This is a genomic window from Chondromyces crocatus (genome assembly GCF_001189295.1).
In the GTDB taxonomy this organism is placed as follows: Bacteria; Myxococcota_A; Polyangia; order Polyangiales; family Polyangiaceae; genus Chondromyces; species Chondromyces crocatus.
The window spans coordinates 6,794,814-6,852,484 of sequence record NZ_CP012159.1; the positions used below are offsets into that span (position 1 = coordinate 6,794,814).

General features: G+C 69.2%; 48 protein-coding genes and 1 tRNA gene (2 of these 49 cut by a window edge). 25 read left to right on the plus strand and 24 right to left on the minus strand.

Annotated features, from left to right (window positions below):
• The 9 genes from CMC5_RS24735 to CMC5_RS24775 form a co-directional block, all read right to left on the minus strand.
• Positions 1 to 339 carry the 5' portion of a TatD family hydrolase gene (locus CMC5_RS24735; RefSeq protein WP_050432739.1) on the minus strand. 438 nt of this gene lie to the left of the window's left edge, so 339 of the gene's 777 nt are visible here — the first part of the coding sequence; its start codon is at positions 337 to 339; its stop codon lies off the left edge, out of view.
• A 13-nt stretch (positions 340 to 352) separates the two neighbouring features.
• Positions 353 to 2,749: a PrkA family serine protein kinase gene (locus CMC5_RS24740; protein WP_245677731.1), complete on the minus strand. Its 2,397-nt coding sequence runs from the start codon at positions 2,747 to 2,749 to the stop codon at positions 353 to 355.
• Positions 2,750 to 2,773: 24 nt separating this feature from the next.
• Complete coding sequence (locus CMC5_RS24745; protein ID WP_245677732.1) at positions 2,774 to 3,241, minus strand: hypothetical protein; 468 nt, start codon at positions 3,239 to 3,241, stop codon at positions 2,774 to 2,776.
• 64 nt (positions 3,242 to 3,305) lie between these two features.
• Positions 3,306 to 4,568: a serine/threonine-protein kinase gene (locus CMC5_RS24750; RefSeq protein WP_050432741.1), complete on the minus strand. Its 1,263-nt coding sequence runs from the start codon at positions 4,566 to 4,568 to the stop codon at positions 3,306 to 3,308.
• 12 nt (positions 4,569 to 4,580) lie between these two features.
• Positions 4,581 to 5,330 carry a zinc ribbon domain-containing protein gene (locus CMC5_RS24755; RefSeq protein WP_050432742.1) on the minus strand — a complete coding sequence of 250 codons (750 nt, stop codon included), beginning with the start codon at positions 5,328 to 5,330 and terminating at the stop codon, positions 4,581 to 4,583.
• Between the two features lie 46 nt (positions 5,331 to 5,376).
• Positions 5,377 to 5,450 (minus strand) — tRNA-Ile (locus tag CMC5_RS24760).
• Positions 5,451 to 5,696: 246 nt separating this feature from the next.
• Positions 5,697 to 7,088 carry a serine/threonine-protein kinase gene (locus CMC5_RS24765; protein ID WP_050432743.1) on the minus strand — a complete coding sequence of 464 codons (1,392 nt, stop codon included), beginning with the start codon at positions 7,086 to 7,088 and terminating at the stop codon, positions 5,697 to 5,699.
• Between the two features lie 81 nt (positions 7,089 to 7,169).
• Complete coding sequence (locus CMC5_RS24770; protein ID WP_050432744.1) at positions 7,170 to 8,132, minus strand: formylglycine-generating enzyme family protein; 963 nt, start codon at positions 8,130 to 8,132, stop codon at positions 7,170 to 7,172.
• Complete coding sequence (locus CMC5_RS24775) at positions 8,132 to 9,124, minus strand: formylglycine-generating enzyme family protein (protein ID WP_050432745.1); 993 nt, start codon at positions 9,122 to 9,124, stop codon at positions 8,132 to 8,134. Before CMC5_RS24775 ends, CMC5_RS24770 begins: the two co-directional genes overlap by 1 nt.
• Positions 9,125 to 9,333: 209 nt before the next feature.
• Here CMC5_RS24775 and uvrA point away from each other — a divergent pair, with 209 nt between their 5' ends.
• Positions 9,334 to 12,264, plus strand: a complete 2,931-nt coding sequence (gene uvrA, locus CMC5_RS24780; RefSeq protein WP_050432746.1) for an excinuclease ABC subunit UvrA — start codon at positions 9,334 to 9,336, stop codon at positions 12,262 to 12,264.
• A gap of 154 nt (positions 12,265 to 12,418) precedes the next feature.
• Here the strand turns inward: uvrA and CMC5_RS24785 are convergent, their stop codons facing one another.
• Positions 12,419 to 12,781, minus strand: coding sequence for a TraR/DksA family transcriptional regulator (locus CMC5_RS24785; protein ID WP_050436104.1), 363 nt, complete (start codon positions 12,779 to 12,781; stop codon positions 12,419 to 12,421).
• Between the two features lie 366 nt (positions 12,782 to 13,147).
• On the opposite strand from CMC5_RS24785, the gene CMC5_RS24790 reads away from it, so the two are divergent.
• Both CMC5_RS24790 and CMC5_RS24795 read left to right on the plus strand, forming a co-directional pair.
• On the plus strand, positions 13,148 to 14,008 hold the full coding sequence (locus CMC5_RS24790) for an NUDIX hydrolase (protein ID WP_050432747.1): 861 nt from the start codon (positions 13,148 to 13,150) through the stop codon (positions 14,006 to 14,008).
• Between the two features lie 20 nt (positions 14,009 to 14,028).
• Positions 14,029 to 14,622, plus strand: coding sequence for a response regulator (locus CMC5_RS24795; RefSeq protein WP_050432748.1), 594 nt, complete (start codon positions 14,029 to 14,031; stop codon positions 14,620 to 14,622).
• Positions 14,623 to 14,629: 7 nt separating this feature from the next.
• Here CMC5_RS24795 and CMC5_RS24800 read toward each other — a convergent pair whose 3' ends face one another.
• The gene (locus tag CMC5_RS24800; protein WP_245677733.1) at positions 14,630 to 16,528 is read right to left on the minus strand and encodes an N-acetylmuramoyl-L-alanine amidase; all 1,899 of its coding nucleotides are present in this window, start codon (positions 16,526 to 16,528) and stop codon (positions 14,630 to 14,632) included.
• Between the two features lie 24 nt (positions 16,529 to 16,552).
• Here CMC5_RS24800 and CMC5_RS24805 point away from each other — a divergent pair, with 24 nt between their 5' ends.
• The 3 genes from CMC5_RS24805 to CMC5_RS24815 all read left to right on the plus strand — a co-directional run bounded on the left by CMC5_RS24805 (position 16,553) and on the right by CMC5_RS24815 (position 19,506).
• Complete coding sequence (locus CMC5_RS24805) at positions 16,553 to 17,002, plus strand: CesT family type III secretion system chaperone (RefSeq protein ID WP_156338851.1); 450 nt, start codon at positions 16,553 to 16,555, stop codon at positions 17,000 to 17,002.
• 59 nt (positions 17,003 to 17,061) lie between these two features.
• Positions 17,062 to 18,135 (plus strand): hypothetical protein, encoded by a 1,074-nt coding sequence (locus tag CMC5_RS24810; RefSeq protein ID WP_050432749.1) that lies wholly within the window; start codon positions 17,062 to 17,064, stop codon positions 18,133 to 18,135.
• Between the two features lie 87 nt (positions 18,136 to 18,222).
• Entirely contained in the window at positions 18,223 to 19,506 is a 1,284-nt protein-coding gene (locus CMC5_RS24815) for a tetratricopeptide repeat protein (RefSeq protein WP_050432750.1), read from the plus strand.
• Between the two features lie 21 nt (positions 19,507 to 19,527).
• On the opposite strand, the gene CMC5_RS24820 is transcribed toward CMC5_RS24815, so the two are convergent.
• Positions 19,528 to 20,802, minus strand: a complete 1,275-nt coding sequence (locus tag CMC5_RS24820; RefSeq protein WP_245677734.1) for an FHA and sigma-54 interaction domain-containing protein — start codon at positions 20,800 to 20,802, stop codon at positions 19,528 to 19,530.
• Between the two features lie 240 nt (positions 20,803 to 21,042).
• Between CMC5_RS24820 and CMC5_RS24825 the strand changes: the two genes are divergently transcribed.
• Entirely contained in the window at positions 21,043 to 21,879 is an 837-nt protein-coding gene (locus CMC5_RS24825; RefSeq protein ID WP_050432752.1) for a hypothetical protein, read from the plus strand.
• A 46-nt stretch (positions 21,880 to 21,925) separates the two neighbouring features.
• Positions 21,926 to 23,134 carry a Stp1/IreP family PP2C-type Ser/Thr phosphatase gene (locus tag CMC5_RS24830; RefSeq protein WP_245677735.1) on the plus strand — a complete coding sequence of 403 codons (1,209 nt, stop codon included), beginning with the start codon at positions 21,926 to 21,928 and terminating at the stop codon, positions 23,132 to 23,134.
• A 74-nt stretch (positions 23,135 to 23,208) separates the two neighbouring features.
• On the opposite strand, the gene CMC5_RS24835 is transcribed toward CMC5_RS24830, so the two are convergent.
• Complete coding sequence (locus tag CMC5_RS24835) at positions 23,209 to 24,393, minus strand: tetratricopeptide repeat protein (RefSeq protein ID WP_050432754.1); 1,185 nt, start codon at positions 24,391 to 24,393, stop codon at positions 23,209 to 23,211.
• 129 nt (positions 24,394 to 24,522) lie between these two features.
• Complete coding sequence (locus CMC5_RS24840) at positions 24,523 to 24,855, minus strand: FKBP-type peptidyl-prolyl cis-trans isomerase (protein WP_050432755.1); 333 nt, start codon at positions 24,853 to 24,855, stop codon at positions 24,523 to 24,525.
• Positions 24,856 to 25,011: 156 nt separating this feature from the next.
• Between CMC5_RS24840 and CMC5_RS24845 the strand changes: the two genes are divergently transcribed.
• On the plus strand, positions 25,012 to 26,844 hold the full coding sequence (locus CMC5_RS24845) for a patatin-like phospholipase family protein (protein ID WP_050432756.1): 1,833 nt from the start codon (positions 25,012 to 25,014) through the stop codon (positions 26,842 to 26,844).
• A gap of 23 nt (positions 26,845 to 26,867) precedes the next feature.
• On the plus strand, positions 26,868 to 27,782 hold the full coding sequence (locus CMC5_RS24850) for an RluA family pseudouridine synthase (RefSeq protein WP_063796343.1): 915 nt from the start codon (positions 26,868 to 26,870) through the stop codon (positions 27,780 to 27,782).
• 3 nt (positions 27,783 to 27,785) lie between these two features.
• Here CMC5_RS24850 and CMC5_RS24855 read toward each other — a convergent pair whose 3' ends face one another.
• Positions 27,786 to 28,499: a formylglycine-generating enzyme family protein gene (locus tag CMC5_RS24855; RefSeq protein WP_169796647.1), complete on the minus strand. Its 714-nt coding sequence runs from the start codon at positions 28,497 to 28,499 to the stop codon at positions 27,786 to 27,788.
• Between the two features lie 209 nt (positions 28,500 to 28,708).
• Between CMC5_RS24855 and truD the strand changes: the two genes are divergently transcribed.
• The 6 genes from truD (at position 28,709) to CMC5_RS24885 (ending at position 33,543) form a co-directional block, all read left to right on the plus strand.
• Complete coding sequence (truD, locus tag CMC5_RS24860) at positions 28,709 to 29,842, plus strand: tRNA pseudouridine(13) synthase TruD (RefSeq protein ID WP_050432759.1); 1,134 nt, start codon at positions 28,709 to 28,711, stop codon at positions 29,840 to 29,842.
• 101 nt (positions 29,843 to 29,943) lie between these two features.
• The gene (locus CMC5_RS24865; protein ID WP_082362766.1) at positions 29,944 to 30,765 is read left to right on the plus strand and encodes a MotA/TolQ/ExbB proton channel family protein; all 822 of its coding nucleotides are present in this window, start codon (positions 29,944 to 29,946) and stop codon (positions 30,763 to 30,765) included.
• Positions 30,765 to 31,250: an ExbD/TolR family protein gene (locus CMC5_RS24870; protein ID WP_050432760.1), complete on the plus strand. Its 486-nt coding sequence runs from the start codon at positions 30,765 to 30,767 to the stop codon at positions 31,248 to 31,250. The genes CMC5_RS24865 and CMC5_RS24870 overlap by 1 nt, the downstream gene beginning before the upstream one ends.
• Positions 31,247 to 32,182, plus strand: a complete 936-nt coding sequence (locus CMC5_RS44900; protein WP_245677736.1) for an energy transducer TonB — start codon at positions 31,247 to 31,249, stop codon at positions 32,180 to 32,182. The genes CMC5_RS24870 and CMC5_RS44900 overlap by 4 nt, the downstream gene beginning before the upstream one ends.
• Before the next feature lie 89 nt (positions 32,183 to 32,271).
• Positions 32,272 to 32,745, plus strand: a complete 474-nt coding sequence (locus tag CMC5_RS24880) for a cyclic nucleotide-binding domain-containing protein (RefSeq protein ID WP_050432761.1) — start codon at positions 32,272 to 32,274, stop codon at positions 32,743 to 32,745.
• Positions 32,746 to 32,817: 72 nt separating this feature from the next.
• Positions 32,818 to 33,543: a hypothetical protein gene (locus CMC5_RS24885; RefSeq protein ID WP_082362769.1), complete on the plus strand. Its 726-nt coding sequence runs from the start codon at positions 32,818 to 32,820 to the stop codon at positions 33,541 to 33,543.
• Positions 33,544 to 33,723: 180 nt separating this feature from the next.
• On the opposite strand, the gene CMC5_RS24890 is transcribed toward CMC5_RS24885, so the two are convergent.
• Positions 33,724 to 35,553 carry a tetratricopeptide repeat protein gene (locus CMC5_RS24890; protein WP_169796648.1) on the minus strand — a complete coding sequence of 610 codons (1,830 nt, stop codon included), beginning with the start codon at positions 35,551 to 35,553 and terminating at the stop codon, positions 33,724 to 33,726.
• 87 nt (positions 35,554 to 35,640) lie between these two features.
• Here CMC5_RS24890 and purF point away from each other — a divergent pair, with 87 nt between their 5' ends.
• The 3 genes from purF to CMC5_RS41700 all read left to right on the plus strand — a co-directional run bounded on the left by purF (position 35,641) and on the right by CMC5_RS41700 (position 41,548).
• Entirely contained in the window at positions 35,641 to 37,089 is a 1,449-nt protein-coding gene (gene purF / locus CMC5_RS24895; RefSeq protein ID WP_050432763.1) for an amidophosphoribosyltransferase, read from the plus strand.
• 49 nt (positions 37,090 to 37,138) lie between these two features.
• Positions 37,139 to 38,113 carry a hydroxymethylglutaryl-CoA lyase gene (locus CMC5_RS24900; protein ID WP_050432764.1) on the plus strand — a complete coding sequence of 325 codons (975 nt, stop codon included), beginning with the start codon at positions 37,139 to 37,141 and terminating at the stop codon, positions 38,111 to 38,113.
• A 120-nt stretch (positions 38,114 to 38,233) separates the two neighbouring features.
• Positions 38,234 to 41,548 (plus strand): type VI secretion system Vgr family protein, encoded by a 3,315-nt coding sequence (locus tag CMC5_RS41700; protein WP_063796344.1) that lies wholly within the window; start codon positions 38,234 to 38,236, stop codon positions 41,546 to 41,548.
• A gap of 114 nt (positions 41,549 to 41,662) precedes the next feature.
• On the opposite strand, the gene CMC5_RS24910 is transcribed toward CMC5_RS41700, so the two are convergent.
• The 4 genes from CMC5_RS24910 to CMC5_RS24925 all read right to left on the minus strand — a co-directional run bounded on the left by CMC5_RS24910 (position 41,663) and on the right by CMC5_RS24925 (position 46,003).
• Positions 41,663 to 43,285 carry a putative metal-binding motif-containing protein gene (locus CMC5_RS24910; protein ID WP_050432765.1) on the minus strand — a complete coding sequence of 541 codons (1,623 nt, stop codon included), beginning with the start codon at positions 43,283 to 43,285 and terminating at the stop codon, positions 41,663 to 41,665.
• Complete coding sequence (locus CMC5_RS24915; RefSeq protein WP_156338853.1) at positions 43,276 to 43,821, minus strand: hypothetical protein; 546 nt, start codon at positions 43,819 to 43,821, stop codon at positions 43,276 to 43,278. The genes CMC5_RS24910 and CMC5_RS24915 overlap by 10 nt, the downstream gene beginning before the upstream one ends.
• Positions 43,822 to 43,946: 125 nt before the next feature.
• A complete protein-coding gene (locus tag CMC5_RS24920) occupies positions 43,947 to 45,392 on the minus strand; it encodes a POTRA domain-containing protein (RefSeq protein ID WP_156338854.1) in 1,446 nt (481 codons plus the stop codon).
• A 14-nt stretch (positions 45,393 to 45,406) separates the two neighbouring features.
• A complete protein-coding gene (locus CMC5_RS24925; protein WP_218920055.1) occupies positions 45,407 to 46,003 on the minus strand; it encodes a SurA N-terminal domain-containing protein in 597 nt (198 codons plus the stop codon).
• Between the two features lie 142 nt (positions 46,004 to 46,145).
• On the opposite strand from CMC5_RS24925, the gene CMC5_RS24930 reads away from it, so the two are divergent.
• The 3 genes from CMC5_RS24930 (at position 46,146) to CMC5_RS24940 (ending at position 50,067) form a co-directional block, all read left to right on the plus strand.
• Positions 46,146 to 47,048: a lamin tail domain-containing protein gene (locus CMC5_RS24930; RefSeq protein ID WP_050432769.1), complete on the plus strand. Its 903-nt coding sequence runs from the start codon at positions 46,146 to 46,148 to the stop codon at positions 47,046 to 47,048.
• Between the two features lie 5 nt (positions 47,049 to 47,053).
• On the plus strand, positions 47,054 to 48,157 hold the full coding sequence (locus CMC5_RS24935) for a hypothetical protein (RefSeq protein WP_050432770.1): 1,104 nt from the start codon (positions 47,054 to 47,056) through the stop codon (positions 48,155 to 48,157).
• Between the two features lie 1,259 nt (positions 48,158 to 49,416).
• A complete protein-coding gene (locus tag CMC5_RS24940; protein ID WP_050432771.1) occupies positions 49,417 to 50,067 on the plus strand; it encodes a DUF192 domain-containing protein in 651 nt (216 codons plus the stop codon).
• 88 nt (positions 50,068 to 50,155) lie between these two features.
• Here the strand turns inward: CMC5_RS24940 and CMC5_RS24945 are convergent, their stop codons facing one another.
• Entirely contained in the window at positions 50,156 to 50,998 is an 843-nt protein-coding gene (locus tag CMC5_RS24945) for an MBL fold metallo-hydrolase (RefSeq protein WP_050432772.1), read from the minus strand.
• A 565-nt stretch (positions 50,999 to 51,563) separates the two neighbouring features.
• Here CMC5_RS24945 and CMC5_RS24955 point away from each other — a divergent pair.
• Positions 51,564 to 52,769, plus strand: coding sequence for a hypothetical protein (locus tag CMC5_RS24955; RefSeq protein ID WP_050432774.1), 1,206 nt, complete (start codon positions 51,564 to 51,566; stop codon positions 52,767 to 52,769).
• 48 nt (positions 52,770 to 52,817) lie between these two features.
• Here CMC5_RS24955 and CMC5_RS24960 read toward each other — a convergent pair whose 3' ends face one another.
• From CMC5_RS24960 to CMC5_RS24970, 3 genes are all read right to left on the minus strand, one after another.
• Positions 52,818 to 53,606, minus strand: a complete 789-nt coding sequence (locus CMC5_RS24960) for a hypothetical protein (RefSeq protein WP_156338855.1) — start codon at positions 53,604 to 53,606, stop codon at positions 52,818 to 52,820.
• Complete coding sequence (locus tag CMC5_RS24965) at positions 53,603 to 54,613, minus strand: HipA family kinase (protein ID WP_050432776.1); 1,011 nt, start codon at positions 54,611 to 54,613, stop codon at positions 53,603 to 53,605. The genes CMC5_RS24960 and CMC5_RS24965 overlap by 4 nt, the downstream gene beginning before the upstream one ends.
• 160 nt (positions 54,614 to 54,773) lie before the next feature.
• Positions 54,774 to 55,046 carry a hypothetical protein gene (locus CMC5_RS24970; protein ID WP_050432777.1) on the minus strand — a complete coding sequence of 91 codons (273 nt, stop codon included), beginning with the start codon at positions 55,044 to 55,046 and terminating at the stop codon, positions 54,774 to 54,776.
• Between the two features lie 311 nt (positions 55,047 to 55,357).
• Here CMC5_RS24970 and CMC5_RS24975 point away from each other — a divergent pair, with 311 nt between their 5' ends.
• Complete coding sequence (locus CMC5_RS24975; protein ID WP_050436109.1) at positions 55,358 to 56,707, plus strand: MFS transporter; 1,350 nt, start codon at positions 55,358 to 55,360, stop codon at positions 56,705 to 56,707.
• 74 nt (positions 56,708 to 56,781) lie between these two features.
• Positions 56,782 to 57,671 carry the 5' portion of a 1-acyl-sn-glycerol-3-phosphate acyltransferase gene (locus tag CMC5_RS24980; RefSeq protein ID WP_050432778.1) on the plus strand. It continues 52 nt past the right edge of the window, so 890 of the gene's 942 nt are visible here — the first part of the coding sequence; its start codon is at positions 56,782 to 56,784; its stop codon lies off the right edge, out of view.

Genomic DNA, 57,671 nt, shown 5'->3' on the forward strand with positions numbered 1-57,671 from the left:
GAAGACGCGCTGTTGCTGGTCCCGGGGGGAGTGCATGTAGTGGTAGTCGAGGCCGATCTCGCCGACGGCGACGACCTCGGGGCGCGCGGCGAGGACGCGGATCTCGGCGAGGAGCTCGTCGGTGGAGCGGGTGGCGTCGTGGGGGTGGAGGCCGACGGTGGCGTGGACGTCGGGGCGGCGCGCGGCGAGGTCGATGGCGAAGTGGGCGGGGGCGAGGTCCTCGCCGACGCCGATGACGACGAAGCGGGAGACGCCGGCGGCGTTGGCGCGCTCGATGACGGCTTCGGGGCCTTCTTTGAAGTAGCCGGGGTCGAGGTGGCAGTGGGAGTCGATCAGCATGCGGGTCGGGGGGTCAGGTCACCAGCTCGGCGTAGCGGGCGCGAAGGAGGGCGCTGGCGGCGTCGAGGGCGCAGTGGTCGCAATAGCCCATCTTGTGCAGCCGTTCGAGGGCTTCGCGGGCGTTCTTGCGCTGCTCTTCCCGCAGCTCGCCCAGGGAGGGGTCGCGGGAGGACTGCTCCTTGCTGGAGCTGAGGTAGGTGTAGAGGTCGCGCACGAGGAGGGCGACGCCCTTCCTGCGGTCGCTGAAGACGGCGTCGCGCAGCTTGCGGAGCAGGTGCGGGAAGACGATGTCGTTCACGACCTTCTGGCCAGGGTGGTCGATGGCCCAGGCAGCGATGGACGAGATGAGGCCGCGGCGGTGGTCTTCGTGGCGGCTGCGGACGCCGAGCAAGGCTTCGACTTCGCGCATCATGCGCTCGTCGGGTTGTTCGTAGTCGCCGGTGTGGGGGTTCCGGATCTTCTCGCCCTTCACCCACACGGTGACGTGGGCGGTGTAGCGATCGAACAGCTCGGCGTAACGGCCTTCCTCGACGAGGCCGCTGGCAGCGCGCATCTCTTCTTCGAGGAGGTCGAGGAGGCGGCGGCGGACGATCTCGCGGAAGAGGCGGTGGTCGTGGTAGCCGCCGGCGAGGGCCTTCTCCTTGAGCCAGTCGAACTCCGACTGGCGTTTGCAGATCTCGTCGAGCTCGGTGAGGACGGCGAAGGGCGAGAGGCAGGCGTACTCGGGGCTCTGGGCGCCATCGAGGAGCACGGTGCGGATCTCGCGGGGGGAGATGCCGAGGCGGCCCTCGTAGTCTCCGGCGGCGTCGCTCTCGTGGTAGAGGGCGTCGACGCCGGCCTTGAGGAGCTTCTGGGCGTCTTCTTCGAGGCGCTCGGGGGGCGCGCCGGTGGCGTAGAGGTCCATCTTCTCCTCGGCCGTGAGCGCGGCGATGACGGGCGCGAGGGCGTCGGCGTAACGCTTCGACTCGGGCTGGCGCATGCGGGAGAGCACGGCGAACTGCGCGGCGACGCGGGTGGCGTGCGGGGCGACGTGCCGGGTGACGAAGGGGACGATCTGCGCGTCGTAGATGGTCTGCTCGTCGGTCCAGGCGCGGAGGTAGGGGGCGCGGATCAGCTCGAAGCGGCCCCGGAAGCTCGGGAACTCGTGGTGCTCGCGGAAGGCCGAGAGGTGGATCTCGTTGGCGCTGCCGATCATCACCACGTTGGTCTGCACGGTCTGCTGGGGCAGGCTGACCTCGCCGGTCTCCAGGGTGAGCTGGAGGTAGCGGAAGGCGTCGATGGGGCGCTTGAGGAGGTCGCTGAACTCGAGGACGCCGCCAGCGGCCTCGATGAGTTCGCCGTGGGCCTCGAAGAGGGTGGTGGCCTGGAGGGAGGTGGGGAGCGAGGCCAGGGAGCGGTCGGCGGTGATCTGGCGCTCGCCGGCGTCGACCGACAGCTCGGGGCCGACGGTGACGGCGCCGAGGCGGTAGCGGCGGGAGATGAAGTAGCGCTCCACCTGGACGTGGCGCAGCACCTCGACGAGGGAGCCTGCGTTCGCGGCGAGGAGGGCCTCGAAGACCTGCTGGTTCTTGTGCGAGAGCTTGCCGCTCATCAGCCACTCGGGCGGGGGCTCGGTGGCGCCGGCGTTCTCGTAGAGCTTGAGGATGAGAGCCCGGCGTTCGGGGAGCGGGAGGAGGAAAAGGGGGTGGTCGCGCAGCTCGATGACCAGGCGGGTGTCGATCTGGTCGTCGGCGAGGTGCGCGTAGCTCACCTCGTCGCCGCTGCTGGCCGTGACCTCACCGCCGAAGCCGATGGTGCCGCGCACCGCCTTGCGGCTGGGGAACACCCAGTGGAAGCGGTAGAGGGCGCCCTCGTCGAGGGTGGCGTAGTGCTCCAGGGCGCGGAGGATGCAGGCGGCGACGGTGCTCTTCGCCGAGCCGTTCGGGCCATGCATGAGGATCAGGCGGTTGGCGCGACCCTCGCGGACGAAGTTGCAGAGGGCGCGGTAGATCTCGGCCTGGATGTCTTCCTGACCCACGAGCGCGCCGTCGCGGCCGTGGTGGGCGGCGATCGGGCCCCCGCTGCTCTGGGACGACGGCACCGGCGCTTCCCACGGCAGGTCGAAGAGGTTGAAGCGGGTCAGCTCGCCCCACGGCCGTTTCACCTTGCGGGTGCCGTAGTGATCGAACAGGTCGCGCACGTACCGGGCCGCGTCCCTCCCCTGACCGATGGGGTCAGCGGCGAAGAGCTCCAGGTACTGCTGGAACGACAGGACACGCCGCTCCTCGTTGAAGCGACGGGCCATCGTCGAGGCGATGGCGTCGAGATCGGTGAGCGCGACCCGCGTTCGCTCCGCGGCGCGTTCGGGATCGTGGCGGGCAGTGGTGGGGCCGGCCTTGTCGCCCCGGCTGGCGGAGGATTCGTGGCTCAAGGGGAGCTGAGTGTAGCCCCGCGTCTACTCGACGTCGACGTTCGCCTCGAGTTCTTGCTTGTCCATGATGCAGTTCGCATCGCTGCAGACGCTCATGTACAGGACACCGGAGACCTTGGCCTGGCCTGCCTTCGCGGCCACGAAGGGGACCTTGAACACGGCCTTTTTGTCGTCGACGGCGCCGTCTTCCTTCTTGAGGACGGCCTTCGTGTACTTGATGCCGTCCGGGGCCGGGTCGGTGGGCTTGAACTTGATCGGGTACTTGTCGTTGATGTGGTACGGCGCCTTCGGGATCAGGGTGACCTCGACCGTATCTTCCTGGCCGGCCTTGTACTTCTTGGTCGGCTTCATCTCCATGACGTAGGTCTCGGTGTCGACCTTGGGGCCCTTGGCCGGCGCCGCCGCGCTCTCGGCTTCAGCCGCCGGGGGCGTGGCCGCCTCGCTCGGGGTACATCCGGCAGCCGCAGCCAGCGTGAGGGCGGCGAGGGCCAAGGGAGAGAGCCTGTTCCAGTGCGATGGCGCGTGATTCACGCCTTCTAGATATCACGCTCCGCCGTCAGCGGGCGATGAGGAACGCAACGACCACCCCGACCAGGACGGCCGTTCCCGCGATGAGCGGAACGATCCACCGTTGCATGGGTCTGGGGGCAGCCATGGACGTGTCTTCTTGAAACGTCACCGGACCGCCATGCGAGCCTGCACGGAACAGCTCGTCCGAAGGATCGCTCGGCTTCCGGATGGGCTCGCCCCGGGCAGCAATCTCCGCATCGTGGCGTTCGAGCGCGCGCGGGAGACCTCGTTCGATCTGCTCGGTGAGTTCGTCCTGGGGCACGAGCGCCCAGTCGCGGTGGGTACCTTCGAGGCCGTACGCGTGCCCCAGGGCGTCGGCGAGCTCCGCCGTGGTGGGGATGCGGGCATCGGCGTCCTTGGTCAGGACGCGGAGCATCAGCGGGTCGAGTGTCCTCGGCGCGGCGTCGTGGACCACGCTCGGAGGGAGCGGCTCCTCGGTGAGGATGGCGAGGAGGATCGCCGGGCCGGTGGTGCCGCGGAAGGGGACGGTGCCCGCAGCGCACTCGTAGATGATCGCGCCGAGCGACCACACGTCGGCGCGGTGATCGAGGGTGGGTAGCGCCTGCGCTTGTTCCGGCGACATGTAGAACGGCGAGCCGATGGTGGTGCCGATCGCCGTCAGCTTCTTCACGCCCTCGTTGTTGTCACGGACGCTGCCGAAATCGAGGATCTTGACGCGATCGCCGTCGCGGGTGCCGACGAGGAAGATGTTGTCGGGCTTGAGATCGCGGTGCACCACTTTGTGGTCGTGCGCGGCGCCGAGGCCAATGGCGATCTGCGAGACCATGCGGACGAGCCGCGCGGGGGCGATGACCTTGTCGCGCTTGAGCTGCGCACGGAGTTCTTCGCCCTCCAGGTACTCCATGACCAGCGCGAAGCTCTTGTCCTCGGTCTTCTCGAAGGCGAAGACCTCGATGATGTGCTCGTGCGGGAGCGCGGCGCTGACCTCGAACTCGCGGCGGAAGCGCTGGAGCGCGATCTCGTCCAGGATCACGTCGCCGTGGAGGATCTTGAGCGCGACGCTCCGGCTGTCCTTGAGGTCCAGGGCCTGGTAGACGCGACCCGTCCCGCCGTCGGCGACCACACGCCGGATCTGGTAGCGGCCGTTGCAGAAGGCCTTGCCGACGCGCGGATCGTCCGGATCAGTGGGCACCAGCGCTTCGGTGACCGACGAGAGACGCTCCCCGTCGATCGGACAGTAGGCGCCGTCCTCGGGAAAGAGCCTCTGACAGGACGGGCAGGCTTTCAAGCGGGGCTCGGATCAGGCGCGTGACGGGTCTGCCGAGGACGCCGTCTCCGCAGGCGCCTGGTAGTAGTAGATGATGCGCACGCAGCTCGGGCACTGCTCGAAAGCCTCCAGGCGCCGCATCTTCTGGATCATCATGGGTGGGATGGACATGTGACAGCCGAGGCAAATGCCGTTCACGACGCGCGCGATCGCGACAGGGCGACGGGTGCGGATCGACTCGTAGCGGCGATAGAGCTGGGTAGGCAGCCGGGTGACCACCTGAGCGCGCGCTTCGAGGCGGGCCTGCTTCTCGACGTCGAGGGTGGCGAGGGATTCGGTGGCGCCGGGGGCGGTGCCTTCGAGTGCGCGGCTGACGTCGGTGAGCCTGCCGTCAGCGTCGGAGATTGAGGTTCGGGCTCCGTCGGCAGCGCCGGTAAGTCGCTCGAGTTCCTCTTCACGGTCACGCTGGAGTTTGCGGAGCTCTTCGATCTCTCGCTGAGCTGCCATCGACTCGCGCTCGTTGCGGGAACGGTTCAGCTTCTCCCGGGAGCGCTCGATCTGGTTGGCCATCTGCCGGAGCTCTACCTGGAGCTCGCTGCGGGCCCTGTCCATGGTGGTCAGGGTCTCCCGGTCGGCCTTGAGTCTGTCCTCTAGCGTCTTTACCTCCGACCGCATCCCATCGAGCTGGCCCCGATGTTTGTTGAGCTGTTCTTCGATGCGGCGGAGTTCGATGTCTATGGCGGACAGTTCCTCGAGCGGCGGGATCTGATCGCTTATGGTCACGTGTTCCTTCGTCTCCTTACTTCGTTCCTACGCTGCGAGTTTCGGGTGGGCCCACCTGGACTTGAACCAGGAACAGCCCGGTTATGAGCCGGGGGCTCTGACCGATTGAGCTATAGGCCCGTGCGTCGAGGCCGCCCGTGGTCAGGGGGCGAGTCCCGTGCCGTCCGACGCTGCGAAGCGACAACGACGGTGACAACGTAGTCCAAGCGGACCTCCGTTGGAAGGGATTGGCTGCAGGTGGCACGTCCGGAGGAGCCCAGGCGGCCCACGGCGCAGGGGGATGCGGCCATGGCCGACGGGCGTTCGTCGACGAGGTGAGGCGCCTGCTGGGCGGATGTTCGGGTCGGGACGGCTGCTTCGCGCGGATCAGCCAGAGCCGGCCGCAGCCCCGAGGCAGACGCACAGGCTGCAGCTGCCGACACCCAGGACGATGAACGAGATGAGCGCGATGAGGATGATCGTGGAAGGGTGGATGGAGCCCGCGCGAGGCGCTGGCGGGCCATGGGCGGCATAGGGTTGCGGACCTGGGTGGTAGTGGGGTCCGTGGTGCACGGGGGGGGAGTGCGGGGCGTACGCGGGCGGGATCGGGGCAGCGTAGCCAGGGGGGCCGGCGTAGGCGCCAGCGACCGCGGGTGGGCCATGGCCTGGCGGGGGATAGGAGACGCCACCAGGGCCCGGGCCGTGTGGCGGGGCAGCGCTGTGGAGGGGCGCCTGGGGCACGGTGGCCTGGAAGGCCGGGGCTCCTGGAGCTGCCGGGGTTCCAGGTGGGGGGGCGGCGGCCCGAGGCTGCGCGGCGGGCGGAAGCGAGACCTGGGTCGCGTGCCCCTTCGCCTGAAGAATGCGCAGGACGCGCTCGGCCGATACGCGGGCGCGTGGCGCGAACTCGGCCAGGGCGACGGCCAGCTCGGCCACGTTGGCGTACCGCCGGGCAGGCTCTTTCTCGAGACAGCGGAGGATGACGGCTTCGAGCCCGGCCGGCGCGTCGGTGCGGCGGGACCGGAGTGACGGAGGTGGCTGGCCGAGGATGGACATGCACAGCTCTGCCATGGTCGTCGCGATGAACGCGGCCTCGCCGGTGAGCAGCTCGTGGAGGACGATGCCGAGGGCCCAGATGTCGGTGCGGGCGTCGACGTCGCGGGCCGACTTGAGCTGCTCCGGCGACATGTACTTGGGCGAGCCCATCAGCGCGGCAGTCTGCGTGAGGGGCGCGGACGAGGGGCCCTCGCCGCTCAGGAGGTTGGCCTTGGAGATGCCGAAATCGAGGACCTTGACCAGGGGGGAGCCGTCGGCGCGCCGGGTGAGGAAGAGGTTCGCCGGCTTGATGTCGCGGTGCACGATGCCCGCCATGTGGGCCTCGGCGAGGCACTCGCAGGCCTGGAGGAGGTACTCGACGGCGTCGGTGATCTCCAGGCGGCCGCGGGCGCGTACGAGCTGCTGGAGGTCGTCGCCCTCGAGGAATTCCATGACCATGAACGGCGCGCCGTTCTCGAGGACGCCCGTGTCGAGGACGCGGACGACGTGCTCGCTCTGGATGCGGACGGCGGCGCGGGCTTCGCGGTCGAAGCGGGCCACGACGTCGTGCCGTCTGGCGAGCTCGGGCAGGAGGAACTTGAGGGCGACCCGCTGGCCGAGGTGGGTGTGGGTGGCGGCGACGACGACGCCCATGCCTCCCTGGCCGAGGACGCGATCGACGCGGTACTTGCCGGCAAGGATCTCACCGGGCTGGACGGGGGCTGTCGCGCTCTGCTCGGTGGTCACCCGCGGATCTATACCGCAACCCGGGGCATGGCGCGCTGTCCCCGGCGCGCGCGGCACCAGGCGCCGTGGGCGTGCGAGGCCTCACCGCGGGGCGGTCATGCGCTGGCGCTTGGGGATGTGCGAGGTCTGGGGTGCGGCCTGGCGCGAGCGGCTGCCATCGAGCGGGTCGGCGCAGCAGCGAAAGCCGACCTGATGGGAGCGGTAGGTGGGGTCGTGGACGGCGTTGGTGGGTCGGCAACGGGCCCGGGTGAGCGCGCCGGCGGCGCTGCCTTTGAGCGAGGAGCGGAACGGGGCTTCGTGGCTCTTGCCTTGCTCGTTCGTCACCCACTCGTCGACGTTGCCGGTCATGTCGTAGACACCGAAGGGGCTGACGCAGCGGTGCCGCTCGCCCGAAGGGATGCGTTGATCGAGGCGTTCGACCTCCTCGCCGAGGTTCCACGGGTCGGAGGCGTCGGGGGTGGGCGCCGTGGCTTCCTGGTCGATGTTGCAAGCCCTGGCGTCGCGCTCGATGCCGTACGGGTAAGGCCACATCTGGGGGCCCTCGCAGGCGAACTCCCACTCTTCGGTGGTGCAGAGGCGCTTGTTCTCGGCGGCGCAGGCGCGCTGGGCGTCGTTCCAGTCGGCCATGACCACGGGGCGAGCGCCGACGAGGTTGGGGTACTCGTGCTGGTCGACGCAGTAGCGGCGCCGCTGGAGGCGGCCCTCGCAGAGGACGTCGGCGGCGAAGGTGTCGCAGGCGTCACGGGCCTGGTCGAGGTAGCGCGCGCAGCGGTGCCCGACGAAGGGGCAGTAGATGCCGTCGACGAGGACCATGTCCGCCGGGCACGCCGTGGCGCCGTCGGGGTTCACGCGCACGTACGGCGGCGGGGGGGGCGGCGGTGGCGGAGGTTCGGGGGGGGGCGGCGGTGGCGGAGGGGGCGGCGCCGGCGCGCTCGTGGGGAGGTCGGGGGCGTCGAACGCCACGCGGAAGCGGGGCATGAAGAGCAGCGCGCCGAGGAGCGCGGCGGCGAGGAGCGCGGCGAGAAAGACGAGGCGATCGCGCATCAGCCGTCCCTCACCTGACGGCGCTTGCGATCGACCCAGGGGCGCGGCGGCGGGGTGACGACGCCATCGATGGGCTCGGCACAGCAGCGGAAGCCGACCTGGTAGAAGCGGAAGTCGGGGCCATGCGCGGTGGTGGTGAGGCGACAGGTGTTGCGCACCGGTCCCCAGTAGCCGCCGTTCAAGGTGGAGGGGGTGGACGTGCCGGGGTCGTCGGCGAGGTTGTCCGTCCACTCGTCCACGTTGCCGGACAGGTCGTAGGCGCCGAAGCTGCTGATGCAGTCGGGATGGGAGCCGATGGGGTCGGCTTGCCAGAGGCGGGCCAGCTCCTCGTCGCGGGTGGAGGGGCGGAGCAAGGCCGGGACGTCCGGAGGGATGGCGGCGCGGTCGACGTTGCACGGGCTGGGGGCGCGGACGAAGCCCCAGGGATAAGGCAGTCGCTTGGGTCCCTCGCAGGCGAGCGTCCACTCGGAGCGGCGGCAGAGGCGCTTGCCGGCGCCCGCGCAGAGCGAGCGCGCGTCGTGCCAGTCGACGAAGACGGTGGGCGGCTCGCCGATGCGGTTGGGCCACTCGTGTCGGTCGATGCAGAAGCGTCGGGGATCGGTGGGCTCGAGGCAGCGCTGGCCACGCTCGTACTCCGCGCAGCCGAAGCCGTGATCTTCCGCGGGGCGGGCGCAGCGGTAGGCAAGCGCCGGGCAGAAGTCGCCTTCGACGAGCGTCATGTCGGGGGGGCAAGCGGCGGAGATCGTCGGATCGTCGGCGAAGCGATCGTGGGGTTCCCGCGTCGAGGGGGGGGCGGATGAGGGCGCCTCGGCGTGGAGCGGCGGCGCGGACGAAAGGGCGTGCACGATCGGGTCCGGGCTCCCCTCCCCTCGCCGCGCGGGTCGGCCGACGATCATGGAGCACACGGCTTCGTACGTGACGAGGGCGCCCGCGCCGACTGCAATGCCTGCGCCGATCGCCGTGACCAGGTTGCCGTTTCGCCCACTTCTCACCGCCCGACCCCCGCCTCATAGCTCATGTACCAGAGCCGCAGCGCGAGAGAAAAATCGGACGATGTCCGAAGAGAAGGTCTCGGCTTGACGAACTGACGAGCGTGAGCAACGGGGCGCGCTCGCGCCACGGTTCGGGTCGTCGGGAGATGGCAACGACGGGCGCGGGGTTGACCCGCGCACGCCCTCGTGTGCTAGCTCTCCACCCACCCATGGATCGCTTGATCGTCCGAGGTGCCCGGCAGCACAACCTGAAGAACGTCAGCGTGTCGATCCCGCGCGACAAGCTGGTGGTGATCACCGGGCCGAGCGGGTCCGGCAAGTCGTCGCTGGCGTTCGACACCATCTACGCAGAAGGACAGCGTCGCTACGTCGAGTCGCTCTCGGCGTACGCGCGGCAGTTCCTGGAGCAGCTCTCCAAGCCGGACGTGGAGTCGATCGAGGGACTGTCTCCGGCGATCGCCATCGAGCAGCGAGCGCTCGCCAAGAGCCCTCGCTCGACCGTCGGCACGGTGACGGAGATATCGGACTACCTGCGGCTGCTCTTCGCCCGGGTCGGGACCCCGCACTGCCCCGCGTGCGGGAAGCGCATCGAGGCGCAGACCGTGCAACAGATCGTGGACCGGATCCTCGATCTGGGGGAGCGCGCACGCGCCACCATCCTCGCGCCCATCGCGCGGGCACGGAAGGGTGAGCTGAAGCTGGACATCGAGCGCCTGCGGCGAGAGGGCTTCGTCCGCGCGCGCATCGACGGCGAGGTCGTCGATCTGGGGGATGAGCTCGTCCTCGATCGCAGCCGGCCCCACGATCTCGACGTGGTGATCGATCGCGTCGTGATCAAGGAGGGGATCAAGGGTCGCCTCACGGACTCGGTGGAGCTTGCGCTGAAGCTCGGCGAAGGTCGGTTGCTCGTCGACATCTCCAGCGAGGGGACGAAGGTCGAGCCACTCTGGATGAGCGAGCGCTTCGCCTGCATCGACTGCGGGATCTCGCTGCCGCCGATCGAGCCGCGGATGTTCTCGTTCAACGGCCCGCACGGCGCCTGCCCGGCGTGTGACGGGATCGGCGCACGGACGCGCATCGATCCGGAACGGGTGGTGCCCGATCCTCGCCGGACGCTGCGCGAGGGCGCCGTCGTGGCCTGGGGTCGACGCGGGTCGCTCCGGCTGGCCACGGAGACGGATCGGGCGGTGACGACCCTGGGCGCGAACCCGGACGTGGCCTGGTCCAAGCTGCCGGCCGCCACCCGGGAGGCGATCCTGCACGGCTCCGAGGCGCAAGCCGGACGCGGGAAGAAGCGCGGAGCGTACGAGGGCATCATTCCGCGGCTGGAGAAGCAGCTCGCGAGCGGCGAGGCGCAGGTCCAGAGCGCCGACGACGAGGACGACGGCTTCGAGGACGAGACGAACGCGCTCGGTGACGAACTCGGGCGGTTCGTGGTCACCCGGGTGTGCGACGTGTGCGATGGCCGGCGGCTCCGGCCCGAGGCGCTGGCCGTGCAGCTCGGCGGCATGAACATCGCGCAGGTGGGCACCCTGGCGCTGCGCACGCTGCGGGGCTTCCTCGAGGGGCTGATGCCGGAGGGCAGCGGCGACGGGGAGACGCAGCTCATGCCGCGCGAGCGGGCGATCGCCGAGCCCCTCCTCCGCGCGGTGATCGCGCGCCTCGGCTTCCTCATCGACGTGGGGCTCGACTACCTCACGCTCGATCGCTCTGCGCAGACGCTCTCCGGAGGCGAGGGGCAGCGCATCCGCCTCGCCACCCAGATCGGCGCGGCGCTCGTGGGGGTCCTCTACGTGCTGGATGAACCCTCGGTGGGCCTCCACGCGCGCGACAACACGCGGCTGCTCGAGGCGCTACGGCGCCTGTGCGATCTCGGGAACACGATCATCGTCGTCGAGCACGATCGTGACGCGATCATCGCCGCGGATCACGTGATCGACATGGGCCCGGGCGCCGGCGTACACGGCGGTAGCGTGGTCGCCCAGGGGACGCCCGACGAGCTGTCCGAGGATCCAGCCTCGATCACCGGCCCGTACCTGTCCGGCAAGAAGCAGCTCCCGATCCCCACGAAACGACAGCGCCCCGACGGTCGCTTCATCCGGGTCGTGGGCGCGCGGGCGCACAACCTCCGCGAGGTCACGGCCGAGATCCCGCTCGGCCTGTTCTGCAGCGTGACCGGCGTGTCCGGCTCGGGGAAATCGAGCCTCATCGTCGACACGCTGCTGCCCGCGGCCAAGAACGAACTCTACCGGAGCTCTGCGCCCGTGGGCGCCTGTGACGGCATCGAGGGCCTGTCGCACATCGACAAGGTGATCTCCATCGATCAGGCGCCGATCGGGCGCACGCCGCGCTCCAACCCGGCGACGTACACCGGCGTGTTCAGCTTGCTGCGCGAGCTCTACGCCGGGCTCCCCGAGTCACGCACCCGCGGCTACAAGGCTGGCCGCTTCTCGTTCAACGTGAAGGGGGGTCGGTGCGAGGCCTGCCAGGGTGACGGCGTGCTCCGCATCGAGATGCACTTCCTCCCCGACATCTTCGTGACGTGCGAGACCTGCGGAGGCCGCCGCTACAACCGCGAGACGCTCGAGGTGCTCTACCGAGGGATGTCGATCGCCGATGCGCTGGCGCTCACCGTCGAGCAAGCGATCGAGCAGTTCGAAACCATTCCGCGCATCCGCGAGCGCCTGACCGCGCTGGCCCGCGTGGGCCTGGGGTACATCACCCTGGGACAGCCGGCGACCACGCTCTCCGGCGGTGAGGCGCAGCGGGTCAAGCTGGCGCGCGAGCTTGCCCGCAAGGCCACGGGGCGCACGCTCTACGTGCTCGACGAGCCCACCACCGGTCTGCATTTCTCGGACATCGAGGTCCTCACCGCCAGCTTGATGAGCCTGCGCGACGCGGGGAACACGGTCCTGGTGATCGAGCACAACCTCGATGTGATCGCGTGCAGCGACTGGGTGATCGACCTGGGGCCGGAAGGCGGCGAGCGCGGCGGGCGCATCATCGCCACGGGGACCCCGGAAGAAGTGGCGCAGACCGAGGCGTCCCACACCGGCCAGTACCTGCGCGAGGTGCTCGGTCGTCGCAAGAAGTCAGCCTCTTCGAGCGCCAAGGGACGCACGGCGAGCCGCGCGAAGTGAGCGCGAAGCGGCGTCGGGCCGTGCTACGCCGGCACACGCCCGACGCTTCGAGAGCGCTGTTCTGGAGTGACCGATGTCGCCGCCGGTCGATGGACCGGCGGGAGTCAGGGGGGTGGGAGCGCCTTCTCAGGCGCCGGATTCGAGGCCGTCTCGCTCAGCCGTAGTCCTTCTCGACACGCTCCTGGTCTTCCTTGCAGCGAATGCAGAGGGTGGTCTCCGGACGCGCTTCGAGGCGCTTGACCGTGATCTCCTCCTCGCATTCCTCGCAGTTTCCGAAGGTGCCGTCCTCGATCTTCGCGAGCGCCTTGTCGATCTTGTCGAGGAACGACTTCTCACGGCCGCGGAGGCGGAACGTGAACGATTGAAGGTACTCGCTCGACGCCAGGTCCATCTCGTCGGGGAGATCGTTCGCGTCGAGCGCCATGTCCTCGTTCAGCGTTTGCTGCGCCTTCTTGAGGATCTCGTCGCGCTTTGCCTCGAGCAGACTCTTGAACTTCTTGAGCTGGACCTTGTTCATGTGTCCTCTCGCGTCGTTGACGCCCTCCGGCATTGGGGCTTCCCCAGGGCCTTGGAGTCCCTGGGTTTTGCTCCGCGAGCGCATTCGATGTGCGCTGCGGCGCTTGGTTACGTCAGGAGAGTAGAAGACCCCCGCGCTTTCAGGGCGCGGAATTTCGTGGCGTGCGCACGGCACCGCCAGCGCGAGGCTGCTGCGTGTTCCCGCGACCAGAGGCCTGATGGATGTCCGGGTCGGGGCGTTGCGCATACACGCGCAAGGCCTCTCCTGAGTCACTTCGATCAGCCGGTGTTTCGAGTTTGCTTGCCCAGCCGTAGAGCCAGGACAACTTGACGGAAGACAGCTCACATGGAAGATATTTCTCCTAGATTGCTAGATTTCGATCAGACGCGAATTCCTGCGGTACCGCGAGACGCCGCCACGGTCATCGCGCTTCGAGAGGGGGGCGACGGGCTGGAGGTGTTCTGTGTCCTCCGGCATGCGCGCTCGGCCTTCCTGGGCGGAGCCGTGGTCTTCCCGGGCGGCAAGGTGGATCCAGAGGATGGGACCGAGGCGTGGGCGACCCGGGCCACCGCCACTTCCACGAGGGCCCAGGTGTTTGCGAGCGCGAGCGCTCCGGCGCGGGCGCTTTCGGTGGCCGCATGCCGCGAGGCGCTCGAGGAGGGAGCCATCCTGCCTGTGGTCGGAGGGACGCTGCCCGACAGCGAGGTGTCCTCGATCCTCCGACAGATCGCGGGTGGCGCAAAGCTCGAGGAGGAGCTCGCACGTCGGGAGCTGCGGCTCGATCTGGGGCAGCTCACGCCCTGGGCGCGCTGGATCACGCCCGAGGCCGAAGCGCGGCGCTTCGATGCCCGTTTTTTCCTGCTCCCGCTCCCCGAGGGGCAAGTGGGACGCCATGATGATCACGAGACGACGATGAGCTTCTGGGCAACTCCGGTCGAAGTCCTCGACCGCGCCACGCGCGGGACGATCTTCCTGGCGCCGCCCACGTCCCACACGCTGGAGTTGCTGGCCACTGTTTCCCGGATGAGCGAGGCCGTCGCGCTCGCCGGTCAGCAGAGCCTTTCGCCCATCTGTCCCCGCTTCGTGGCGGGAGATCCTCCGTACCTGGCACTGCCTGGCGATCCATCGCACGAGATCCGCGAGCGGTACGCCGCAGGGCCCATCCGATACGTCCTCCGCGAGGGGCGTTTCGTGAGTGAAGACCCACCCCCGCCCGGCAACCGCTGATCCGAGGAGTCGAGAAAGCCATGGACCCGAACCCCAAAGAACCGACGACCCAGCAGATCCCCGAGCTGTTCACGGCGAGCGACGTCGCGCGTTTCTGTCAGGTCGACCTGAAAACGATCCACAACTGGGCCGACAAAGGAGAGATCCGGCACTTCCGGACGCCAGGGCGTCACCTCCGGTTCAGGAGGCTCGACGTGCTCGATTTTCTCCGGAAGTACGGCTACCCGATCCCCGAGGTCCTGCGGCAGGGCAAGCCGAAGGTCGTGGTCGTCGACGAGGACCCGGCCGTGCTCGCCTCCCTGCGGAAAGTGCTGTCGAAACGGTTCGATCTGACCACCTTCCAGGACCCGTTCGACGCGCTGGTGGCCGTGGGTTCACTGCAGCCGGACGCGATGATCCTGGACGTGAAGATGCCAGGGCTCGACGGGCTGCGCTGCCTGGAGCGGATGCGCTCGCTGGAGGCTACCTCGCACATCCGCTGCATCGTCTACTCCGAGGCCGAGGACATGAAGAAGAGCGCCACGGAGGCGGGCGCGTACGACTTCATCAAGAAGGGGGAGATGGCCGAGCTGCGTGACTCGCTGGAGCGGCTGATGGGGCTGGAGCGGTCCTGAGCTCGGGTCACTTTCCCTCACGGAAGGCGCGGACCGCATTCACGACGGCGTCGGCCATCTTCTGCCGGAAGTCCGCCGTGGCGAGCCGCGCTTCGTCCTCGGGGTTGGAGATGAACGCGGTCTCGAAGAGGACGGCCGGCATGTCGGCGCCCACGAGAACGTAGAAGCTGGCCGTCTTGGTGCCCTGGTCCTTCGTCTCCGGATAGCGAGGGCCGAGGGAGGCGAGCGCAGCACGCTGGAGGAGGACCGCCAGGTGGCGGGATCGATCCGCGAGGTCGCCGACGTTGAGGCCAGAGACGATGGCGCTCAGCTCGGCTTCATGGGTGGCGACGAGCGCACCACGCCCCGCCGCATTTTCGCGGGCGGCGAGACGGACCGAGAGTCGATCGGGGTTGCGGGCGGGATCGAGTGAGAACGTCTGGACGCCGCGGGCCACGCCGTCCTCGCTGGCGTTGCAGTGCACGGAGACGAACAGGTCGGCGTGGAAGGCGTTCGCGCGCGCGGCCCGCATGTCGAGCGGGACGTAGGTGTCGGTGTCGCGGGTGAGCAGCGTCTCGACCTTGAGTTCGCGCGCGAGGATCGGGGCGGCACGGTGGGCGATGTCCAGCGTGACGTCCTTCTCCTTGAGCCCGGTCGGGCCGACGGCGCCCGAGTCCGCGCCACCGTGACCCGGGTCGAGGACGACGCGGCGAACTTCACGCTGGCTCGGGCCTTCGGCCGTGCCCTCTGCCCGCGCGGGAGGACGGGTGCTCACGTCGACCACGATGCGGAAGGGGTCGGGCAGGTAGTAGATGCGCCGGTGGAGCGACGCGGCCAGGTCGAGGACGACGCGCGATCCATCGGGCTGGGCGCCGACCCGGATCCGCCGGAGGGCGCCGCCGACCTCCATCTCCTTGGCGATGCCACGCGCGGTCGCACCCGCGATGTCGAGAAACACGCGGGCGTCCTTGCCGGCCGCTTCGTCGGCGGGGAGCGCGCCGACCTTGAACCTGGCGGGCGCGGTGAGCTGGATGATGACCCGCGCGGCCTTCTCGGAGCCGAACCGCTCGATGGCAGCGATCTTGAGCGTCGCCGCCGGCTTGCTCACGACGCGGGGGGCGAGCACGAGATCGGCGGCAGGATCTGCGGTCGTGAGCACCACGGGGCCGCCGGGGGCCGGCTCGGTGAGCGAAGAGGGGGCGGCGCTGCTGGCGACGATCGGCTGCGCCGACGCGGAGGTGGGCGTGGACGCGAGCACGGACTGCTCCACCCGATGCCCAGCTTCCTCGAGCGCGCGCATCTGGTCGCCCGACGGACGGTAAGCGACGGACTGCGCGAGCGCGACGTCGATGGATCCGAGGCAGGCCGAGCGCGCAGGCGGAGCCCCCTCGGCCGGGGCCGCTGCGGTGTCGGCGCGGCGGCTGGCGAGCGCCGCGTGTCGCCGTGAGACGAGGTAGAGTTCACGGTAGGTGACCGAGGCGTCCTGGCTCACCTCCCCCGTGAGCAGAGCGCGACGGCGCTCGGCATCACAAGCAGCCTCGGCCGCCCCCACGGCCTGGAAGGCAGTGGCAGCCGCGCCGTAGAGTTCCAGCGCTTCGCTGCTGTCGGCCTTCGCGTGGTCCAGCCGGAAGAGCCGGGTCCTGAGCTCCGCCGCCAGCAGGGCCAGCTCCGCGCCACGCGCGGTGGTACCAGCGCGCGAGGACGCGATGGCCACGCTGTCGGCGAGCGCCACCGTCTCTGCGCGTGGCGGCAGCACCGCCTCCGGCGCGAGCAGCGCGCGAGCCTCTTCTTCGGCCGTCGGGGCGACAGTTCCTGCCGGCCCCTCGGCGCTGCCGCACGCCATCGCCGCAAAAACGATGATCACCGCGGCGCATGGAGCGATACGATGGCGCCGCGTCGAGACGCCGAGATCCGCCGGAGGCTTCACGTGTCCGATCCCACGTCATCTGCCATGTCTGAGCCCATTTACGCCGACCGCCTGTCCGGGGAGAAGTTTGCCGACGCTTCGACCATGGTCAACGCGTATCTCTTTCGATATGCGCAGCAGCGACGCCAGGAGCCCCAGCAGCTCGACGAAGGCGGCTACGCGCAGCTCCTCCACGGCGAGGCGGTCGTGGGCATCAACGTGCTGGAAGACCGGGGCGTGCTCATGATTTTCGCCCCGGTGATCCCCGTCCCGCTCACCGGGGTCGAGGCGCTGTACCGGAGGCTGCTGGAGGCGAGCTTCGTCCAGACCTCCGACGCGGCCTTCGCCATCGACCGGGCGCGGGACGAGGTGGTGGTGCGCAGCCTCCGGCGGCTGTCGGCCCTCGACTACGAAGAGTTCGAGGACCTGGTCGCCACCGTGAGTCAGGTCGCCGACAGCTGGCACGGCGAGCTGCAGCGCGACTTCGGGCGCTGAGGTCCTGACGCCGCAGCATTGCGGCGTTTGCCTGGCGGGTGATAAGGTGCGCACCGGCGATGGGTGGACAGACAGGAGCGGTCGCTGCGCATGACGGGGCGCTCTCCGCCGAAGACGCCGAGCGGTTCGCTGCGCTCATCATTCCTTCCTGGGAACGAGACGAAGGTCTCGGGGCTGCACAGAGCGACCCGGAGCGAGGTCCGGCGGTCGCCACGGCGGTCGCGCCTGACGGGGACGAGGCATCCGCGAAAGCGGCGCGGCTCGCAGAAGCAGGGCCGGAGCCAGCCGTTCAGGTCTCCCCCGTGGTGCCGATCGAAGCGACGGCCTTGGACACCCCAGCGGCTGAAGACGACGCGGTAAGCCCTGCAACGGACACCCAGACGACGATCGCGAACGAGGTGGTTGCGACCGTCGCCAGGGTCAGCGGAGGTCGGGAAGCGACGACGAGCGGTCCGACCACGTCCAGCGGCACCTCGCGCGTGTCGGGCGACGATCCCATCGAGCTTCCGATGAATGGCACGGGGGCGGGGGCCGTGCTCAAGCTCCTCGCTGCCGCAGCCGCGATGGCTGGTGTCCTCCTCGGGGGGCGCGCGCTCCTCCGCAGCAACGACGACGGGACAGAGGCGCAGTCCCCTCCCCTCGCCGAGCCTCACCGCGGCGCCGAGGCCACCACGCCGACGTCGCTCGCCGCCACGGCGTCGCCTCCCAGTGTCACGGCGCCGCCTTCCAAGGAGGAAGGCGCGCCGATCGCTCCGCACGAGGGAACCGCGCCCATGGCCTCCAGTGGAGCCATCCACGCGCAAGAGTCCGCTCCAGCTGGCGGCTCGCCCACGGCAGCGGCTGCGGCCCCATCGGCCTCCATCACCAGCGCCGCCCCCGGCGCGGGAACGACCGCCATGCCCAAGGCGACGGCCGAACCCTCGGTGGCGCAGCGACCTGCGCCCACGGCCACCACGACGGCTGCTGCGAAACCAGCGACCGCGAGCAAGCCGGCCCCGGCCAGCAAGCCGCCCGCAGCCGTCGCCCCCAAACCCTCCCCCCCGAAGCAGAGCGCGACCCCCAAGCAGGGATCGACTCCGAGCAGCGGGGGCTCCAAGGGCACCGGCGGAATCATCCGCGACGCCCCGTTCTGAGCCATGCGCCCTCACCGCGAGGGCGCGACAGGTCTGCGTTTCGATGGACGCACCGAGCGACCATCGCTCCTATGATGACGAGGATCCATGAAGCTACGCGTCGGCGCCTCCGCCCTTCTCCTTTCGTTCGTTCTCCCCGCTGCACTCACCGAGCTGGGGCAAGGTTCCCTGCCGTTCGCCGAGCGTGAGAGCCTCGCCCAGCAGGCCGACGCGGTGACCGAGGTCGCCCGCCAGCGCTACGAGGACGGCGTGAAGGCCTACGATGCGGGGCGTTTCGAGGACGCGCGGGCAGCCTTTCTGCAAGCGTATTCGCTGAAGCGTCACCCTGCCGTTCTGCTCAACCTCGGCCAGAGCGAGCTCCGCGCTGGCTATGCTGACGACGCAGGAAACCACCTCCAGCAGTTCCTCCGTGAGCACAAGGCGGTGACCCCCGAGCAGAAGGCGGCAGCGGAGAAGGGCATCAACGACGCAAAGCGGAAGGCGGGCTTCATCATCGTGATCATCGACGCCACCGGGGCGGACGTGAGCATCGATGGAACCGTGGTCGGCAAGTCTCCGCTGCTCGATCCCGTCTTCGTCAAGCCGGGCAAGCACACGGTCGCCGCGAGCTACGGGGGCAAGTCGACCTCGACGCAGGTCGACGCTCGCCCTGCCGCCGCGGCCGCGGCCAACCTGGTGCTGGGCGTGGCCGGCGCACCGACCCCTGCCCCGGTACCCGTCAGCCGCCCCGCCACCACACCAGCGCCGCCTCCTCCCTCATCTTCCCCCACACAAGAAGCAGCGCCGCCTGCCTCCACGCAACCGAACGCGAACGACGCCAGCACGGCGAGTGCGTCCGGCTCCTTCGTCCTCGCGCCGACGAGTCCAAAGGGCGACACCGGCCCGGGCAAGCGCGAGCCCATCCTGGACTGGTACAAGCGCAAGCCCATCGCCTGGGTCGGGACGGGTGTCGCTGGGGTCGGCCTGATCACGGGCACGGTGTTCTCGGTCCTGGCATCCGACTCGAGCAGCGCCGCGGATGCCATCGCTCAGCAGATGAGCGAGCACGCCGTCAAAAACCCGGGCTCCACGATGGGCCGGACCCGCGGCTACTGCGGCTCCAGCGGCAACCCCTCGGGCGCCCTCCCCGAGTTCCGGACCGCGTGCGCCGCGCTGCAGGACCGGATCGACACCTACGACACCCGCTACGCGCTCGCGGTGACCGGCTGGGTCGTGTTCGGGCTCGGCGTCGTCGGCACAGCGGCGTACGCCATGATCGACTGGTATCCGAAGAAGGCGCCTTCCACAGCGCTCATCGCCCCGCGGGTCACCTCCATCGCCCCGCTCATCTCCCCGGATCAGGCTGGCCTCGGCGTCGGCGGCACGTTCTGATGCACCGCCCGCGCGCTCTCTTCAGAGAGCGCCGGCGCTCCGCAGGAGATCCCGCATCGTGGAGCGCGGCAGCTCCGCCCTCCGAGCAGCCGCGCTGACGTTCCCACCGACCTCTGCGAACAGACGCAAGGCGTCCAGCGGCGTCACCTTTCGCCTCTGCGGAGGGGCTCGCTCTGCGAACACGGCGAGGATGTGCTCTGGCATCACCCGCCCTCCGTTCGCGAGAAGCGTGGCCTGGACGAGCACGTTCCGCAGCTCGCGCACATTGCCGGGCCAGCGGTGGGCGCGCAGCGCCGCCAGCGCTCCCGACGACAGCTCACAGGAGCCCAGCTCGGAGGTCGCGAGCAGCGCTCGTGCGAGCAGCGGGATGTCTTCGAGGCGGTCTCGGAGAGGAGGGACGATGAGCTTGCATACGGCGAGCCGCTCGTAAAGGTCGGCGCGGAACAGCTTCTCCGTGACCAGGGTCTCCAGCGGCTCGCAGGTCGCGACCACCAGGCGGACATCCACTTTGACGACCGCATCGGTGCCGAGCGGACGCACCGTCCCTTCTTCCACGACGCGCAGCATCTTGGCCTGTAGCTCCGGTGAGAGCGTGGCGATCTCGTCCAGGAACAGCGTGCCCTTGTCGGCCGCTTGAAAAGCACCGCTGCGATCGCGGAGCGCGCCCGTGAAGGCCCCCCGGCGATGTCCGAACAGCTCGGACTCGGCCAGCTCCCGCGCGATGGCAGCGCAGTTCAGGGTGATGAACGGTGCACGTGCGCGCGGGCTCTCCTCGTGGACGGCCCGCGCGATCAGATCCTTGCCCGTGCCCGATTCCCCACGAAGCAGGACGGGCAACCGCAGCGGAGCCATCTTGCGCACGGACGCCGCGAGCTGGCGCATGACGCGCGAGCGCCCCACCAGCTGCTCGAGGGGAGGCCCTTCACTGATCGTCCCGCCCGCGCGAGGAACATCGACCCGGACGAGGGTGTGGCCGATCTCGACGCACGAGCCCGGCTGGAGACGCGCCAGCTTCACCAGCACACCACCGACGCGGACCCCATTCCTGGACCCTAGATCCGAGATCTCGATGGCATCGCCGCGATGGGCGACCAGGCAGTGGCGCGCGCTGACGGTGGGATCACGGACCTGGACACCGGCAGCAGGCCCGCTCCCGAGCACCAGAGTGCTGCCCGGAGCCAGGGATGCTCGCAGCGACGTCACCTTCTCGGACGCTCCATCCTCGACCTGCAGCCACACGGTGGTGAGGGCCTCGCCGTCATCGCCGGTTCCCCAGGTGGCGTCGCGGGAACGCACGATCCGAGGCAGCGGATGCTCGGACCCGGGGCCTTCGTTCAGAGGTTGGACCAGAGGTTGGACAGGGGGTGCAGGATCGCTCATGGGACACTCATCCGGGTTATCGGGCGTGGTCGTCCCTCGGTTGCGCGCCCGAAGTCAGGACCTGCGTGGCGGAACGCGCCGGTCCTGTTTGCGTTGGCGGCGAGCCTGTTCTAGAGGCCTGCTGTGCGATCGCGCTCCACCACTTGGTCTCTGCCCGTGCTCGGGCTCGCCGCGGCGGCGTGGCCGTGCATGCCAGGGACGGCGCTCGCCCAGGTGCCCGAGGAGCCGGAGGATGCGCTCGAAGCGCAGGCCGAGGCCGCGGACGCCGACGAGCAGGAAGGGCCCGAGGTCGGCATCAAGCGACCTCCTGCCCCGGACCAGCGCGCAGGGCACTGGCTCCTCCAGCCCCACATCGGCCTCGCGGTCCCGTTCGGCAACCTGGCGGTCGACCTCCCGGCGAGCACGGTCGTCGGGCCAGGGGTGGTTTTCGGGGCGAGCACGGGAATCGGCCTCGGGCGCTCCGGTGTTCTGCAGATCACCGGAAACTACGCGCTCTTCTCTGGCTCCGCCCGCTGCAACGAGTGCTCCGGGCAGAGCATCGACCTGGGGCTGGGGCTCGTCTACCACCTGGCCCAGGGCCTCGCGTTCGACCCGTGGCTCAGTTACTCCGCGGGCTACCGGCGATCCTCGTTCGAAGGTCAGGCGCAAACCAGCCGGCTCGCCTTCAATGGTGGCGTACTTCACGGTATCGATGCCGCGCGCATCGCCCTCGGGGGTGACTTCTACCCCCTCCCCTGGCTGGGGCTCGGCCTGTACCTGGGTGTCGACGTCGGGACCTACCTCGTCCGGCCCGCGGGCCTCGGGCGCTCCACCTATGGCCTGTTCAACGCTGGATTCCGCATCGCGCTCGATCCGGTGCGGCAGCGACTGACACCCCCGAACCGGACCGAGACCAAGCCGGCGACGGCCTCCAGCGGGCGTGAGGCCCCCCCCTCGGACGTGGCCGGCGCCTCCTACCTGGCAGCACCAGCGCGATCGTTCACAGGAATCTAGGCGGTCCACCCGTCCAGATCAGTATAATCCGCGACGAATGGGCGAGATGAGGACGAGCGGCTGCACCCGACCCGCTGCTGCCGCCGTGACCGACGTCGGTCGCCAGCGCAAACACAACGAGGATCACGTCCTCGTCCGGCCGGAGCTAGGCCTGTTCGTGGTCGCTGACGGCATGGGTGGGCACAACGCAGGCAACGTGGCGAGCGCGCTCGCGGCCACGTCGCTCGACAACTTCTTCGAAGCGACGCAGACCGGAGACCTACCAGGCCCCGCACCCGATGAAGTCGGGCTCGATCCCGAAGCACGTCGCATCGTCGCTGGCATCAGGAAAGCGAACCACGACGTACACGTCATATCGAACACCTTCAGCCAGCACCAAGGCATGGGCTCGACGGTGGTCGCCGCGTACGTCGCGCAGGATCACATCCACATCGGCCACGTCGGTGACAGCCGCTGCTATCGCATCCGCGACGGCAGCATCGAGCAGCTCACCAAAGATCACTCGCTCATCAACGACGCCCTCGCGCTCAAGCCGGACCTGACCCCCGAAGAGCTGGCGCGCCTCCCGAAGAACATCATCACGCGCGCGCTCGGGATGAAGGACGCGGTGAAGGTCGACATCCGCACCGAGCCGGTCCAGCCGGGGGACTTCTTCCTCCTCTGCTCCGATGGCCTGAGCGGGATGATCAACGACGAGCAGATCCTCGACGTTTTCGAGTTCACCCGCGAGCCACAGGAAGCGTGCGAGCTGCTCATCGCGATGGCCAACGAGGCCGGCGGCACGGACAACATCTCCGCCCTGATCATCCGCATCGACGATCAGAACGAAGAGCCGGCTCCAGAGCACAAAGCGCCGACGTACCAGCTCGACGAACTGGGCATGCTGGTGCCCGCCAGCGCCGGAGCTGCCGACCGAGAAGCTCCCGCCGAGATCGACGAAGAAGAGGATGGCTCGCTCGAAGCCGAAGACATCCCCTCTGCCCCCCCGACACCTGGCCAGGAGCGAGAGGACACGCACCGCGCTCCCTGGGGCTCCCCTCCGTCCAGTCTGGCTCAGTACGCCGACCGACCTCCCGCATCAGCCGGTCGGTACGTGGCGGTCTCCAACCGCGCGGACGCCACGCCGTCGTCGCGCGACTCCTCACGGCGCCGCAAGCCCGTCGAGGTGCGCGTCGCTCGCTGCGTCAACTGCGGCTACGAGCTGTTCATCGGGAACAACTTCTGCGTCGAGTGCGGAGCGCCCATCAAGCTCTGAGAGGAGCGCTGGACCGCATCCGCACGCACCTCATCGCCTCGCGCGGGACAGGGGTGCGTACACCGGCAGTTCGTTCACTTCCTCTCGCTCTCCCGTGGCTCGGGGTTGCCGTCTCCTCGCCGAGCGAGGTGAGGAAACTCCGAGACGAGCTGCTGCACGATGGGAGAACGAGGGGCGAGCCGCTGCACGGCGGCGAACGTCTCTGCTCCCCGTGAGGACTGACCGGCGCGGTAATGCGCGCGCGTGAGCCACGCCAGAATCGCCACGCTTTCGGGTCGGTCCGAGCGTGCTCGCTCGAGCTCACGCACCGCTCCGCGATAATCCTCCATCTGGTACAGCGTGAGCCCGTGGACTACCCGGAAGAAGGGATCATCTTGCTCCAGCGCCTCACCGCGTCGGACCAGCTCCTGCGCGCGCGCCAGCTGGCCGCCCCCGCGCGCTGCCACGATCGCGTTCGTGTAGAGCGGCTTGAACGTCGGGAAGTCACGCAGCGCCCCCTCCAGAAGCGATAGCGACTCGTCGAACCTGCGCTGCCGGTTGAGCAGGACGCCCAAGTTGTTGTGCAGCTCGGCGACCGTGGGTGCTCGGCCCAGCCAGAAGCGGAACAACCGCTCGGCGTCGTCCGACGCGCCCGCGAGCATGCGATCCACCGCCGTGTTGCTGTAGTAGAGCGCGACGGCTTCCACGTCGCGGATGGTCTTGTACGCAGCGAGCCGCCAGTCGCTCATGTCACGCCATGCGCTCAGCTCGCGCGAGAAATCGATGACGCGCGCATCAGGGCCGCTGCCGAAGCCGACCGCCACGTGGGACGACACGAAGAACCGGCCGCTCCGCTCGTAGTAGTCCTGCACCTCGCGCACGTGCACGAAATAGGCGTTCAGACCGACGTGGCGAGCGAGGGCGACGAACAGGTTGGTGAAGGCCATGCAATCACCACGGCCGGCGCGCCAGGCCTCGGTCGCCGTGAGCGTGCGGTTGGAGGCGTACTCGAAGCGGACTCTGGACTCGAGGTAGTCCTCGAGGAGACGGATCCGCTCTCGGGCGCTCCCGCTCGCGCGCACGTGCTTCGCCACGGAGGCCTTGATGTCGTCCGAGAGCGCGAGCGGGTCGTCCGCTGGCAATCCCTCTGCACGCGCCTCGGCGAGCAACCGAGGCACCTCGTGGACGCGCGGAGACAGCTGCTGCGCACAGGCGCACTGGAGCGCCGCGAGCGCTGCGGCGAAGACGAGTGCGCAACCTCTACGACCTGGGTTGGGCATGAACGGCTCCAGAGCGGGGATGTCGTGCTCGGTACACCAAGCATATCCCGAGCCGCCGGACGGCGGCTCCCCTCGTCGGAGCGAAGCACCGGGGCGCGACGACCTCGTCGCGCCATCGCTGTACGGCCGCTACTTGACCGCGAGCAGCTCGACCTCGAAGAGGAGCGTGGAGCCAGGGGGGATCACCGGGGGGAACCCACGCGCCCCGTAGCCGAGCTCCGGGGGAATCGTGAGCTTGCGGACGCCACCCACCCGCATGCCAGCAACCCCCTCGTCCCAGCCCTTGATCACCTGGCCGGCACCCAGCTTGAAGCTGAAGCCCTGCGGTCCGCGATCCCGTGAGGCATCGAACTTGTTCCCGTTCGTCAGCGTACCGACATAGTGAACGGTCACCTGGTGACCCGCCCGGGCCTCTTCTCCGGTGCCTTCCTTGACGTCTTCAATTCCCAGGCCTTCCGCCATCGTGAGCTCCTTTCGGGCGCATCGGACGAGAGGCGGGCTCAGGCGTCAAGCGGAACACGAAGGACACCAGGGTGGGACCCTACCCACACACCGACGTGTCGTACGTCCCGAGGCACGCTTGTCTGTCGCGACGTGACACGGATACCTTGCGATGAGATGGGCACATCGCTCGGCCCGCGCCCGCTCGACGACACCGTCGCTGCGCTGCGCTCCACGCGGGTCCTCGGTTCACTGGACGACGGCGTGCTGCGCAGCATCGCCGAAGCTGCAGAGTGGGAGATGGTCGAGGCGGGCGAGGCCGTCTGCGAGCAAGGCGCTCCCGCCGACGCACTCTACCTTCTCATCTCCGGCCGCCTCTCGGTCGTCACCACGACGGAGCACGGGATCGAACGCATGGTCGGTCACGTCTACCCGGGTGAACCCGTCGGAGAGATGGCCTTGCTCTCGGACGAGCGCCGCTCGGCCACCGTGCGCGCGCTCCGCGACTCGGTGCTCCTGCGCCTCGATCAGAGCGACTTCCGTCAGCTCATCCCGCAGCACCCTGCGGCCCTCCTCGCCCTCAACCGGCTCCTGATCGAGCGCCTCCACGATCTCCTTCAGGGGCGGCGATCCAAGGTGCTGGAGCGGGTGATCGCCGTCGTGCCTGCATGCCCAGGGGCGCCCGTCCGGGCGCTGTCGACCCGGCTCACCGAACTCCCGGGCGCGCGCCGCCTTCGCGTCATCGACGCGACGCATGTGCGCGAAGCCCTCGGGACCGCGACGATCGGCCCGCTCGGACCTCACGATCGGGTGGCCAGCTGGCTGGAGGCCCAGGAGGCGACGGGCGACACGTTGCTGCTCGTGGGCGACGCCGAGGACGAAGCCTGGACCCGTCGCTGTCTGCGCCATGCGGATCGCATCCTGTTCGTCGGCGTCGGCACCGCATCTCCGGGAGGCCTCCCCTGGTCGGAGGTGATCGCCAACCGCACCGACACCCACGCCCGCCGCCGCCGCGATCTCGCGCTCGTTCACCCCGACGACGCCGTGGCGCCCTCTCCGGCAGGACCCTGGCTGGATACGCTCGACGTCGACCTGCATCACCACGTCCGCCTCGGCGTGCGCCCGGACATCAAGCGCCTGCGCCGGTTCATCTGTGGTGAAGCCGTGGGCCTCTCTCTCTCGGGAGGCGCTGCCCGAGGGCTCGCCCACCTCGGCGTGCTGCGCGCCCTCGAAGAGCTGCAAGTCCCGGTCGACTTCGTCTGTGGCACCAGCATGGGCGCCATCGTCGGCTCACAGCTCGCGCTCGGGCTGTCCGCGGCAGCGGCCCGGGCATCCACGAAGCGCGGCTTCGGAAGCTGGAAGATCTTCGACTGGACCTTGCCCGTGACCTCGGCTTGCGGTGGCCGCTGGTTCGAAGCGCACCTGCGCGCCACGTTCGGCGACCGCGGCGTCGAGGATCTCTGGCTCCCCTTCCGCTGCGTCAGCGCCAGCCTCATCCGGGCTCAGCCCGTCGTGCATCGGCGCGGCCCCGTGTGGCGGGCAGTCCTCGCGAGCAGCGCGCTCCCGGGTGTGTTCCCTCCCATCGTCGAAGGCGACGACCTGCTCGCCGACGGCGTCCTCCTCGACAACCTGCCCGTGCACCATGCCGTCGAGGCAGGCTGCGGCCACATCATCGCCGTCAACGTCATCAACACACTCGACACCACCATGGCCAGTGGGATGGTGCTCCCGAGCGAGCCTCTCCAGCGCCTGGCCGAGCGGCTCCTTCCTGGCGCGGGACGCCGGACCCCCGGCCTCACCGACTATGTCTTGCGGAGCTTCTTCTTGCCCACCCTCAGGGACATCGAGGGAATTCGCCGGAAGAGCGATCTCTACATCGAGCCTCCCGTGAACCAGTTCCACTACCTCGACGTCCGCCCCTTCGATGAAATCGTCGAGGTCGGCTACGGCGCCGCGCGCGAGCGCCTCGCCGCGTGGCTCGCGCAGAGCCCCTCCGTCCCGCGGCGCTAGCGCCCTGCGCTATAGTCCCCGCGATGGCGCCCCCTGCGCACACCACGAGATTCCGCTTCGTCGTTCGCCCTGAAGATCGCGGCCTCCGGCTCGACCAGACGCTTGCGGCCCACGTCCCCGGGCTTTCCCGAAGGCAAGCCCGTGTGCTCCTCGACCTCGGCGGCGTGTTCGTCGACGGCGCCCGCGTCAAGGTCGCTGGCCGCACCCTTCGCCCAGGCCAGGAGATCGTCGCCCACCTGGGCGGTGCCCTTCGCCGGGCCACCAAGGAGACGGGAGAAGCCGCCCGCGCTCGCGACGAGGCCGCCCTGCCACCTCACCGGATCGTCTACCAGGACGACGACGTGGTCGTGGTGGACAAGCCCGCCGGCCTCGTCACGGCCCCCACCCCGGAGAGCGACCGCAACAACCTCGCCGAGATCCTGAAGCGCGCCCTGGGAGGCGAGCTGTTCGTCGTCCACCGGCTCGATCTCGACACCAGCGGCTTGCTCGTCTTCGCGAAGACCGCCGAGGCCAACCGAGAGCTCAGCGAGCGCATGCGCGTCCACGCCGTGGATCGGCAGTACCTCGCCGTCCTGAAAGGAGAGCTCCCCTTCGACGAACGCACCATCGACGTCCCCGTCGGCGGCCGACGCGCCGTGACTCACCTCTCACGCCTCGAGCTGCTGGCCCCCGTGGCGACGCTCGTCCGGTGCCGCCTGGAGACCGGCAGGACGCACCAGATCCGCATCCACACCCAGCACGTCGGGCACCCGGTGCTCGGCGACGGCCGCTATGGCGTGCCGACCCCGGACGACCCGCCGCGCCTCGCCTTGCACGCCACGCGCCTCGGCTTCGCGCACCCGCGCACGGGGGAGCCGCTCTCGTTCGAGAGCCCCCTCCCCGACGACCTCTCCGGCTGGCTCTCGGCGCTGCAGACGCGCACCGTCACGCCCCCCTGAGCGCTACTTGCAGCAGCGAAATCCCGTCGAATAGTCGTGGTAGTGCGGCGCGTGCGCCGTCGTCTTGTAGTCGCACCCGTCGCCGTTCAGGGTGGTGTCGAGGTAGTAGCCACCGCGGAAGGTGCCGCTCTTCTTCGCCGTCCACTCGTGCAGGTTGCCGACCATGTCGTAGACGCCGTAGCTGCTCTTGCACTTCTTGTGGGCCCCGGTGTTCGCCAGCGTCCCCTTGAGCTGGTTCAACCGCCCGTCGTTCATGTTCGCCCACGTGTACGAAGCGAGTGGCGCCTCGGTCCCCTCTTCTCCGTAGTAGTGGTTGAACGAGGAGACCCCACCGTCGTTGCAGTACCCGGCCTTCCGGTCGCCGCCGTAAGGGAACGTCGTCGGACGCTTCCCTTTGCAGGCCAGGAGCCACTCCTCGTCGGAGCAGAGCCGCTTGCCCGCGTTCTGACACGCCTCCTCGGCCTGATCGCGGCTGATGTAGCCCTGCGGCTTCACGCCCTTCTTGCTGATCGCCTTGACCTTCTTCCCGGCCACCGGCGCGAAGGGAGAGTGGGCGCGCGTCTTCCCCTTGGGCAGCACCTCGACCGTGCTCGCCTCGTAGGCATCGATGCAGTACCGCCCCTGCACCTCGACCATGCCCTTCGGGCACCCCTTCGCTTTGGCAGCGGCCGGTTGGATGCTCGGGAGCCCCAGCCCGACGAGAGCCAGAGCCGCCACGGTCCAGGGCAACGGACGTCTAGGGAGGGAAGCAATCCTCATGGTGCCGCGGGGGAACGCTCTCGCCCAGATACCCCATCCCTGGTGTTCCTGGCAATTCTTGCGCAAAAGGCCTCTCCCCGGAGGCGTGGGTTCGATCACACGCTGATTCGACGACCTGCGGCATTCCGCGCTGGACGCCGCGGCAATTTCCGTCAGGCTCCCGCGCCGTGACGTCGCTCCCCGACCCGCAGGCCCCTGGGTTGCCCCAGGGAGTGATCCGGCGCGCACCGGAAGATTTCATCGTCGACGAGCTGCCCGCCTACCCAGCCAGTGGTCGGGGCGAGCACGTCTTCATCACCTTCCGGAAGACCCGCCTCAACACCCCGGACGCCATCCGCACCCTGGCGCGGGCGCTCGGCTCCGATCAACGCACGGCGGGTCACGCCGGCATGAAGGATCGCCACGCGATCACCACCCAGACGGCATCCTTCCAGCTCCCCTTGGGCGTCGATCCCGAGCCGCTGCTCGCCGCCGCCGACCTCCCGGGCATCGAGGTGCTCACGGTCGCGCGACACGATCACAAACTCAAACCTGGCCATCTGCTGGGCAACCGCTTCCGCATCATCGTGCGCGACGTGAGCCCCGACGGCATCACGACGGCGCAGCGCCACCTCGAGCGAGCGTCGACGAGCGGTGTCCCCAACGCTTTCGGCCCGCAGCGTTTCGGCCGCGACGGCGCGAACCCCGAGCGTGCGCTCGGCTGGGTTGCTGGCCGATGGCGTGGACCGCGTGATCGACGCGAGCAGCGTCTCCTCCTGTCCTCGCTCCAGTCGCGCTGGTTCAACGAAGTGCTCACCGCGCGCGAGGCCGACGGCACCTGGACGACTGCCCTGCCCGGCGATCTCGCCAAGAAGCACGACAGCGGTGGGCTCTTCCTCGTCCCCCTCGAAGGACCCGAGCTGGACGATGCTCGGGAGCGCGCACGCGCAGGAGCGCTCTCTGCCACCGGGCCGATGTTCGGCAAGAAGATGCGCTGGCCCGAGGGCGCTCCTCTCGAGCTCGAACGAGCGGTGCTGGCGCGTGACCTCGACGACCCTCATCGGCTCGACGCCGTCGCACACGCTGGAGAAGGCACACGCCGTCCGCTCCGGATGATGGTCCACGGCCTCGAGACAACCGTGCTCGCTGACGACGAGCGCGCCATCGCGCTGACATTTGTGCTACCGAAGGGGGGCTACGCGACGACCCTCCTCGGTCGTGCTTTCCAGCTCATCGACGCCACCGCGCCGCCACGCGCTTCGGGCGACGTCGAGGATCCGGGACAGGAAGAGGAGGTCGAGACGGACGCCTCGTCCACCTGACACGTCACGGCGCCCAACGCACTCTCGATTGCATATTCGTTCATTCGAGCGCCCCCTCACGAGGCGCTCCAACTCAGCAGGAAATACCTCGAAGGAAGAAGATGGACCTCGTCGAGTGGCTGCAGCGCATCATGGTCGGCTTCGGAGCCGCCTGGGTCATGTGGTTGATGATCGGACTGAGCGTGATCTCGGTGGCGATCATCCTGGAGCGCGCCTGGTTCTTCTGGTCGTTGCGCGATGATCTGGGCGTCCTCGCTCGTGATCTTCGGGCATCCCTCGACGACTCCGTCGAGGCGGCCATCAAGCGCATGGAAGCGTCGCCGTCGGCCGAGGCCGCCGTCGTCTCCGCCGGGCTCGCCGTCGCGCACAAGGGCCCCGAGGCCGCCGAGGAAGCCATGGCTGGCGCCACCGCCCTCCAGCGGATGAAGCTCGAGCGGCGCCTCGCCTACCTCGGCACGCTGGGCAACAACGCACCGTTCATCGGCCTCTTCGGCACCGTCATCGGCGTCGTGATGGCCTTCGACGAGCTCGGCAAGGCCGCGGTGAACACCACCGGCGCGCAGGCCGCGCAAGCCGCGCAGGCCGCAGCGCCCCAGGCGGTCATGTCGAGCATCGCCGAGGCGCTCGTCGCCACCGCCGTCGGTCTCGCCGTCGCCATCCCGGCCGTCGCCTTCAACAACTTCTTCCAGCGGATGATCAAGGCAACGCTGGCGAACACCGAGGCGCTCACCCGCATCCTCCTCTCGCACCTCAAGGCCAACCCCTCCTTCGTCGTCCCTGGTGAAGGCCTTGCCGCCCACGCCGTCGAGAAGCCCCGGAAGGCCGCCAAGGTGGCGGAGAGCCGCGCAACGGGCGGAACGGCAAAGAAGGCCGCGAGCGAGAAGGCTGCGAGCGACGAGGCCGACGGTGAGGAGGAGAGCTGATGGCCGCCAGCAGCAACAACAATGACGACGACATCATCAGCGGGATCAACGTCACTCCGCTCGTCGACGTCACCCTGGTGCTGCTCATCATCTTCATGGTGACGGCCAAGATCATCGTGTCGCAGTCGCTCCCGATGGATCTGCCCAAGGCCGCACAGGGCCAGGAAGTGCAGCAGATCTTCGGCGTCGACCTGCACGCGAACGGCGAGATCTTCGTCGACGGCAAGAAGCTCCCCGGCGAGGAGGGGCTCCTGCCCATCGCGCGCGAGGCGCAGGCCCGGAACCAGGAGCTGCGCGCGGTCATCCGCGCCGACACGACGGTCCAGCACGGCCGGGTCATCCGCGCGCTCGACCTGCTCAAGCAGGCCGGCGTCTCCAAGATCGCCTTCGGTGTCACGCCCACCGCCCCCGAGGGTGGCGCGGTCGCACCGCCTGGCGGAGCCGCCCCCGCGGCGCCCGCTCCAGCGCCACCGGGGAACAAGTGAGCCTCTCGCCTCCCCACGCCGCCACCTCCCCGTCCGCCGACGCGCCACAGCGCCGGGAGCGCGAGCGCGAGCGCGATCCGCTGGCGGCCGTGTTCGCCATGGGGGATCGCGCCACGCGGGTGGGCGCGGCGATCGGGCTCACGCTGGCGCTGACCAGCCACGGTGCCCTGTCGGGGAGGGCCATCCTCTCGGAGATGCTGCGCGAGGCGCGCCTCGCCGCGGAGCGCATGCGGTTCGAGGTCCACGATTTCCTCTGGGCCACCTACGAGGTCGAGCTCCCGCGCCCGGAGACACCGGAGCCGCCCAAGGAAGCCGAGCCGGAGCCCGAGCCCCAACCCGAGCCCGAGCCCATCCCCCAGCCCAAGCTGGCGCCTCAGAACACCCCACCGCCCGAAGCCGATCCCTACGATCCCCCGCCGGCCGCCGCGGCCGCACCCGAGGTCCTGACCCAGGCGCCGGATCCCAACGAGATCGTCGACATGACCAGCTTCGGCATCGCCTCGGGCAAGGGCGAAGGCCCTGGCTACGGCATGGTCGCTGGCGACGGCACGGCGAAGACCGCGACCCGCAACCCGAACGCCAAGGTGGGCGGCACGGTCGGTGGCAAGGGCACGGGCGACCCCCGACCCCCTCCCCCTCCCGGACCCGATCGCTCGCGCGCGCCCAACATCCTCGGCAGCAGCTCCTGGAACTGCCCCTTCCCGCCCGAGGCCGACGCCGAGCAGATCGATCAGGCGCGCGTGGTGATCATGGTCACCGTGCGCCCGGACGGCTCACCGCTCTCGGTCAAGGTCGTGAACGATCCCGGCCACGGCTTCGGCCGCGCCGCGCGCATGTGCGCCCTCGGCAAGCGCTACCAGTCGGGTCTGGATCGCGAGGGGAAACCCACGACCGGCACACTGGGCCCCATCACCGTCCGCTTCACCCGCTGACGCCCCCGTCTCGCGCTCCGAAACATCGCGGGCGCGGACACCATCCCATCTTCCCACACGCCGCCTCTCCGCTATCCTCCCCGCCCGACGTGGAGATCGAACAGCGGATCGAACAGCTCTCGAAGGTCGCCTTGTTCAAAGGCCTGACCCCGACGGCCCTGGAACTCATTGCGCGCGTCTCCAGCGAGGAGTCACACGCGCTCGGCACGAAGATCTTCGAGCACGGCGATCCCGGCGACAAGCTCTACATCCTCCTCGACGGCAAGGTCCGCATCAGCCGTGAGATCCCCGGCATGGGCGAAGAGGCACTGACCATCCTCGGTCCCGGTGCCGTCTTCGGCGAGATGGCGCTGCTCGACGAGGCCCCGCGCTCTGCGGACGCGCGCGTCCACGAGCGCTGTCGCCTGCTCACCGTCTCCAAGGACACGTTCGAGGACCTGCTCTTCCTTCACAAAGACCTCGCCTACGAGGTGCTCTGGAGTGTCGTCCGGATGCTGACCCAGCGCCTCCGCGAGACGACGGACAAGCTCACCTTCCTCTCCGTCACGGGTAAGTTCGAGTAACGGCGGGCGGGGGGAAAGGGACGACGCGTCGCTCGCTCGACGCCCCGGCTCCCGGCGCGCTTCCGGAGGACCATGGCACCGCGTCTCACCCACGAATCCCTTACCTTTGCGATCACGTTCGGCGCCCTCACCAGCGCCTTCGGCGCCCTCACCAGCGCCTGTGGCTCGGCGTCCCCGCCGCCCGGAAGCACACCGGCGAACGCCTCCACCCCCTCCTCCGTCGACGATCCAGCCGCCTCCTCCGGCTCACCTGACGCCGCCCCCTCTGCCACGCCCTCCGACGGCACCTCGACGACCGCTCCCGCAGCGCCGCCCCGTCCGGGCGAACCCGCCCACTCGCGCAACCTCATCGCGACGCAGATGGAAGGCGATCTGAAGAAGATCGGCCTCGACCCGAACAAGCTCCCCCGCCTCGACCAGCTCCCGCTCTCCCAGAAGAAGAAGGTCATGCCGCTGCTCCAGAAGTCCCTCGGCATGGACAGCTGTCTGGGATGTCACGTCGAGGGCAACTTCCAGACCGAAACGCGCAACATGAAGGTCGCGCGCGGCATGTGGAACCACTTCGTCACCCCACTCCGCACCGAGGCCGGTGGCGCCGTCTTCTGCGACAGCTGTCACAGCGGAGAGAAGCTCGTCCTGGCGCGCCCCGATCGAAAGGCCGTCGAGACCTTCATGGACCAGCAGTACGTGCAGAAGCTCTCCCGCGCCGACAAGGCCGACATGGAGTGCAGCACGTGCCACGGAGACGCCATGGAGCTGAAGATCGTCCAGAACCTCTGGAAGATCCCTGAAGGCTGACGACGCACGAGCCTGCACCACCCACCCCTACGGCCGGAGACCTCACCCGCTTCCCGACGCAACGAGCGTCAGGCCCGAAGCGGCGAGACATGCCTGTTTTCCCGAATGGTTCGCGGGGTGGTGGGGCCCCGACGAGCTTTGCTCGGCGGGGCGGCGGGGGCGCGTGCCCCGCCGTGTGAACTAAAGCGCGTCGCTCACCGCGGCCGGCGTGATCCCCTTCTCGGAGGCGAGCAATGCCACGAGCCGCGCCCGCTCCTCCACGCTCACCCGCCCCAGCAACAGGTAGCGCGCATAACGCTCGACCGCCTCGTCCCTGGCGCCCGCCGCATGCTCCCGATCCGCGCTCGCCAGAAGCTGCTGACGGTAGCGATCGTAAGTGAACAGGATCTGATCCCTCACCCCGCCCACCGCTTTCGTGAGCAGCGCGTGCTTCAGCTCGATCTCCGCAGGCAGATCGAGCGGATCCCCGTTCGCCACCTCGTCGCAGCGACCTGGCTGCGCCGGGAACGTCTCGTCCTGGTTGCGCTGCTCGTACAGACGCGCGTCCTGATCGAGGATCACCGCGCCGTCGTGGAGCCCGGCCGCCGACACGGTCACCGTCATCATCGCGTGCACCGCGTGCACGTTGACCACGTACCCGTGGCTGCAGTTCCGGGCCACCTGGATGGTGCGCGGCGTCCGATCGAGCCGGCTGGCCGCGACCGTGATGTCCTCCTGGATCACGCTCAGCCGCCCCTCTGCGTTCGAGAACCGCCCGCGCGCTTCCGTGAGACGCCTCTCGGGCCCAGCGAGCCGCTCTTCCTCCGATCGCAGACGCGAGAGCTCACGCTCGACCGCCGACTCCTGGGACGAACATCGGGCCGGATCGTCCGGGCGCGGCTCCCTGTCCGGCTTCGGCGGTCCGCTGGGCCGCCTCGAACGACACCGCTCCAGGTCCGCGCGCGCGCTCTCCACCTCCCGCTGCGCGCGCTCCACGGCCCGCTGCGCGCTCTCCACGTCCCGCTCGCTCCGCGACACCTCCGAGCGCGCCTGGGACACCTCGGTCTCCGCAGGGGACAGCCGCATGCGCGCGTTCGTCAGATCCGTCTCGGCGGCCGCGTGATCCGGGTTCGCCACCGTGCTGTAGCCGCAGACGTACATGCATGACCGCGGCGTCGTCGACTGATCGTGCCGGAATGCGTAGCCAGAGACCCCCCCCGTCACCCGCACACCGACGGCCGAAGCATCGACCTGCTCCTCGCTCTCCACGACCGCGAGCGGCAGCTCGGGCCCCAGCGCCTGACGCAAGCGCGCCGCCCCGACGCCCGGCGCCAGATCCGCGGCGCTCCGGTCCCCGGTGAAGGGCTTCACGAGCGCCGTGTACGTCACCTGCTCCCGCAGCGAACGCTTCAGCTCGCCCATCACGGCCGGCACATCCCGGTAGTTCGGCATCACCTGCACCGCCGCGGCCAGCTCCAGCAGCGCGTTGCCCAGGCGCCCCTCTTGATTGAACGCCTCTGCCCGCGCGTACGCCGCTGCGGCGATGTGCTCTCTCGCGGCCGTGTCCAGGCTCCGCGCCCGTGCGTCTGCTGGCAACGACCGCAGCACCTCGCCGGTCAGCTCCAGTGCCTCGCGCGCCCTGCCCGCTCCCAGCAGGTGCTCGGCCTGATCGAGCACACGGACCGACGCCTCGGCGATGATCCGCCGCGCGTCGGCGTTGTACGGATCGAGCCAGGCCGCCTCGTGCGCGATCGCCATCGCGCCCCGGGCATCTCCCTTCTGGAGCAGCCCTTGCGCCCGCACGACCCGCGCCGACGCCTGGCTCCGCTTTGCCATCCACAGGCGCTCACGCGCCTCCTGGTTGTTCGGATTCAGGGCCAGCGCCTGCTCGTACTCGGCCGCCGCTTCGTCCCATCGCCCGTGACTGGCGAACAGGTTGCCGCGTTCCATCCGTTCGGCGAACGGACCACCGCAGCCCACAGCACAGCCCAGAACGAGAGCCAACGAAAAGACCCGGAGAGCTTGGCGCATCCGCATGACTCGTAAACCGACGGAAGTTTCGCGCATCTTATTCAAACCCGGTGGGTGGCGTCCGGGTTTCGTACTAAACCTCCGCCCATGTGCGGCGTGTTCGGGATCTTCGGGCACCCTGAGGCGGCCAACATGGCGTATCTCGGGCTACACGCCCTCCAGCATCGCGGGCAGGAGGCGTGCGGCATCGTCTCCACCGACGGCGAGCGCCTCTACAGCCACCGCGCCATGGGACGGGTGCAGGCCGCCTTCGACCCGCAGGCCCTCACCTCGCTCCACGGGGATCGGGCCATCGGCCACGTACGCTACTCGACGGCCGGAGGGTCCCACCTCAAGAACGCCCAGCCCATCGGCGTCGACTGGGCGCGCGGCTCCCTTGCCGTCGCCCACAACGGCAACCTCACCAACTTCGAGGCCCTCCGTGATCGCCTGGAGGCCCGCGGCTCCATCTTCCAGACGGTGGCTGACACCGAGTCCGTCCTCCACCTCATCGCCCTGAGCCAGGTGGAAGACCCGGAGGGCCGCATCGCGGACGCTCTCGGACAGCTCGAAGGCGCTTACTCGATCCTCTTCCTCGACGAGCGCCGGCTCATCGCCGCCCGCGACCCCCTGGGGATCCGCCCCCTTTGCCTCGGCATCATCGAGCACGACGATCGCACCGGCTACGTCATCGCCAGCGAGCCGACCGCCTTCGACCTCATCGGCGCCCGCCTCGTGCGCGACGTGCTCCCCGGTGAGCTGATCATCATCGACGAAGGCGGCATGCGCTCCTCGTTTCCCTTCCGCCGCGCGGAACGCAAGATGTGCCTCTTCGAGTACGTCTACTTCGCGCGCCCCGACTCCATCCTCGAAGGCGCCAACGTCTACGAGGTCCGCAAGGCCCTCGGCCGCCGCCTCGCCGTGGAGCAGCCGCTCCCCCCTGGCGAAGGCGAGGCCGTCGTCGTCCCCGTCCCCGACTCCGGCGTCCCGGCCGCCATCGGCTTCGCCGGCCAGTCCGGCCTCCCCTTCGAGATGGGCCTCATCCGCAGCCACTACGTCGGCCGCACCTTCATCGAGCCCCAGCAGTCGATCCGCCACTTCGGCGTACGCCTCAAGCTCAACCCCAACCGCGCCGCCATCGAAGGCAAGCGCGTCATCGTCGTCGACGACTCCATCGTGCGCGGCACCACCAGCCGCAAGATCGTGAAAATGATCCGCGACGCTGGCGCCCGCGAGGTGCACGTCCGCATCTCCAGCCCGCCCACACGCTGGCCTTGCTACTACGGCATCGACACACCGACCCGCGCCGAACTCATCGCCTCCACCCACGATCTCCAGGAAATCAGCCAGTACCTGACGGCCGACAGCGTCGGCTACCTCTCCCTCGAAGGCCTCGTGAACGGCGTGCGCTCCGTGGAAGCCCCTGCCCGCGTGGGCACGCCGGGCGGCTCCACGCCTCCTGGCCCGGACAGCTACTGCCACGCTTGCTTCTCCGGCAGCTACCCCGTCCCCTTCACACCATCGTCCCCACCGCGCCACCTCCGGATGCTCCCGTGAAGGAGAACGGACGTTGACACGGCGTGCCGACGGCGCTGAGCTTCGGGACATGACGCTGGAAAGCGCCGCTGCGGCATCGCGCCCGGACGACGACCTCTTCGCCCGCGTCCCGGATGCGGTCTCCATCTACGAGGTCAGCCCGCGCGACGGCCTCCAGAACGAGTCGACGCTCATCTCCGTCGACGGCAAGCGCCGCCTCATCGACGCCCTCGTGGCCTCCGGCCTCCGCCGCATCGAGATCACGAGCTTCGTCTCCCCCAAGTGGGTCCCCCAGCTCGCCGACGCCGAGGAGCTCGCCCGCGCCATCCGCCCCCCCGAGGGCGTCACCTACAGCGCCCTCTGCCCCAACGCCCGTGGCCTGGAGCGCGCCCTCTCCGCTGGCCTCACCGAGATCGCCGTCTTCCTCAGCGCGAGCGAGGCGCACAACCGCGCCAACATCAACAAGACCATCGCCGACACCCTGTCGGTGTTCTCCGAGATCGTCCCCCCCGCGCGCGAAGCCGGCCTCCAGGTCCGCGCCTACGTCTCCACCGTCTGGGGCTGCCCGTACGAGGGCGCCGTCGATCCTGCCCGCGTCGTGCAGATCGCGGAGAAGCTCCTGGAGCTCGGCTGCTACCAGATCTCCCTCGGCGACACGATCGGCGTCGGCAACCCGCGCCAGACCCGCGAGATCGTCCGCCGCTTCCTCGACGCCATGCCCGTCGAGCGCTTCGCGCTGCACATGCACGACACCCGCGGCACCGCGCTCGCCAACGTCCTCACCGCCCTGGAGATGGGCGTGCGCGACTTCGACGCCTCCGTCGGCGGCGTGGGCGGCTGCCCCTACGCGCCAGGCGCCGCTGGCAACCTCGCCACCGAGGACCTCGTCTACATGCTCCACGGCATGGGCCTCGAAACGGGCATCGACCTCGAGAAGCTCCTCGAAGCCGGCAACGTCGCCGAGCAGGTCATCGGCCGCCCCCTCCCTGGCAAGGTCCACAAGGCCGGCCCCTTCCGGCTACGCCGCTCCCCTACCCGCCACTGAACGGCCTCGACGCGTCACCGCACGCTCACCGAGCCCCTCGGCGCGCGACGCGACCTCCCAACGTCCAGTTCGCTTGACGCCCCCGGTGCCAGCGGATCTCCTCATCGAGGGAGGCCCCTCATGTCGGCACAGGCAGACGTCTTCAGGATCCGCATCGAGATCGATGGCATCGAGGATGGGGCGCTGGAGCTGTCCCGCCTCACGGGCAAAGAGACCATCTCTCAGCTCTTCGACTTCGAGCTGCTCGTCGTGTGTCGCGATCCGTCGGGCATCAGCCTCGAGAGCATCGTCGGCGAGCCGGCCACGCTCGTCTTCGAACGCGACGACATGGAGCTACGCCGCCTCCACGGCATGATCGCCACCGCCCGCGATCGCCTCGACACCGAGACCACCCACACCACCTACCGCGTCACCTTCACCCCGCGCGCGTACAAGCTCACCCTCAGCGAGACGCTCGACGTCCACCTCGACCTCGATCTCCCGGGCATCCTCCGCAAGAAACTCGACGCCGCGGGCTTCACGGAAGGCACGGACTACGCCTTTCGCCTGTTCGAGTCCTACCCCGTCCGCGACTTCGTCGTGCAGTACAAGGAAACCGACCTCGCGTTCATCTCCCGCATCACCGAGCACCTCGGCATCAGCTACGCCTTCGAGCACGACAGCGGCCGCGACGTCATGGTCTTCACCGACAGGAACAGCGGGTTCCGACCGGTCGAGGGCGAAGAACGCCTCCCCTTCCGACCTCGCGGCGACCCCACCGACGTCTTCGAGATCGAAGAGACGGTCCGCATGGTCCCCGGCCAGTTCGTCGTCCGGGACTACAACTACCGCACGCCGCAGGTCGCGCTGAACGGCGTCTCCACCGTCCCGAGCGGCGTCGGCGCCGTCGTCGAGTACGGCGCCCACGTGAAGACCCCGGGCGAAGCGCAACAGCTCGCCGAGATCCGCGCCCAGGAGCGCCTCACCTGGCTCCGCGTCTTCGACGGCCAGAGCGACGTCTCCCTCTTCCGCGCCGGCGCCCACCTCACCCTCGAAGGCCACCCCTACGGCGATCTCAACCTCCTCCTCGTCGAGCTCACCCACAGCGCCTCCCTCGTCACCCTCGGCAGCGGCGACGCCTCCGGCATCACCTACACGAACACCTTCAAGGCCATCCCCTTCAGCCGCACCTACCGCCCCCCGCGCCACACCCCGAAACCCCGCATCCACGGCGTCCTCACCGGCGTCATCGATGGCCCCCGAGGCGGCGACTACGCGCAGCTCGACGACGACGGCCGCTACCACGTCCGCTTCCTCTTCGACACCACCACCCCCGACGAGGAGCAAGCCTCACGCCCCGTCCGCATGGCCCAGCCGCACGCTGGCGCGGGCTACGGCATGCACTTTCCACTCCGCCAGGGCGTCGAAGTCATCCTCACGTTCGTCGACGGCGACCCAGATCGCCCCATCATCGTCTCCACCGTCCCGAACCCGCAGACCGCGAGCCCCGTCACCTCGGGCAACGCCCCCCGCAACATCATCCGCACAGGTGGCGGCAACGAGATCAACATCGACGACACCGGCGACAACCAGCGCATCAAGCTCTCCACACCGCACAAGAGCACCACGTTCCAGCTCGGGTACAGAAACTCCCCCGAAGACGGCGCCATCCTCGAAACCCAGGGCGCCAACTCGTCCATCGCCATGGGCGGCACCGCGATGTACACCTCGGCGCGGGCCTCCGTCTCCACGCTCTACAGCCTCTCGCTCTCCGGCCAGATCAGCACCGTCGCAGAGCACACACCCTTCGCCACCACCGTCTCCACGGTGAAGGCGCTGATGGGCCAGGGCCTCGACCTCGCCGGCAGCTACCTCGATCTGCGCGCCGCCGAGAAGAAGAAGAAAGAAGCGGAACTCAAGCTCGAGGCGATGCAAGACCAGCGCGCCTCGTACGACGCCGAGCAGCGCCGAAAGGCCGCCCGCAAGCGCACCAAGGACGCGCTCCGAGCGCTCGAAAGCGGCTGCACCATGACCAGCGCCGAGGCGGCGGAGCTCGAGAGGCTCCGCACCGAATACGAGCTGGCCATGAAGAACTACGACAAGAAGCTCATCGAGAAGCGTACCACGCTGGAGTGGCTCGCTGACGCGAAGAAGGGCGAGTGGGTTCCCAACGTCGATACCCAGAACGCCGTCGTCGTCACCGACTCTTACGCCCAGATCCAGACCCACGAGCTCGCCCTCGAGACCATCGAGACCGAGCTTTACGGCAGCGGTGGCCTCAAAGAGGAGTACGAAGCCAAGCGCCTCGCCTACCTGAACAAGCTCAAGGCGCTCACCCCGTCGCCTCGGACCCCCGAGCAGACAGCGGCATTCACCGAGGCAGACGCGGCGATCAGCGCCGAGCCCGGCGTCGACACCGAGGCCAACACGGCGGCCCTCACCGCCTTCAACTCCCGCAACACGTACAACACCCAGGTCGGCGTCAACGAGCTCGGCGAGGAGGCCCTCGAAGCCAAGACGCACCGCAAGAACATCGAGCACGCGAAGAACGCCAACATTCTCTTCAGCGAGCTGATGGCCGTCCTCGCGGGCGTGAAAGAGTTCATCGAGCGCTTCAAGAAAGACGACAACAAGAAGGATCTGCTCCTCACCAAGACGGACAGCGAGCCCCGCGAAGACCCGGCGTTCGCTGCGAAGAGCACCTACGAGCCGCGGCTCGGCTCCTTCTTCGCCGTGAAGCACACCCTCGGCTCGACCGGCGACATGGTCATCTACGCCGATCACGAACTTCTCTCCTGGGCGAAGACCGCCCTCTTGCTCGGCAAGAACGGCGTGCTCATCGAGAGCGGCGCGCACCTCTCCCTCCTCTCCGCCGACAAGGCCGAGCTGGCTGCCAAGAACAAGCTCCTCCAGACCAGCAAGACCATCGACATCATGGCCCGGGACGAGGCCAGGCTCATCGCCGAGGAGAAGCTCTACCAGGCCAGTCAAAGGATCATCGTCCTCGCCGAGGACACCTTCGCCCTGAAGGCCGCCCCTGCGGAGGGCGAGAACGGCGCTGGCACCATCGACATCGAGTCCAAGGGGGCGATGAAGCTCAAATCCCTGGAAAAAAGCATCGAGATCCAGGCCAAAGACAAGGCGGGCCAGCGCATCCGCCTCGAAGCCAAGACGGATCTCTTCGGTGGCTCGGAGAACGTCACCCTCAACGCCTCCAAGGTCGCCCAGCTCCTGTCAGGCAGCGTCAAGCTGAAGCTCGACGCCCAGGCCGCCACCGCGACCCTCGGCACGGACACCTGGAAGCTCTCCATCAAGAACAACGAGGCCAAGCTCGGCACCACGCAGAATGGCCTCACCGTGAAGGCGGCCACGACCCAGCTCACCCACGGCGCCGCCAAGCTCGAACTCGACGGCCAGCTCGTCAAAGCCAACGGCCAAAGGATTCTCCTCGGCTAGACGCGCTCGACCCTCGACATCGAGGCGCTTGCAGGCCGAGCGCGCCGAGCGCTTCGGAGGGCCGAGGGCAAGCGCGCGCTGGTGCGAGATCGCACCGACGACGGCTCGCTCGGCTCAGGGCGTCTCTGCCACGCACCCCAGCCGCGAGAAGAACATGTGGTTCTCCCCTTGCCGGTCGTCGCGGAACAGGATCCCCAGCTCCCCCGCTGGACCGAACGTGGCCACGGGCTGGATGCTGTTCCTCGGTGCGAACGTGATCCGCTGCTCGGGCGAGATCGACATGAGATCGGCGCCGACCATCGTCGAGTAGATCTCGTAGCCGTCGTTCTGATCGCGATCGTCGGCGTACACGACCAGCACCCGGTCCCCGAGCGGCCGCAGGAACGGGTACCGCGACCGGAACGATCCGGGACTCGTGATCGGCCGCGTCGGGACGAGCACCTGGCCCTCCTCGGAGAGCACCGCCCCGTAGATGGCCGTGGGCGATCGCGTCTTGTCGTACCAGGCCACGACGAAGCGATCGCGGTTCCACACCACCGTCGGGAAGACCGAGTCCGTGAACCCATCGGTCAGATCGACGGGATCGGACGCGGGCGTGAGATCCGGATGGAAGAGCTGCACCCGGATGAACCGCTGGAAGCCATTGTTCGCCGTCCAGGCCACGGCCATCCCGGGCCCACCCGCTGCCACCGAGGGCCCTTCGTTGTCGATCCCCGAGAACACCTCGGTCAGCGGCGTGTTGTCGCCCAGCAGGTTGGCCCCGATGTCCAGCCGCTGCGCGTACAAGTTGAAGAGGCCGTTGCGCTCGTCCTGCCAGACCGCGACGAACTCCGCCCCGTTCCAGGTGAGCGCCACGTTCACCGAGAAGCCTGGAGCGTTCGTGAGCTGCCGATCGCCGCCTTCCACCTTGTTGCCGCTCGCGTCGAGCAGCGTGAAGTAGATCTGGTACGCCCCCGTGCGCCGGTCCTGCCACACCATGCCGTAGCGATCGCCGACCCACACGATCGGCCCACCCGACGCATCGCCATTGCCTGGCGTCAGCGAGCCCTCGCCAGGCGGCAGCACGTTTCCGGCCGGGTCCAGCATCGTCCTGAAGACGGAGAAGCCTTGCTGGTTGCCCGAGTAGACCGCTGCATACGAGGTGCCGCTCCAGGCCAGCCCCCCGGTGCTCGCGGGCGCCACGTTCCCCGAGATGCGCACCGCGTCTCCGTCGCCCAGCGGGATGAAGCTCGCTCCGTTGTCGACGGTGCCATCGCAGTCGTTGTCGACCCCATCGCAGACCTCTTCCCCTCCCGGATACGCCGCCGGGTTGGTGTCGTCGCAGTCGTCACCGCACGCGTCGGGGTCGCCGGGCTTCGTGCCGGGGCGTGGACCGAGAAAACCGTCGCCGTCGTTGTCGAACGTCGCGGGACCGTACGTGCACTGCCCCGTCTCCGGGAGGCATGTGTCTGCCGTGCAAGGGTCTCCATCGTCGCAGTCCACGGGCGTGAGCTGCACGCACGTCCCTCCCCGCGACACCAGCCCACCATCCGGGAGCTGATCGGGCGGGAGCAGATCGCAGAACACCGGGTTGCAGCGATCCTCGGCGCCCTCGCAGTCCGCGTCGACGTAGCAGTCGGGCGCCGGTGGCGGGATGGGGATGGACGAGCGCCCCCCGCACCCCACACCGAGCCAGGGGCCTCCCGCCATCACCACCGGAACGAGAAGCCAGCGCGCCGCACGCCAGGTCACAGGCATCCGCCGAACCCTTCGACATCGATCGGCTCGCACACCAGCCCGGCAGGGCACCCGTCGTCACCGACGAGAGGACAGAGCCGCACGCACTGGTTGCCCGAGCCGGTCACCACGCACACGAAGCCTCCCTGGCACTCGAAGCTGCCCAGACACGGGTCGCCCTGCCCGGCGACCCCCGCGGGTCCGCAGCGCGACCCGTAGATCTCCTGCCCGCACGCCTCCTGCGGATACCGGACGAAGATGAAGCACCCCTCACCGACTGCGCAGTCGCCGTTGTGCTGGTCGTACGGATCACACTGGAGATCCACGATCGGAGGCGGCTGATCGGGACACCCCGGATCCACGTACTCCTGCAGCGCGTCTCCGCCCCCGTCGACCGAGCCCGCGCCCTGGCCCCCGTCCGCCCTGCCAGCGCCGACCCCACCGCCCCCTCCGTCGCCTGGATTGTCGACGACGATGGTGTCACCGCAACCGACCGCGACCCCGAAGATCGGCGCCGGAGCGCAGAAGGCCGCCAGAAGGAGGAAGCGCGATCGCATGCCCCGCATGGTATCGATTCCGCGCCGCCTGGCCACGCCCAAGCAGCAACCGGGCTGGCCGTCCCGGAGGGCGCTGGACGAAGAGCACCGGACAGAACCGGCGCCGGGAGGTGTCGAGAGGTGCTCTAGGGCCTTCGATCGGTGATCTGCAAGACGACGTCCACCGTCTGGGACTTCCGGTCCATCCGGGTCTCCGGCGAGATGTCCACCTGGCGGCGCTCCTCGCGCTCCACCATCTCCTTGAGCCGGGCCATCTCCTGCGCGAACTGGCTCCGATCGAACACGTTCCCTTGCCGGAGCAAGAGCTTCTGCGCGAGGAGCGGCGCGCGCCGGCTGCCGGTGATGCCGACCCGCCCGAGCCGGTAGACCACCCCCTCCTCGATCGGCACCTGCACGGCCAGGGTGGTCCCATCCTGGGCCACGACCAGCTCGATCGGGCCGACCTTCACGTCCAGCATCCCCTTGTCGAGGTAGTAGGACATGATCCGGAGCAGATCGACCTCCGCGGCATCCGCGCGGAAGATCCCGCCCGCCACGTTGTGGCGCCCGCCCTGCGTCGACATCAGCCCGCGCAGCTCCGTCTCCGGTACGGCGGTGTTGCCCGTGAACGTCCAACGATCGATGGTGACCCGAGGCCCCTCGACGATCCGCAGGCACACGTCGATCACGTTCCCCGTGGGCGCGCGCCTCGCCTCGACCTTCACCGCCCGGTAGCCCTCCTCGTGATACCGCGCCGTCACCAGCGTCTCCGCCTCGTTGAGCCGCGTCAGGTCGAAGCGCATCTCCGGCGTGTCGAGCTTCGCGATCGACAGGATCTGCTCCGGGGACAGGATCTGCGCGCCAGCGACGTAGCGCTCGCCGAGCATCAGCCGATCCCGGAGGCGGTACTGCACGGCGACACGCCCATCCGGAAGCATCTCCGTCGACGCCACGAGATCATCGAACAACCCCAGCGCCCAGAGCCGCTCCAGATCGCTCCGCACCGCCGCCGGATCGAGCCTCGTCCCCGGCTTCACCACCATCCGATCGTTCAGCGCGCCAGGGACGACGGCCTGACTCCCCACCAGCTCGACGCGCGCCACGATCTTGCCGGTGGGCGGCTCGGCCGGCACCCCGCTCGGTGACGGCGTCCTGGACTCCTCCTCTCCAGAAGCCGCCCCCCCGAGGGAACCGAGACGCGCATCGGCACGCGGCGCAGCGGCCTCGGGAGCGCTCTGGGGAGCGGTCTTGGGCTCGGCTCTGGTCGCCGGTGCGGACACGCCGGACCCCTTCGCCGCCGGAGTCGCCGCAGCGCCAGCGCCGGCCGAGGTGGGCTCCGGGGCCGGGGAGCACGCACGGGTGCGACGATCGCGAGGCACCTCGACGGTCGTGGGTCGCGTCGCGGTCGCAGCGGGTGTCTTCGGCGGCGTTTCGGCGCCACCACAGGCAGCCAGCAGCGCGCTCAAGACGAGTGCGACGCACGACGAGGATCCACAAACCCGCGCCACACGGGCCATCGCCCCTGGGCGGCGGACGGCGCGCTCGTCGCTCACCAGCGCCTCCTGATGTCCCCCCTCCACGGTGCCGTGCATGACCCGCTCCTCGCTCACAGGCGCACCTCGATGAACGTCTTGGCCCGCAGCTCCACCAGCATCGCGTGCCGCTCCTGGGCGATTCGCTGCTGCTGCTCGACGGGTCCCAGGCGGTCGACCGAGATCCCGCGTCGCGCCATGAACGCTCGGAGCAGCTTGCCCTCGAGGACCTGCCGCCTCAGCTCGGCGCGGTACACGTCCTTCGTGAACCCCTCGACCTCGGCGTGCGCGAGGAGCTGCTCCACCGTGAACCTGTTCTGAGCGGCGATCTGCTTCAGCACGTCGTCGATCTCGCCCTCGGTGACGGAGACCTGCTCGGCCCGCGCGCCCTGCTCGATCACCGCCTCGTCGACCATCTGGCGGAGCAACTCGTCGAACAGCCTGCTCCTCGCGGTCTCACGCTGCACCGGATCCTCCACCGAGGCCTCCAGCTTGCGCACGAGCGGCGCCGCGCGCTCGCGCAGCGTGGAGCCGAAGATCGGCACCTGCTCGACCACCGCCACCACCCGGTCGACGATCCGGGTCTGGGCGCTGGCAGGGCGAGCGAAGGTCGCGGCAGCGATCCCCAGAGCGGTCCCCAGACAGAGAGCCACGAGACGGGTGCACTTCATGCGCTGGGACGATACGATGCCACCCCCCTTCCGCGAAACCGTCGAAGCCTCCGGAACAGCGGCGCTGGATCCTTGTCCCATCTCCGCGATCTGCTTGCCCGCCAGCCATCGATCCTTGTTTATTTGGAAATCGATGATCCCGATGGCTCGCTGGCCCTCCGTGGCCCTCGCCCTCTTCCTTTCGGTCGCCACCGCTCCGCTCACGGGCTGCGGCTCCGATGGTGACTCCTCCTCCTCGGGTCCGACCAGCAACACCGGCGGCGCCGGCGGTGCTGGCGGCGCTGGCGGCGCTGGCGCCGGCGAACCCGGGCTGGCCGATCACTTGCTGATCACCGAGCTGATGATCAGCAACGACCCTGCCGAATTCGTCGAGATCTGGAACCCGACGAACGCCGAGGTCGACCTGTCCGACTACTACCTCTCCGACAACGGGGACTACCACCGCATCACCTCCGGGCAGCCCTTCGTCCTCGCGGGCAGCCCAGGCCTGGACTTCCTCGTGCAGTTCCCCGCCGGCACGAAGATCGCTCCAGGCGCGACGCTGACGCTCGCCGGACACGCCGGCTTCGAGGCGCAGCACAAACGGTGCGCCGACTTCGCCTTCACCAACATCCCCGTTCCTTGCGGCGGCGGTACCACCCCGATGATGAGAGAGCCCCAGCATGGCGCGCTGGGGACCAAGGCCGGCCTCTTGACCAACGACGGTGAGATGCTGGTGCTCTTCCAGTGGAGCGGCGTGGTCGGCGAGCTGGTCAAGGACGTCGATTACGTCGCCTGGGGCGAAGACCTGGGCGCCTCGGAGGTCGTCAACAAGACCAACGTGCCCGGCTACCTGGCCGAGGTGGATCCCAACCTCCAGAGCCACGCCGCCCTGCCCGCTCCTGGCCAGAGCCTCGAGCGATGCGTCATCGAGCCCGGCGAGACCGACAAGGGCGGCAACGGGATCCTGGGTCATGACGAGACGAGCGAGCAGCTCGCCGAAGCGTTCCGGGTGACGACCAGCCCGACCCCTGGCGCCACCAATCCCTGCCTGCCCACCCGCTGAACACCATGCAGTCGACATCGACGTGGATCTACCGCGCCGCCGCGCTCTCCCTCGTGGCGGCGGCGGCGGCAGCGAGCGGCTGCACGCAGCTCGGCCTGGGCGAACTCGGCGCGACGATGTGCCCGGAAATCGGGCGCCCTGGCGACGTGCTCGGCGCCCGCCTCTCGGCAGACGTGCGCGCCAACGCGAAGATCGTGACCTTCGTGCAGGCCGCGAAGGACATGGCCGCCGTGTCGGCGGCCGTCGAGGCCGAGGTGGCCGCCACCTGCCGTCGCATGGGCGCCGATCTCGGCATCCCCCCGATGCAGATGCGCGCGCGGCAAGGGACCGGAGGCGACGCCACCGGCGCCTGCGAGCCCGTGACCGCCACCATCGATCAGATCCTCGGGCAAGGCATGCAGCTCCAGATCACGGTGACCCCACCGAGCTGCCAGGCCGACGTCCAGGCCGAGGCGCGCTGCAGCGGCACCTGCGATGTGCAGGTAGATCCCGGCCAGATCGTGGCCCAGTGCGAGCCTGGGCGCCTGTCCGGCTACTGCCAGGGTCGCTGCACCGGACGCTGCGAGGGTCGCTGCATGGGCCAGTGCCGCGGACAGTGCTCGGCCTACGACGCCCAGGGCCGCTGCGTGGGCCAGTGCGCCGGCGAGTGCGACGGCGGCTGCGACGCGACGTGCCACGCGCGCTGCGAGGGCAACTGGCAAGCCCCGCGCTGCGAAGGAAGCGTGCGTCCACCGAGCGTGGACGCGGAGTGCCAGGCGAGCTGCAAGGCGCATGCGGACGTGCGCGCGAGCTGCACGCCGGTGGGCGTGAACGTGTGGGGCACGGCGAACACGGACATGGCGCTGCGCCTCGGCCACACGCTGCAAGCGAACTTGCCGGCGTTGTTGCACGCGGAGCTCGCGCTGGGGCGTCGCCTGCTGCAAGACGCTCAGGTGGTGGTGAAGGTGGGCGCTCAGATCCCCAATGTGGTGGGGCAAGCAGGAGCGCAGGCGCTGGCCTGTGCAGGCGCAGCGACGGATGCAGCCGCGTCGGCGTCGCTGCGGTTGCAGGTGAGTGTCCGCGCGAGCGCGAACATCACGGGACGGGTGGGCGCGACGAGCGGACAGTGAACGCGAGCCATCGCCCCGGGTGTCAGGCCTCGGGGCGATCTCGCATCCGGCGCGGATTCAGCGTGGAGTTCGACCACTCCCTGGCGGCATCGCTCTTCGCAGCGCATGGAACCGAAAATCCAACGGGACTGAATCTCGCTCACGTCACTGGCGATGCCTCCCCTCGGACGTGGGATCAGGGCGTCGACGCAAAATCGATTACAGCAAGAGCGTACATCGTGCCTGTCTACGGGAAGAACCTTCACGTGGACGCGAAGATCCTTCGTGTCCACGCGAAGGTACCTTCCTGACCACGAAGAGGATCCTTCGTGACCACGCGAAGATCCTTCGTGTCCACGCGAAGGTACCTTCGTGTCCACGGAAAGGACCCTCCCTGACCACACGAAGATCGTTCGTGTCCACGCGAAGGTACCTTCCTGACTACGAAGAGGATCCTTCGTGTCCACGCGAAGGTGCCTTCGTGTCCACGGAAAGGATCCTTCCTGAGCACACGAAGGTCCTTCGTGTCGACGCGAACGACCTTCGTGCGGCGCGAAGTTGTTTCGCGTCCACGAGGACTTCCTTCGTGTCCACGTGAACGATCTTCGTGCGACACGAAGCCGCTTCGCGTCCACGGGAACTTCCTTCGTGTCCACGCGAATGACCTTCGTGCGACGCGAAGTTGCTTCGCGTCCACGAGGACTTCCTTCGTGTCCACGCGAATGAACTTCGTGCGACGCGAAGTTGCTTCGCGTCCACGAGGACTTCCTTCGTGTCCACGCGAATGAACTTCGTGCGACGCGAAGTTGTTTCGCGTCCACGAGGACTTCCTTCCCGTCGACGTGAACGATCTTCGTGTGACACGAAGTTGCTTCGCGTCCACGAGGACCTCCTTCGTGTCCACGGGAACGATCTTCGCGCGACACGAAGCAGCTTCGTGTCCACGAGAACTTCCTTCGCGTTCGCAGCAAGCTGCTGTCCGCTCACAGGCGGCGCGCACCTGCGCGCAAAACCCCACCTCGCTCACCGAGCGGCGCTCTCCCGTGAACCTGGAGGCCCCCTCTCTTCGACCCCAGCACCTTCTTCTGGTTCGCCATCCCGCCCGAGGTCCCCGCGACACGGCATCCGAGGACCCGAGCGAGACCTGCTCGACAGCGAGGCCTCCTCCCGAGCCCGTGACCTGGACCCGAGATGCCACGCGCTCGGGCTCGGGCGTCCGAGGAGCGCGCGCCGCGCGCGAAGTTCGCCGATGCCACGCCCCCGCCATGATAGGAGGAGCCATGCGCCTGCCCCGCGCGGCCCTGTCGATCCGTTACCGTCTGTCTTCGCTGGGAGCCCTCTTCGTGCTCGGCTCGGGCTTTCTCTTGCTCGCGGCAGGGGGGTGCAACCGTCGGATCGACGAGACGCCCGTGCAGGGGAGCTGGGTCTCCGGTTCCACCACGACCACGAAGGGCCCCTCCCAGGGGCCATGCATCAAGCCGACCCCGGAGGCGCCGTCGAGACCGCTCAAGGAAGGGCCGGATCCTCGCTGCCCGGTCGATCCTCGCGGGAACTTCGATCTCCGGAACGGCAAGGTGATCTTCACCGAGGTGACGGCGCCGGACGTGTCGGTCGAGATCGCCGAGACCGATCCTCAGCGCATGCGCGGGCTCATGTACCGAAAGAGCATGCCCGAGAACCAGGGGATGATCTTCGTCTTCCAGGGGAGTGAGAACCACACCTTCTGGATGCGCAACACCTGCATCCAGCTCGACATGCTGTTCATCGACGCGAACGGGACGATCGTCGGGATCGAGGAGAACACCACGACCATGACCGACCGGACGTTCCAGGTGGGCTGCCCGTCGACCTATGTCCTCGAGCTGAACGCCGGCTGGACGCGGAAGCACGGCATCAAGGCGGGGCAGAAGGTCCAGCTCGAAGGGATCTGAAGGAGCGCGACCGCTCGGAGAGAGAGGTCGGCTGAACGCAGCGGTCGACGAGCGCCGGATGCACTGGCGCCGGCGTGGGCGCTTCGGCTCAGCTCCGGGGGAACAGGAGGAGCTGCTCCGGGGCTGGCCCCGCGGGAGGGCGGAGGCGAGGTGGAGGGGCCATGCGAGGTAGCTCGGTGGCGTCGATGACCACGGGGCCGCGCGGCGGGGCGGCGAGGAGCCGTGAGCGCGGTCCCACGACGTCACGCGCCACCTCGAGGGCCAGATCCGGGCGGTTGTTCGTCTCGGAGAGGTGCATCAGCGCGACCACGGGCGCGAGCGCGCGCCGACGCGAGAGATCCCGGAGAAGTGCGTGGGTCTGGAGGTTCGACAGGTGTCCACCCGTGCCACGGATGCGGCGCTGGAGGTACGGGGGATAAGGCCCACGCGCCAGCATCTCCTCGTCGTGGTTCGACTCGATCAGGAGCACGTCGCAGCCAGCGAGGTGGTCGGCGAGCGCGCCGGTCACCTCGCCGAGATCGGTGGCGATCGCTGCGCGACGGGTGCCGTCGGAGACGACGAGCGCGACCTGGGCGGCGTCGTGGGGCACGGGACAGGGATGGAAGGTGAGCGCGCCGATGGTGAACGGCTCCCTGGACGCGTAGCGCCGGGCGCGCGCTGGATCGCCGAGACGCGCGGCGCGTGCGGTCGCTTCGGTGGCCCAGACGGGGACACGGAGGCGTCCCGCGAAGCCGGGCGCGCTGCCCACGTGATCGCTGTGCGCGTGGGTGATGACGACCGCGTCGGGTGGCCAGGTCTCGATGCCGACGGTCGCGAGGAGCCTGCGCGCGACGACGGGTCCCACGCCCGCGTCGACGAGCACCTGGGTGCCGCCGGAGATGAAGAGCGTCGCGTTGCCGCTGCTGCCGCTGGCGAGGATGACGATCTTCATCGAGGTGGCGCGGCGTGGATCCCCTGGGCGGGCGGCATCGATGCGATCCGTCCGACGCTGGCCGTGCGGGCCTGGATCCCCAGGGCTCCGGCATCGGCGGCGCCCTTCGAGGGGTAACGCGGTGCGACGCCGCAACGCAAGCGTGGGTCGCCCTGGCGAGGGCACGCCCGATCCCGGAGACCAGGCGATGCCACCTGGATGGCGTCTTCTCCGGGTTCGACCATCGCCAGGCTCGCACGCCAGGGCAGGCAGGGGTACAGGACGCCCGGTGACCGCGACGCCGCCTTCGCCCACCGTCCCTGCTGCCGGACACGCCGCGCCTGCGGCAGGCCCCACGGCCCTCGCCGTCGGACACGCCGCGCACGCTGCAGGACCCACGGCCCTCGGCCCCACGATCCTTGCCGCCGGGCATGCGCCTCATGCCGCCGGACACACGGTCCCAGGAGGGCATGGGCCTCCGCCACAGCCCGTCTCCCCTACCCTCCCGGACGACGAAGGTCCGCAGCCGCCGGGCGCGCCCGCTCCCGGGTCGCCCTCACCCCGCCCACCCCGGTGGCGATGGCGGATGGCCGCCGTGGTCTTGCTGGCGATGATCGGGATCCTCGCGGGCGTCGCGGCGGTGCTCTTGCCTGGCTTCATCCGGGGCGAGATCGTGCGGCAAGCGCGCACCCGAGGGGTGGTGCTCGATCCGGGCACGATCGATCTGTCCCTCGGGGAGGTGCGGCTGCGTGACGCCAGGTTCTCGCTGGTGGGCGTGCCGGGCTCCGAGGGGACGCTCCGGCAAGCCAAGATCCTCCTCAGCGGGCTGTCACCCAGGCGGGTCGAGGTGGAAGGCGCAGCATTGCGGCTCACGGGCGTCACGTCCGTGCCAGCGCTCCAGTCGTGGTCCGCGGCTTACCACGGCACCGCAGGCGAGCTTCCCCTGTCCGCACGGGAGGTGCGTCTCGCCTTCCGGGAGCACGAGCGCGCGCCCGAGCAAGGGGCGCTCACCGCCGCGAGCTTGGCCGTCGCGCTGAAGGGGGGAGCTGCCGAGGCGACGTTGCGCGTCGGAAAGCTGGAGGTCGCTGGCCGCGCGATCGCTGACGCGGATGTTTCGGCGCGGCTCGACGCCGAAGGCCTGAGCGCCACGATCACCGCCGTGCTGACCGGTGGCGTGGCCGCGCCGCCCGTGCAGATCGCGCTGAAGCGCGCGCCTGCGCCGGATCTGCTGGTGACCCTGCCGAAGACCGCGCTCGACGCGCTGGCCACACCCCTCGGGCTCCCGCTCGGCCTCCGAGGGGTCACCGCAGCCGGAACGATCGCCGTGCGTCTCCCGGCGCAACCTGGCGGCGCGTACCAGGCCGACGTGGATCTCTCGCTCGACGGCTACGTCCCACCCCATCCCCGAGAGCTCGATGGCATCGTCTTCGGCAAGACGACGACCATCAAGGCGCGCGCTCTGTTGCCCGAGGGCAGTCAGGTCACCGAGCTGCGCGATCTGGAGATCGCTGCGGGCGCCCTGCAGCTCCGTGGCAAGGGGACCATCCGGCAAGAGCCTGCCGACGCGCTGGCCATCCTCGATCTGAGCGGCGCCGTGCCTTGCTCGCTGCTCACGGGCTCCGCCGTCGCAGCCCACCTCGGGCAGAGCCTCGGCACCCTGGCAGGCCGCCTGGCGCAACGCGCGCTGGCTGGCTCGGTCGCCGTCGCCGTGCACGTCGAGGCACGCGCGAGCCAGCTCCGGTCACCACGCGTCGACACGAGCGCGCGGATGGGATGTCGGCTGAACCTCTGAGTCTGAAGGTTGCCCTCCGTACGAGGGCAACCCTTCCGCGGTACTCCCTCAGACGCAGCTCTCCGGCGTTCCCGTCGCTGCAGCATGGCCGGCATCCAGAGGCTCGAACTGGGCTTCGTGAAATGGGGCAACGCCCGCTGGCCACTGTGCTGTCAGACGACAGAGGACTCGGTAGTGAAGCGAGATCGGAGGCGGGTTCACCTGCTCGACGGACACGTGAACGGCCCGCCCCGTGTGGAGGAGCGCGGCAACCTCGTGGGTGAGGTAGCCGGGCATGAATCCGATGGCCTGAGCGTCCGTCGTCCAGAGCATGACGGCCTTGGGGTTCGCGTCACTCAGAGCGACCACCCTGCAGAAAAGCGGCTCCTCTGTGGCCAGTTTCTCGATGCGCTCTTCTGCTTCAGGGAAATGACCCACACCACGCAGCAGGAAGTGCGTGGTGTAGCTCCCGCTCTCGTCCCGCACTGGAGCAGCGATCAGCTCGACCCGGTCCGTTTCGCGCCTTCCACCACTCCGACCCAGGATGTCCATCGCGTCTGCAGCCGTGGGATTCAGCCCCAGCGTGCGAACGAAGGGAATGAACTCGGGACGACTCGTCGGAATGACGCGATTGGAGAAGAAGGGGAAGAGCTGCCGGCTACGGTAACTCCGGTGCAGTTCAGGAAATGCGAGGAACGGCTGGAAGCCTTGCTTCACCGCTTCGAGACAGCTCCGGATGTAGCGGAACTCGTAGAATTCCTCTCCGTCGTCGCGATGATGGACGAGGCGGCCCACCATCACGCTCGATCGCTGTTCGGGTGAAAACCACGTAACGAACAGGGTGCGCGTGGAGGTCATGAGCTGCTCCCCACCACTTTCAGGAGGGCGCGTCGGTTCTCATCCAGGAGCGCCCTGGCGAATCGACGAGCAAGCGTGCTGGCGTGTCCCTCAGGGAGCGTCTCCACGATGCGACTCAGCGTATCATCGTCGACGCGCCAGAGCAGGTCTCGCCACATGTCGCCGGTGAGCGGAACCTTCCTGGAGGCCGTTCGAAATGCCTCGATCGGGCTCAGCGGTCGGGGATCCGTCTCGGATGCGTAGAGTGCAGAGCGGGTCTTCTCGGCGTACTTGCGAACCGTTCGCCGAATGTCCTTTCCGGAGAGCCGAGCGGCACGATCTTCATCCCGAAGCTCGCGTCCCAAGCTCGATGCGTGATCATAGCTCGGTGCCAGGGTGGCATACCGTACCTCGACGCCAGTCCGCTGGATGATTCCCCAGTTTTCGTGATGCCGATCGGTATTGCCGATCAACGCATCGAGCAGCAGGTAACCAACGAACCAGCCGGCTGCCGCCGTGATGTCTGCTCGCAGCGCGACGTCGACGGGAGGATGAATGAGGGACTGACCGAGGGCACGCAGTACCGAATCGACCGTGTGTTGCGACGCGCGACGATAGGTGTGGGCAGGATAGTTGGGGTGGTGGTCCTGGAGCAGCTCGTTGCCATGTACGAGGACCTCTCCCCGCTCTGGTGCAATGAAGCTCCGCGTGAGCGTGCCTCGGTGACCCTGGTAGCTCGCCAGATCGACCTCGGCACAAGGCAAGCCGAGCGCGGTACCGATCTCCGCCGCGAGCTTCTCTGACCAGTCCTCCCCTGTACCCTCTCTTGCGTATTTGAAGAGGTAGCGCTTGCCGTCGTCCGATGCGCACCAGAACTTCTGCTTGGTGCCCATCGGCTCGCCGCCGTCGTTGAACCTCTCCTCGTCGTCGTCCCACCGTCGCTCGTCATCATCCCAGCGCTCCCCGTGGCGCACGCGAGCGCGCCAGGCCTCGGAGACCTCACGGACTGGGTAGGTTGGAATGCTCACCGCGCGATCCTCTGGGGAACCCTCCGACGGATCAACGGAAGGCGGAGACGAAGGGCAGCAACGATCGACGGCGTCGCGGCGGAGGCGTCACGGCGGGGCCTCCCAGGCCACCGCCGCCATCGGTCGACGTGGCTCGTCAGACGGCCACGAGGCGACCGCGTCAGCTCAGGTTCTTGCCGGTCGCCACGTCGCGCAGGCCGGCGGCGCAGATCTCGGCGAGGGCGCGCGCCGAGACGGCGTTGTCGCCGACCACGTGCCGCACGGCGGTGGGCTTCCGCTTCGCGGCGCCCCAGCATTCCAGGACGACGACGCCATCCCGGAGGCGGGCCACCGCGGTCAGCCCGATGCCCATCTCCTCGATGAGAACTGCTGCTTCTCCTGCAATCCTGAGCCGTTCGCTCGCGTCCACCCGATCATCCTTCCCCGCATCCATGGCTGGCTTATAACGCGTGTGCGCGTCGAGAGCACGATGTCCTGCCGCTTTCGGGGGACGCCGCGTTTCCGGGTTCACAGCGGCACGAAGCAGGGGCGCACCTCGCTCGATGGAGGGCGGAAGGCGCCGTGGAGGCGCGCACTCGGCCTGGATCCGAGCGAGACGAGGCGGCCCGACCCGCGCCTGCGCGAACGGGTCCCGGCGCGCCCCGGGGGCTGCTAGGGGTCTGACAGCCACGACGGTGCCCCGCCGTCCGCGCGCAGGAAATGCGGGAGGTGGGGCTCCGTCGGCGTCGGAACGTGGACTGCACCATGACGTCTTCCTTGCCCGAGCCAGCCGTACGGACGCGCGCGAGCACCCGCGAGATCTTCGGGTGGGCGATGTTCGACTTCGCCAACTCCAGCTACACGACCGTGATCATCACGGTCGTCTTCAGCGTGATCTTCCCGAAGATCATCGTCGGGGACGCGCCGACGTACCGGCAGGGCAACCTGTTCTGGAGCGTCGCGCTCAGCGTCAGCTACGGCCTGGTCGTGCTCACGGCGCCGTGGCTGGGCGCGCTCATGGACTTCCGGGCGGCGAAGAAGCGGTTCCTGCTCGCGAGCTGTCTGGTGACGGTGGCGGCGACGGCGGCGCTCTACTGGGCGACGCCGGGGCGGGTCGGGCTGGCGATGATCCTGCTCATCGTCAGCAACTACGGCTTCGCGGTGGGCGAGTCGTTCGCGGCGGCGTTCTTGCCGGATCTCGGGCCCAAGGAGGCGCTCGGGCGCATCTCGGGCTACGCCTGGGGGCTCGGGTACCTGGGCGGGCTGGTGAGCACGGCGCTGGTGGTGTTCACGGTCGGTCCGCAGGAGCCGGACAATCTGGCGCAGCTCCGCTGGGTCGGTCCGATGACGGCGGTCTTCTTTCTGCTCGCGGCGCTGCCGACGTTCGCGTTCCTGAAGGAGCGGGGGACACCGCAGGCGCTACCGGCGGGAGAGAGCCTGGCGCGGCTGGGCTTCGCGCGGCTCCGGACGACGATCCGGGAGCTGCACGCGTTCGAGGATCTGGTCTGGTTCTTCGGGGGGCTGTTCTTCGCGACGGCGGGGCTGTCGATCGTGATCAGCTTCGCTTTCATCTACGGCGATCAGGTGGTGCGCTGGCAGCCGCGCTCGCAGCTGCTCATGTTCGTGCTCACCAACCTGTCGGCGGCCGGTGGCGCGGTGCTGTTCGGCGCGCTCCAGGACCGGTGGGGGAACCTGAAGACCTACCGGCTGACGTTGCTGATCTGGGGCCTCGCGGTGGTGGGGATCCACCAGACGAAGACGCTGGCCGCGATCATCGGCAAGGCGGTGGGCGGGGCGTGGGCGGCGGAGGATGTGTACCTGCTCGTGGGGACGCTGGCGGGGCTGTGCCTGGGGGCGACGCAGTCGGCAGGTCGGACGGTGGTGGCGGTGTTCGCGCCGGCGTCCAGGTCGGGGGAGCTGTTCGGGCTCTGGGGGGTCTGCGGGAAGCTGGCGTCGATCGTGGGGCTGCTTTCACTGGGTCTGCTCCAGAGCGCGCTGGGTCTGGAGCGCGCCATCCTGGTGTGTGGGGGGTTCTTCTTCGCGGCGTGGCTGCTCAGCCTGAAGGTGGACGAGCGGCGCGGGATGGCCACGGCGCGTCGCCACGAGGGAGCGTAGGCGCGGGCGGAGGCGCGCGAAGAGGTCGGCAAGCGGCTTCCCTCCGGCCCGGCCGCAAGGTACGGCAGGCGTCGGTGCTGACGATCCCGAGAGAGCCCCGCCCGAGCCTCGGCGCGGTCCGCGATGCGCTCGCCGCGCTCTTGGAGAAGCGGCACGAGCCGGCTCGGCCCGACGATCTCGACGCGCGGGATCCGGCGTTCGTTTCGCGTGTGCTGCCGCTGCTGGGGCTGCTCTACGACGATTACTTCCGGTGCGAGACCGAGCTGGAGGAGGACATTCCGGAAGGTCCGTTCCTCGCGGTGGCGAACCACAACGCGATGACGGGGACGCCCGACATGTTCTGCCACATGGTGGCGTACTGGCGGCGCTACGGGACGACGCGGCCGGCGTACGGGTTGATGCACGATGTGCCGTTCCACTTCCCGTACGCGGGGGCGTGGCTGAACGCGGGCGGGGCCATCGCGGCGAGCCCCGACAACGCGCGGCGAGCGCTGGACCGGGGGGCGGCGGTGCTGGTGTTCCCGGGGGGCGACATGGACGCGTGCAAGCCGACGCGGGCGCAGTACACGATCCGGTTCGGGGGGCGGCGGGGGTTCGTGCGGGCCGCCATCCGCGCGCAGGTGCCGATCGTGCCGGTGGTGAGCGTGGGGGCGCACCAGTCGCTGTACATCGCGACGGATGGGCGGGACATCGCGGAGCGGCTGCGCTTGCCAGAGCTGCTGCGCTCGAACGTGGCGCCCATCGGGTTCGCGCTCCCGTGGGGGCTCATCCTGGGGGTGCCGCTGCCGCACCTGCCGCCGCCGGTGAAGGTGCACACGCGGATCCTGCGGCAGATCGAGCTGGATCTACCGCCGGAGGCGGCGGACGCGCCAGGGATCGTCGAGGAGGTGTTCCAGCGGGTGGTGGGGGTGATGCAGGCGGCGCTCGATGATCTGCGGCGCCAAGGGCGGCACGGGCTGTTCCC

Bases quoted from the DNA above. Each gene is read 5' to 3' on its own strand.
- CMC5_RS24770 (WP_050432744.1), bottom strand. From the start codon at position 8,132: ATGCGCGATCGCCTCGTCTTTCTCGCCGCGCTCCTCGCCGCCGCGCTC.
- CMC5_RS24940 (WP_050432771.1), top strand. From the start codon at position 49,417: ATGCGCCTGCCCCGCGCGGCCCTGTCGATCCGTTACCGTCTGTCTTCG.
- CMC5_RS24850 (WP_063796343.1), top strand. From the start codon at position 26,868: ATGGCGCCCCCTGCGCACACCACGAGATTCCGCTTCGTCGTTCGCCCT.
- CMC5_RS24865 (WP_082362766.1), top strand. From the start codon at position 29,944: ATGGACCTCGTCGAGTGGCTGCAGCGCATCATGGTCGGCTTCGGAGCC.
- CMC5_RS24945 (WP_050432772.1), bottom strand. From the start codon at position 50,998: ATGAAGATCGTCATCCTCGCCAGCGGCAGCAGCGGCAACGCGACGCTC.
- CMC5_RS41700 (WP_063796344.1), top strand. From the start codon at position 38,234: ATGTCGGCACAGGCAGACGTCTTCAGGATCCGCATCGAGATCGATGGC.
- CMC5_RS24910 (WP_050432765.1), bottom strand. From the start codon at position 43,285: ATGCCTGTGACCTGGCGTGCGGCGCGCTGGCTTCTCGTTCCGGTGGTG.
- CMC5_RS24835 (WP_050432754.1), bottom strand. From the start codon at position 24,393: ATGCCCAACCCAGGTCGTAGAGGTTGCGCACTCGTCTTCGCCGCAGCG.
- CMC5_RS24975 (WP_050436109.1), top strand. From the start codon at position 55,358: ATGACGTCTTCCTTGCCCGAGCCAGCCGTACGGACGCGCGCGAGCACC.
- CMC5_RS24810 (WP_050432749.1), top strand. From the start codon at position 17,062: ATGGGTGGACAGACAGGAGCGGTCGCTGCGCATGACGGGGCGCTCTCC.
- CMC5_RS24785 (WP_050436104.1), bottom strand. From the start codon at position 12,781: ATGAACAAGGTCCAGCTCAAGAAGTTCAAGAGTCTGCTCGAGGCAAAG.
- CMC5_RS24830 (WP_245677735.1), top strand. From the start codon at position 21,926: ATGAGGACGAGCGGCTGCACCCGACCCGCTGCTGCCGCCGTGACCGAC.
- CMC5_RS24925 (WP_218920055.1), bottom strand. From the start codon at position 46,003: ATGAAGTGCACCCGTCTCGTGGCTCTCTGTCTGGGGACCGCTCTGGGG.
- CMC5_RS24920 (WP_156338854.1), bottom strand. From the start codon at position 45,392: ATGCACGGCACCGTGGAGGGGGGACATCAGGAGGCGCTGGTGAGCGAC.
- CMC5_RS24960 (WP_156338855.1), bottom strand. From the start codon at position 53,606: ATGACCTCCACGCGCACCCTGTTCGTTACGTGGTTTTCACCCGAACAG.
- CMC5_RS24915 (WP_156338853.1), bottom strand. From the start codon at position 43,821: ATGCGATCGCGCTTCCTCCTTCTGGCGGCCTTCTGCGCTCCGGCGCCG.
- CMC5_RS24805 (WP_156338851.1), top strand. From the start codon at position 16,553: ATGTCTGAGCCCATTTACGCCGACCGCCTGTCCGGGGAGAAGTTTGCC.
- uvrA (WP_050432746.1), top strand. From the start codon at position 9,334: ATGGATCGCTTGATCGTCCGAGGTGCCCGGCAGCACAACCTGAAGAAC.
- CMC5_RS24970 (WP_050432777.1), bottom strand. From the start codon at position 55,046: ATGGATGCGGGGAAGGATGATCGGGTGGACGCGAGCGAACGGCTCAGG.
- CMC5_RS24845 (WP_050432756.1), top strand. From the start codon at position 25,012: ATGGGCACATCGCTCGGCCCGCGCCCGCTCGACGACACCGTCGCTGCG.
- CMC5_RS24885 (WP_082362769.1), top strand. From the start codon at position 32,818: ATGGCACCGCGTCTCACCCACGAATCCCTTACCTTTGCGATCACGTTC.
- CMC5_RS24930 (WP_050432769.1), top strand. From the start codon at position 46,146: ATGGCTCGCTGGCCCTCCGTGGCCCTCGCCCTCTTCCTTTCGGTCGCC.
- CMC5_RS24900 (WP_050432764.1), top strand. From the start codon at position 37,139: ATGACGCTGGAAAGCGCCGCTGCGGCATCGCGCCCGGACGACGACCTC.
- CMC5_RS24955 (WP_050432774.1), top strand. From the start codon at position 51,564: ATGGCCGCCGTGGTCTTGCTGGCGATGATCGGGATCCTCGCGGGCGTC.
- CMC5_RS24935 (WP_050432770.1), top strand. From the start codon at position 47,054: ATGCAGTCGACATCGACGTGGATCTACCGCGCCGCCGCGCTCTCCCTC.
- CMC5_RS24815 (WP_050432750.1), top strand. From the start codon at position 18,223: ATGAAGCTACGCGTCGGCGCCTCCGCCCTTCTCCTTTCGTTCGTTCTC.
- CMC5_RS24870 (WP_050432760.1), top strand. From the start codon at position 30,765: ATGGCCGCCAGCAGCAACAACAATGACGACGACATCATCAGCGGGATC.
- purF (WP_050432763.1), top strand. From the start codon at position 35,641: ATGTGCGGCGTGTTCGGGATCTTCGGGCACCCTGAGGCGGCCAACATG.
- CMC5_RS24840 (WP_050432755.1), bottom strand. From the start codon at position 24,855: ATGGCGGAAGGCCTGGGAATTGAAGACGTCAAGGAAGGCACCGGAGAA.
- CMC5_RS24890 (WP_169796648.1), bottom strand. From the start codon at position 35,553: ATGCGCCAAGCTCTCCGGGTCTTTTCGTTGGCTCTCGTTCTGGGCTGT.
- CMC5_RS24795 (WP_050432748.1), top strand. From the start codon at position 14,029: ATGGACCCGAACCCCAAAGAACCGACGACCCAGCAGATCCCCGAGCTG.